Origin of the sequence: Rothia sp. HMSC071B01, assembly GCF_001808945.1 — a bacterium.
Classification (GTDB): domain Bacteria; phylum Actinomycetota; class Actinomycetes; order Actinomycetales; family Micrococcaceae; genus Rothia.
Genome location: NZ_KV795073.1, coordinates 102,853 through 160,523 on the forward strand (window position 1 = coordinate 102,853; position 57,671 = coordinate 160,523).

Annotated in this window: 41 protein-coding genes (1 of these 41 running past the window's edge); 6 read left to right on the forward strand and 35 right to left on the reverse strand. The window is 57.4% G+C overall.

Going from position 1 to position 57,671, the window contains the following annotated elements; genetic code table 11:
• Positions 1 to 14: 14 nt before the first annotated feature.
• Genes rpsS through rpsJ form a run of 6 tightly spaced genes read right to left on the reverse strand, consistent with a single transcriptional unit; the run spans position 15 to position 3,090 of the window.
• A complete protein-coding gene (rpsS, locus tag HMPREF2527_RS05405) occupies positions 15 to 296 on the reverse strand; it encodes a 30S ribosomal protein S19 (RefSeq protein WP_004005282.1) in 282 nt (93 codons plus the stop codon).
• Between the two features lie 12 nt (positions 297 to 308).
• Complete coding sequence (gene rplB / locus HMPREF2527_RS05410) at positions 309 to 1,145, reverse strand: 50S ribosomal protein L2 (RefSeq protein ID WP_005504961.1); 837 nt, start codon at positions 1,143 to 1,145, stop codon at positions 309 to 311.
• A 40-nt stretch (positions 1,146 to 1,185) separates the two neighbouring features.
• Positions 1,186 to 1,488 (reverse strand): 50S ribosomal protein L23, encoded by a 303-nt coding sequence (rplW, locus tag HMPREF2527_RS05415; protein ID WP_005504959.1) that lies wholly within the window; start codon positions 1,486 to 1,488, stop codon positions 1,186 to 1,188.
• Positions 1,488 to 2,105: a 50S ribosomal protein L4 gene (gene rplD / locus HMPREF2527_RS05420; protein ID WP_005504957.1), complete on the reverse strand. Its 618-nt coding sequence runs from the start codon at positions 2,103 to 2,105 to the stop codon at positions 1,488 to 1,490. The genes rplW and rplD overlap by 1 nt, the downstream gene beginning before the upstream one ends.
• A 6-nt stretch (positions 2,106 to 2,111) precedes the next feature.
• Positions 2,112 to 2,768, reverse strand: coding sequence for a 50S ribosomal protein L3 (rplC, locus tag HMPREF2527_RS05425; protein WP_005504955.1), 657 nt, complete (start codon positions 2,766 to 2,768; stop codon positions 2,112 to 2,114).
• Positions 2,769 to 2,781: 13 nt separating this feature from the next.
• Positions 2,782 to 3,090 (reverse strand): 30S ribosomal protein S10, encoded by a 309-nt coding sequence (gene rpsJ / locus HMPREF2527_RS05430; protein WP_004005287.1) that lies wholly within the window; start codon positions 3,088 to 3,090, stop codon positions 2,782 to 2,784.
• Between the two features lie 486 nt (positions 3,091 to 3,576).
• Here rpsJ and HMPREF2527_RS05435 point away from each other — a divergent pair, with 486 nt between their 5' ends.
• Positions 3,577 to 6,996 (forward strand): Fe2+/Zn2+ uptake regulation protein, encoded by a 3,420-nt coding sequence (locus HMPREF2527_RS05435; protein WP_070506916.1) that lies wholly within the window; start codon positions 3,577 to 3,579, stop codon positions 6,994 to 6,996.
• Between the two features lie 723 nt (positions 6,997 to 7,719).
• On the opposite strand, the gene tuf is transcribed toward HMPREF2527_RS05435, so the two are convergent.
• The 22 genes from tuf to modA form a co-directional block, all read right to left on the reverse strand.
• Entirely contained in the window at positions 7,720 to 8,910 is a 1,191-nt protein-coding gene (tuf, locus tag HMPREF2527_RS05440) for an elongation factor Tu (protein ID WP_070506919.1), read from the reverse strand.
• Between the two features lie 200 nt (positions 8,911 to 9,110).
• Complete coding sequence (gene fusA / locus HMPREF2527_RS05445) at positions 9,111 to 11,225, reverse strand: elongation factor G (RefSeq protein WP_005508395.1); 2,115 nt, start codon at positions 11,223 to 11,225, stop codon at positions 9,111 to 9,113.
• Positions 11,226 to 11,297: 72 nt separating this feature from the next.
• The gene (gene rpsG, locus HMPREF2527_RS05450; RefSeq protein ID WP_005504941.1) at positions 11,298 to 11,768 is read right to left on the reverse strand and encodes a 30S ribosomal protein S7; all 471 of its coding nucleotides are present in this window, start codon (positions 11,766 to 11,768) and stop codon (positions 11,298 to 11,300) included.
• On the reverse strand, positions 11,768 to 12,142 hold the full coding sequence (gene rpsL / locus HMPREF2527_RS05455) for a 30S ribosomal protein S12 (protein ID WP_005504939.1): 375 nt from the start codon (positions 12,140 to 12,142) through the stop codon (positions 11,768 to 11,770). The genes rpsG and rpsL overlap by 1 nt, the downstream gene beginning before the upstream one ends.
• Before the next feature lie 683 nt (positions 12,143 to 12,825).
• Positions 12,826 to 14,856, reverse strand: a complete 2,031-nt coding sequence (locus tag HMPREF2527_RS05460) for a neutral/alkaline non-lysosomal ceramidase N-terminal domain-containing protein (RefSeq protein ID WP_070506921.1) — start codon at positions 14,854 to 14,856, stop codon at positions 12,826 to 12,828.
• A gap of 592 nt (positions 14,857 to 15,448) precedes the next feature.
• Positions 15,449 to 19,351, reverse strand: coding sequence for a DNA-directed RNA polymerase subunit beta' (locus tag HMPREF2527_RS05465; RefSeq protein WP_070506925.1), 3,903 nt, complete (start codon positions 19,349 to 19,351; stop codon positions 15,449 to 15,451).
• A gap of 110 nt (positions 19,352 to 19,461) precedes the next feature.
• Entirely contained in the window at positions 19,462 to 22,968 is a 3,507-nt protein-coding gene (rpoB, locus tag HMPREF2527_RS05470) for a DNA-directed RNA polymerase subunit beta (RefSeq protein WP_070506927.1), read from the reverse strand.
• A 257-nt stretch (positions 22,969 to 23,225) separates the two neighbouring features.
• Positions 23,226 to 24,722 (reverse strand): L-serine ammonia-lyase, encoded by a 1,497-nt coding sequence (locus HMPREF2527_RS05475; protein WP_070506930.1) that lies wholly within the window; start codon positions 24,720 to 24,722, stop codon positions 23,226 to 23,228.
• 276 nt (positions 24,723 to 24,998) lie between these two features.
• Positions 24,999 to 26,117 carry a glycine cleavage system aminomethyltransferase GcvT gene (gene gcvT / locus HMPREF2527_RS05480; protein ID WP_070506932.1) on the reverse strand — a complete coding sequence of 373 codons (1,119 nt, stop codon included), beginning with the start codon at positions 26,115 to 26,117 and terminating at the stop codon, positions 24,999 to 25,001.
• A 173-nt stretch (positions 26,118 to 26,290) separates the two neighbouring features.
• On the reverse strand, positions 26,291 to 29,131 hold the full coding sequence (gene gcvP / locus HMPREF2527_RS05485; protein WP_012903038.1) for an aminomethyl-transferring glycine dehydrogenase: 2,841 nt from the start codon (positions 29,129 to 29,131) through the stop codon (positions 26,291 to 26,293).
• A gap of 284 nt (positions 29,132 to 29,415) precedes the next feature.
• Complete coding sequence (locus tag HMPREF2527_RS05490) at positions 29,416 to 30,636, reverse strand: MFS transporter (protein ID WP_070506937.1); 1,221 nt, start codon at positions 30,634 to 30,636, stop codon at positions 29,416 to 29,418.
• 30 nt (positions 30,637 to 30,666) lie between these two features.
• A complete protein-coding gene (gene narI, locus HMPREF2527_RS05495) occupies positions 30,667 to 31,500 on the reverse strand; it encodes a respiratory nitrate reductase subunit gamma (protein ID WP_044150202.1) in 834 nt (277 codons plus the stop codon).
• A 26-nt stretch (positions 31,501 to 31,526) separates the two neighbouring features.
• Complete coding sequence (gene narJ / locus HMPREF2527_RS05500) at positions 31,527 to 32,267, reverse strand: nitrate reductase molybdenum cofactor assembly chaperone (protein ID WP_012903033.1); 741 nt, start codon at positions 32,265 to 32,267, stop codon at positions 31,527 to 31,529.
• A 3-nt stretch (positions 32,268 to 32,270) separates the two neighbouring features.
• The gene (narH, locus tag HMPREF2527_RS05505; protein ID WP_005504921.1) at positions 32,271 to 33,884 is read right to left on the reverse strand and encodes a nitrate reductase subunit beta; all 1,614 of its coding nucleotides are present in this window, start codon (positions 33,882 to 33,884) and stop codon (positions 32,271 to 32,273) included.
• Positions 33,884 to 37,603: a nitrate reductase subunit alpha gene (locus tag HMPREF2527_RS05510; protein WP_070506939.1), complete on the reverse strand. Its 3,720-nt coding sequence runs from the start codon at positions 37,601 to 37,603 to the stop codon at positions 33,884 to 33,886. Before HMPREF2527_RS05510 ends, narH begins: the two co-directional genes overlap by 1 nt.
• Before the next feature lie 78 nt (positions 37,604 to 37,681).
• A complete protein-coding gene (locus HMPREF2527_RS05515; protein ID WP_070506942.1) occupies positions 37,682 to 38,875 on the reverse strand; it encodes a ThiF family adenylyltransferase in 1,194 nt (397 codons plus the stop codon).
• 120 nt (positions 38,876 to 38,995) lie between these two features.
• Positions 38,996 to 39,502 (reverse strand): molybdenum cofactor biosynthesis protein MoaE, encoded by a 507-nt coding sequence (locus HMPREF2527_RS05520; RefSeq protein ID WP_044150198.1) that lies wholly within the window; start codon positions 39,500 to 39,502, stop codon positions 38,996 to 38,998.
• Entirely contained in the window at positions 39,492 to 40,010 is a 519-nt protein-coding gene (locus HMPREF2527_RS05525) for a MogA/MoaB family molybdenum cofactor biosynthesis protein (RefSeq protein ID WP_049347297.1), read from the reverse strand. Before HMPREF2527_RS05525 ends, HMPREF2527_RS05520 begins: the two co-directional genes overlap by 11 nt.
• Before the next feature lie 65 nt (positions 40,011 to 40,075).
• The gene (gene moaC / locus HMPREF2527_RS05530) at positions 40,076 to 40,576 is read right to left on the reverse strand and encodes a cyclic pyranopterin monophosphate synthase MoaC (protein ID WP_049347299.1); all 501 of its coding nucleotides are present in this window, start codon (positions 40,574 to 40,576) and stop codon (positions 40,076 to 40,078) included.
• Between the two features lie 108 nt (positions 40,577 to 40,684).
• Positions 40,685 to 42,064 (reverse strand): molybdopterin molybdotransferase MoeA, encoded by a 1,380-nt coding sequence (locus tag HMPREF2527_RS05535; protein WP_044150194.1) that lies wholly within the window; start codon positions 42,062 to 42,064, stop codon positions 40,685 to 40,687.
• Between the two features lie 124 nt (positions 42,065 to 42,188).
• Positions 42,189 to 43,061 (reverse strand): ABC transporter permease, encoded by an 873-nt coding sequence (locus HMPREF2527_RS05540; protein ID WP_012903025.1) that lies wholly within the window; start codon positions 43,059 to 43,061, stop codon positions 42,189 to 42,191.
• A gap of 37 nt (positions 43,062 to 43,098) precedes the next feature.
• A complete protein-coding gene (gene modA / locus HMPREF2527_RS05545) occupies positions 43,099 to 43,905 on the reverse strand; it encodes a molybdate ABC transporter substrate-binding protein (RefSeq protein WP_070506944.1) in 807 nt (268 codons plus the stop codon).
• A gap of 231 nt (positions 43,906 to 44,136) precedes the next feature.
• On the opposite strand from modA, the gene moaA reads away from it, so the two are divergent.
• From moaA to HMPREF2527_RS05570, 5 genes are all read left to right on the forward strand, one after another.
• Positions 44,137 to 45,348 carry a GTP 3',8-cyclase MoaA gene (gene moaA, locus HMPREF2527_RS05550; RefSeq protein WP_070506947.1) on the forward strand — a complete coding sequence of 404 codons (1,212 nt, stop codon included), beginning with the start codon at positions 44,137 to 44,139 and terminating at the stop codon, positions 45,346 to 45,348.
• Positions 45,349 to 45,465: 117 nt separating this feature from the next.
• Positions 45,466 to 45,732 carry a MoaD/ThiS family protein gene (locus HMPREF2527_RS05555; protein WP_049338071.1) on the forward strand — a complete coding sequence of 89 codons (267 nt, stop codon included), beginning with the start codon at positions 45,466 to 45,468 and terminating at the stop codon, positions 45,730 to 45,732.
• Positions 45,732 to 46,436: a molybdenum cofactor guanylyltransferase gene (locus tag HMPREF2527_RS05560; protein ID WP_049338070.1), complete on the forward strand. Its 705-nt coding sequence runs from the start codon at positions 45,732 to 45,734 to the stop codon at positions 46,434 to 46,436. Before HMPREF2527_RS05555 ends, HMPREF2527_RS05560 begins: the two co-directional genes overlap by 1 nt.
• A 141-nt stretch (positions 46,437 to 46,577) precedes the next feature.
• A complete protein-coding gene (locus HMPREF2527_RS05565) occupies positions 46,578 to 47,891 on the forward strand; it encodes a molybdopterin molybdotransferase MoeA (RefSeq protein ID WP_070506949.1) in 1,314 nt (437 codons plus the stop codon).
• Between the two features lie 98 nt (positions 47,892 to 47,989).
• Complete coding sequence (locus HMPREF2527_RS05570; RefSeq protein WP_070506951.1) at positions 47,990 to 49,066, forward strand: LacI family DNA-binding transcriptional regulator; 1,077 nt, start codon at positions 47,990 to 47,992, stop codon at positions 49,064 to 49,066.
• 116 nt (positions 49,067 to 49,182) lie between these two features.
• Here HMPREF2527_RS05570 and HMPREF2527_RS05575 read toward each other — a convergent pair whose 3' ends face one another.
• The 7 genes from HMPREF2527_RS05575 to HMPREF2527_RS05605 all read right to left on the reverse strand — a co-directional run.
• Positions 49,183 to 49,836, reverse strand: a complete 654-nt coding sequence (locus tag HMPREF2527_RS05575) for a GNAT family N-acetyltransferase (protein WP_070506953.1) — start codon at positions 49,834 to 49,836, stop codon at positions 49,183 to 49,185.
• A gap of 274 nt (positions 49,837 to 50,110) precedes the next feature.
• Positions 50,111 to 52,108 carry a PTS sucrose transporter subunit IIABC gene (locus HMPREF2527_RS05580; RefSeq protein ID WP_070506956.1) on the reverse strand — a complete coding sequence of 666 codons (1,998 nt, stop codon included), beginning with the start codon at positions 52,106 to 52,108 and terminating at the stop codon, positions 50,111 to 50,113.
• A gap of 242 nt (positions 52,109 to 52,350) precedes the next feature.
• Entirely contained in the window at positions 52,351 to 53,892 is a 1,542-nt protein-coding gene (locus HMPREF2527_RS05585) for a glycoside hydrolase family 32 protein (protein WP_070506959.1), read from the reverse strand.
• Positions 53,893 to 54,215: 323 nt separating this feature from the next.
• On the reverse strand, positions 54,216 to 54,590 hold the full coding sequence (gene rplL, locus HMPREF2527_RS05590) for a 50S ribosomal protein L7/L12 (protein ID WP_005504884.1): 375 nt from the start codon (positions 54,588 to 54,590) through the stop codon (positions 54,216 to 54,218).
• A 156-nt stretch (positions 54,591 to 54,746) separates the two neighbouring features.
• On the reverse strand, positions 54,747 to 55,277 hold the full coding sequence (gene rplJ / locus HMPREF2527_RS05595; protein WP_070506962.1) for a 50S ribosomal protein L10: 531 nt from the start codon (positions 55,275 to 55,277) through the stop codon (positions 54,747 to 54,749).
• Positions 55,278 to 55,676: 399 nt separating this feature from the next.
• Positions 55,677 to 56,804 (reverse strand): ABC transporter ATP-binding protein, encoded by a 1,128-nt coding sequence (locus HMPREF2527_RS05600; protein ID WP_070506967.1) that lies wholly within the window; start codon positions 56,802 to 56,804, stop codon positions 55,677 to 55,679.
• Positions 56,805 to 56,905: 101 nt separating this feature from the next.
• Positions 56,906 to 57,671 carry the 3' portion of a TDT family transporter gene (locus HMPREF2527_RS05605; RefSeq protein WP_012903013.1) on the reverse strand. 209 nt of this gene lie beyond the right edge of the window, so 766 of the gene's 975 nt are visible here — the last part of the coding sequence; the start codon falls outside the window, past its right edge — the gene reads right to left on this strand; its stop codon occupies positions 56,906 to 56,908.

Sequence of the window (57,671 nt, forward strand, 5' to 3'; positions counted from 1 at the left end):
TCGGTATGAACCGATTAGCGACGCTTACCCTTACGGTCGTCCTTCACGTGGCTGCGGAAAGTGCGGGTCGGAGCAAACTCACCGAGCTTGTGACCAACCATCGACTCGGTGATGAACACCGGCACGTGCTTGCGACCGTCGTACACTGCGATGGTGTGACCGAGCATGTCGGGGATAATCATCGAGCGACGCGACCAAGTCTTGATTACGTTCTTGGTGCCCTTCTCGTTCTGAGCTGCAACCTTCAGGTAGAGGTGCTGATCAACGAAAGGGCCCTTCTTCAAACTACGAGGCATGTTTCAGGCTCCTTAGCGCTTCTTGCCAGTACGACGGCGACGAACGATGAGCTTGTCGCTTTCCTTGTTGGGACGGCGGGTACGACCCTCGGGCTTACCGTTGGGGTTAACCGGGTGACGACCACCGGAGGTCTTACCTTCACCACCACCGTGCGGGTGGTCAACCGGGTTCATGACCACACCACGGACGGTCGGGCGGATGCCCTTCCAGCGGTTACGGCCTGCCTTACCCCAGTTGATGTTGGACTGCTCAGCGTTGCCAACTTCACCAACGGTTGCGCGGCAGCGAACATCCACGTTGCGGATTTCGCCGGAGGGCAGACGGAGCTGACCGTACTTGCCTTCCTTAGCAACCAGCTGTACAGAAGCACCTGCGGAACGAGCCAGCTTTGCGCCGCCACCGGGGCGGAGCTCGACACAGTGAATCACGGTACCAACGGGGATGTTGCGCAGGGGCAGGTTGTTACCGGGCTTGATGTCAGCTGCGGGGCCGGACTCGACGATGTCGCCCTGAGCGAGCTTGTTCGGAGCGATGATGTAGCGCTTGGAACCATCGAAGTAGTGCAGCAGCGCGATGCGAGCGGTACGGTTGGGATCGTACTCGATGTGCGCAACGCGTGCGTTAACGCCGTCCTTGTCGTGACGACGGAAGTCGATCAGACGGTACTGGCGCTTGTGGCCGCCACCCTTGTGACGGGTGGTGATGCGGCCGGTGTTGTTACGGCCGCCGGTCTTGTGAAGCGGACGAAGCAGGGACTTTTCCGGGGTGGAGCGGGTGATCTCGGAGAAATCAGCAACGCTCGAACCGCGGCGACCCGGGGTCGTCGGCTTGTACTTACGAATACCCATTTAGATATTTCTTCCTTCGTTAAAGTGGTCTCCGCGGGGCTTATGCCTGCGGACCGCCGAAGATGTCGATGGTGCCTTCCTTGAGGGTCACAATCGCACGCTTGGTGTTCTTGCGAGCGCCCCAACCGAAACGGGTGCGCTTGCGCTTGCCCTGACGGTTGATGGTGTTGACGGAAGCAACCTTGACGTCAAAGATCTTCTCGATGGCCTGCTTGATTTCCAGCTTGTTGGAATCGGTTGCGACCTCGAAGGTGTACTTACCTTCGTCGAGCTGACCGTAGCTCTTCTCGGAAACGACGGGAGCGATGATCACGTCGTATACAGACTTGGTGGAAACGCTCATTACTTAGCGCCCTCCTTCTTCTGAGCTGCAGCAACGAATGCATCGAATGCTGCCTTGGTGAAGACCACGTCGTCAGAAACCAGCACATCGTAGGTGTTGAGCTGATCTGCGTACAGAACGTGGACGTTCTCCAGGTTACGTGCGGACAGAGCCACAACGTCCTCTGCACGAGCAATCACAAGAAGGATGTTCTTGCGCTCGGTGATAGCTGCGAATGCAGCCTTTGCAGCCTTGGTCGAGGGGGTTTCACCGGAGATGAAGTTCTCGACAACGTGGACGCGGTCGTGACGAGCGCGATCGGAGAGAGCACCGCGCAGTGCAGCGGCGATCATCTTCTTGGGGGTGCGCTGTGCGTAGTTACGCGGGGTCGGACCGTGAACAACGCCACCGCCGGTCATGTGCGGTGCGCGGATGGAGCCCTGACGTGCGTTACCGGTGCCCTTCTGCTTGAAGGGCTTACGGCCTGCGCCGGAAACCTCGCCGCGGTTCTTGGTCTTGTGGGTGCCCTGGCGTGCAGCAGCGAGCTGTGCAACGACAACCTGGTGCAGCAGGGGCACGGATGCCTGCGCGTCGAAAATCTCTGCGGGCAGGTCTACCTTAAGGGTCTTAACAGCCATGATGTATTAGGCTCCCTTCACAGCGGTACGAACCAGAACAACGCCGCCCTTGGGACCAGGGATTGCACCCTTGATCAGCAGGACATTGTTCTCTGCGTCCACACCCTGGATAGTCAGGTTCAAGGTAGTGTGACGTGCTGCGCCCATACGGCCAGCCATGCGCATACCCTTGAACACGCGTGCGGGGTAGGATGCGCCACCGATGGAACCGGGCTTACGGTGGTTCTTGTGCTGACCGTGAGACGCGCCAACACCCTTGAAGCCGTGACGCTTCATAACACCTGCGAAGCCCTTACCCTTGGTCTTACCAACGACGTCGACCTTCTGGCCTGCTTCGAAGAGCTCAACGGTCAGTTCCTGACCGAGGGAATACTCAGAAGCATCTGCGGTACGCAGCTCGACGATGTGGCGACGGGGGGTAACACCGGCCTTCTCGAAGTGACCAGCCAGGGGCTTGGTAACCTTGCGAGAGTCGATTGCACCGAAACCAATCTGAACAGCTTCGTAGCCGTCAGTTTCCTGGTTACGGATCTGGGTAACAACGTTAGAATCAGCCTTGACGACGGTGACGGGCACAAACTTGCCGTCCTCGTCCCAGACCTGGGTCATGCCGAGCTTGGTGCCCAGCAGGCCCTTCACCTGGCGCTCGAATTTGTTAGTCATTAGATGCGATCCTCTACAGCTTGATCTCGATGTTTACGTCTGCCGGCAGGTCGAGACGCATGAGGGCATCAACAGCCTTGGGGGTCGGATCAACAACGTCGATCAGACGCTTGTGCGTACGCATCTCGAAGTGCTCGCGGCTGTCCTTGTACTTGTGGGGAGAACGGATAACACAGTAAACGTTCTTCTCGGTCGGCAGCGGCACGGGGCCAACTACAGTTGCGCCTGCGCCCTTTACCGTTTCGACGATTTTCCGTGCCGAAGAATCGATGACCTCGTGGTCATAGGACTTCAGACGGATGCGGATTTTCTGTCCCGCCATCTGTCGGACTCTCTTTCTTGATGTATTCCCTGTATCGGAGCTTTTGCCCCTTTGTTATAGCGCTTAAGGAACGCGATATATTCATCACGTGCGCCACTCAGAACGGACTGAATCCGGCTTTGCCGGGTTCCTCACCCCGCCTGAGTACCGACCCCCGAACTCGGGCGTGTCGTCTATTTTCTAGACAGACTCATCCCGTCATCCTTCGGACCGGGTCATACGTGGGCCTACCTTTAGTGCAGGTAGACGCTTTGACAACGTCGTCAATTCTCTCAGAGATAGAGCGCTTGCGCAATACAAACACGAGTTAAGTGCTTAAGAACACTTAACTATCTCTGTCAACCTGAGGATACTCCCGCGATGTAACTCTCAGGGAGCTTTCAATCTACTTTCAGTAAGTTCCATGCGCTTTATTGCTCTTAATAAAGCTTTTAGATCTAAAGACTCTCGTATCGTAGAAGTATCACTACAGCCTAAGGAGAAACCATGTCTCAGCCGACACAACCTCATCAGGCATCCTCTAGCTCTCACTCTTCATCTCAGAGCCCTCAGCAGGTCCAGCCGCAAGGTCTCGGTCTGTACGTTCCCCCATCCCTGTCGGGTCCGTATCCTCAGCCTCCTGCGCAGCGCCGCCGGGTCAATGAGGACATCTTCCTCAATATTGTTCTGTACATCGGTTCGCTCCTGCTCATCGGTGCTGCGGGTCTTTTTGTCACCTCTGTGACGTCTTCTCAGGATGAAACGGCTATCTTCCGTGTCCTTGCAATGGCGCTTGGAGCAGTCGTCTTCTACGGAGCTGGTCTGCTCACCTACCGTTTCGTGGAGCGCCTACGTATCGCTTCCTACTCTTTTGCAGCAACCGGTCTTGCGTTTATTCCTCTGACTGGCGTTGCTACCTATGTCCTCAAGATTTGGACTGAAGGACGCTACGTCTGGCTTCTCACGTCTCTGGTTGGCACTGCTGCCATTGTTGGAGCCTGTGCCCTCATGCGTAACCGTGTGATGGCGTACCTGCTGATTTCGTTCATTGTTTCGGACTCGTTGGCGGCTACGAAGGTAGCGGCTCTGCCTTTCGTTTGGTATTTCGTTTCACTGACTGCAGTTGCCACCGTTCTGGGTTTGGTTCTGCATTTTGCCCCGAATGCTGCTCCGAAGGGCATCCGCGAAGGTCTTGTTGATTCTTCCCGCATTTTTGTTCCGGCTACTGCCATCGCTATTTTCTTCTTCACTAACGATCTGAGCTACACGGATGCGGGTATTGCGTTTGCAGTCATGTCTGTGCATGCCATTCTTTTCACGTGGCTGAACGGTACGGCAGATTACTATGCCCAGGCACGCATCTATCCGATTGCGTCTGTTCTCTCCTTCATCATGGACTCGGATCACGGCCCGTGGTTCCCCAGCATTTTCTTCGTCTCGGTCCTGGTTGTTAACCTGATTTCTGCTTACGTATTTATTCCTCGTCTGCAGAAGACTATTGCTGGTTCTGCTCCAGCTACTGATGAACAGCCCGAGCAGGTGCAAAGCACCCCGGCTATCCCCTGGGCGAAGGAAGCTCCTCACCATCCCGCCCACAAGATGGAGTGGTTGCCGGCAATTGACGCATGCGTCGGCGTGTTCTTCTCCTTCTTCGCTCTCATTGATGCCTTCTTCACTGCTCATGCTGCCGATAGCCCTGTATACGCAACGCGCTGGAGTGCTTTCCTTCCTTATACAGAAGGTAATCAAGGTATCTTCCCTGACCCCTGGGTTATTGGTGTCCTCTGCATTGTGAGTTTCTTGTTGTACCGCAAGGCAATCCAGCCTCTGCTACTCATGAGTTTTGTAGCGCTCATTCCAGTTGTTGGCATGTACGCCTCCCCCGGCAATCAGGGCACTTTCTACCTCTTCTTTACCGCGGCAGTAGTCATCTATCTGGTCAGCGCTAAGGCCCCCGAGGCACGTACCGCGGGAGCGGTACTGAGCAACATCGGTTATGCCATTGGTATGATTCAGCTCTTCCTCGCTCTCATTCCTGAGATGCAGACTTCTGAGTCGCTTCTGATGTTTGCGTTGGTCTGCGCCGCTATTGCGCTACTGACTTTTGTCCTCTCTCAGGGCGTTGTAGCGCAGAACGCAAGCTACCGTCTTGTAGAGATGTCGGTTTACCTCTTCTTAGGCGTTTTTGCTCTCTTCGTTGGGTACGTGGCTAACCATGCTGATGGCGGAGCACACGGCCGATTCTGGATTGGTTTCCCTCTCTTCTCGGGTGCCGTCCTCTTCTTGAGCGTGCTGGGCGCTCTTATTCTGGCTCGCGCGTTGCGACTTTCGGACGTTGGATCCTTCCGCTCAACGCTTGTCATGTTTGTCCGTATCGCGTTCTACGCGACTCTGCTTATCGCGACGATCGGCTCACGACACTACCTGCTGTACGACTTGCAGAAGGAGTACATTGCTGTAGCGCTACCGGCGCTCCTGACCGTCGTCTACGGTGCACTCGGTTTCTTTATGCCGGCTGGCTCTTCGATTCGTTCAGAGCTACTCACCGTTGCACGGTTCCCCATCTGCTGGTCGGTCATTCTGCTCGCTATCAGCGGCAATATGAAGGAATCGCTCGTAGACTTCCTCGTACTTGCACTGTTGGCGGTTCAGGCACTGTGTAGCGTGCTACTCTACGCGTACTCCAAGCGAAGCTACGAAGCATACGCGGCAGCAATTTTCTTCACTCTTGGTTCTATCCTGAGCGCAGGCCGTTTCATTGGTGATTTTGATAATCTGCTGTTCGCAGTAGCAACCCCGATGATCTTCATCGCCGTATGGGTACTTGCACTCATCTTCAGGATCCCCCGCATGCAGATTGGTGCCTCCATCAGTATCACGACTTTCTGCATTGGTTCTCTATGGAATCTCTTCAACACGAGGGAAAGCACAATGGTGATGACTCTTCTGGGCTACTACGCTCTGATTGCCGTCGTTATCCTGTTCGTTCTGAAGGTCACGCTCCCGGTTGAGGTCTTCGGTGTGAACGCAAACGTTCGTCCTCGTATCGCTGTCCCGGTCGGTAATACGATGGTTGACTTGCCGATGCACGGCCCGTTAGGTGCCCCCTACGTGCGTTTCATGTCTCGCCGCCCCCTGAGCCAGGGCATCTATGCACCGGTCAATACGCTGCTGATGATTCCCGCTCTGGCGGTGCTGGGATTCTACACCTTCGTTGGGTTGGTTTTTGAGCCCAAGCAGGTAGAACTCAACGCACTTCTCTGGGGCCTAGGCGCTCTGTCTTTCGTGTCTGTCACCAAGGCGAAGAACCTGCCGATCGTCTGCACCACGGCGTTCAGCCTCTTCATCGCCCGTCTGGTCATTGATTACTCGAAGTCCAATCCCCTGAGCGTCATTCTTGAGGTTGCTCTCCTGATTCTGCTGGCTGTTGTAGCTGCCAAGGTTCTCAAGAACTTCATCGCAAAGAGGCCTGTAGACGAGCAGGTATCGGATTCTCCTCTGTACTGGGCTTTGGGTCTGCAGGTATTTCTCACCCTGGTAACGTGGGCAGTTCCCGCTGACGGCCCGGATATTGTGGTGCTGGTACTCGGCATCGCTCTGACTCTCCTGAGCGCTTTGCTGCTCGACCGGGTATGGACCTATATCGCAACTGCGCTAGTCACCCTCGACCTGGCAATTTTGCTCAACGGTCTGAACCCGCTGACCCTGCTGATCATCTCTATTCTGCTCATTGCCGGCGTTATCTGGCGTCTGCTGGTGCGACAGAACAAGCAGGATGCAGCAGCTTCGCACCAGGATTCTGAGCAGCTTGGGGGTTTCTCACAGCCTCAGAATCAGCAGGGTATGTACCCCCAGGGTAATGTCCAGATGCAGCTGCCTCCGGTTCCTCAGCAGGGATACCAGCCTCGTGACGGGGAGAATATCTAACCTGTTGCAGGTATAGGTTCTTTTCCTGCGGCATTCTGTAGTAGGATTACCTATGTCCCTTACGAGGGGCAGTCATTCGAATCGCGGTTCCCAGTCTTCGGGCTGGGAACCGTTTTTCTTTACTCTCAAACAGCCAGCTTTAGTTTTTCTCCACACCAAGAAATCAGCTCTAGTTCTTCGCTTCTCAGATTCCCCCCACCCTACCCGCTCAGTTTGTGCTCTGCAAGAGCGCTTGTACGGTGCCTGATTCACATATATTGGGGGCTAGCGTTCCTCTACGCGGAGAGGGCCCGTGGAGCTTCGCAATACGAGTGAAATGAGAAGATTCGTTGCGGGGCTTGTAACTATAGACTCGGCGTCGGAGCGCAGGGCCACAGGAAGCATTTAATAAGCTCCTCAGAAGAAATATCAGCTATACAGCACAGGTTGCTCTCGCAACCCTTAATTTTGGCGTTTTCTACCGTGGGTTTCGGCTTTATTCTCCGGCTCCTCTCTAAGGCTCTCAGAGGCTCTCAGAGGCTCTCAGAAGCCGCTATAACGCCCCATGACCGCTGTTGTGTATCGGTTCCGTTGCAGACAAGCAGACAGAGCTTCAGCTCCCCACTTCTTCAAAAGAGCATAACAAAAGGACCCCCGCAGATGCGGGGGTCCTTGAGTATCGCTACCTGATGGAGAGTTTTCTCTCCGGCAGATCTTTAGCGAATTGTCGTAAATTTACGGCAATTACTTGATGATCTTGGTAACGCGACCCGAACCAACGGTGCGGCCACCCTCACGGATAGCGAAGCCGAGGCCCTCTTCCATTGCGATGGGCTGAATCAGGGTAACGGTCATCTCGGTGTTGTCACCGGGCATAACCATCTCGGTGCCCTCGGGGAGGGTGATAACGCCGGTCACGTCAGTGGTACGGAAGTAGAACTGAGGACGGTAGTTGGAGTAGAAGGGGTTGTGACGGCCACCCTCATCCTTGGAGAGGATGTAGACGTTTGCCTCGAACTCGGTGTGGGGGGTGATGGAGCCCGGCTCCACGACAACCTGACCACGCTCAACATCGTCACGCTTCAGACCACGCAGCAGCAGACCACAGTTCTCGCCTGCCCATGCTTCGTCGAGCTGCTTGTGGAACATCTCGATACCGGTAACGGTGGTCTTCTGAATCGGGCGGATACCGACGATCTCGACCTCGGAGTTAATCTTCAGGGTACCGCGCTCTGCACGACCGGTAACAACGGTGCCACGACCGGTGATGGTGAAGACGTCCTCGATGGGCATGAGGAAGGGCTTGTCCTTCTCACGCACGGGGTCCGGAATGTAGGTGTCGACTGCGTCCATGAGCTCCTCGATCTTAGCAACCCACTCGGGGTCGCCTTCGAGAGCCTTCAGCGCGGAGACGCGAACAACGGGAGCGTTGTCGCCGTCGAACTCCTGCGAGGAGAGGAGGTCACGGACCTCCATCTCGACGAGGTCGAGGAGCTCTTCGTCGTCAACCATGTCTGCCTTGTTCAGTGCAACCAGCAGGGTGGGGACGCCAACCTGGCGAGCGAGCAGAACGTGCTCGCGGGTCTGTGCCATGGGGCCGTCGGTAGCTGCAACCACGAGGATTGCGCCGTCCATCTGAGCCGCACCGGTAATCATGTTCTTGACGTAGTCAGCGTGGCCGGGAGCGTCAACGTGTGCGTAGTGGCGCTTCTCGGTCTGGTACTCGATGTGAGCAATGTTAATGGTAATACCGCGCTGGCGCTCCTCGGGAGCGGAGTCGATCATACCGAAGTCGCGCTTCTCGTTCAGGTCCGGGTACTTGTCAGCCAGAACCTTGGAGATTGCTGCGGTCAGGGTGGTCTTACCGTGGTCAACGTGACCAATGGTACCGACGTTAACGTGAGGCTTGGAGCGCTCGAACTTAGCCTTAGCCAAGAGTGTTCCTCCTAGAACGATTGAAAACATGCACGCGGATCTTCGCTCCGGCGCATCCCGTTATAAAACGGTCTAGCGTCTACAATAGCGGATTACGCCGCAGAGATGAAACTGTTCATGCTCTCAATAATGGATTTAATTGAAAATTTTGACGTGGGCCACAGGTTTTTGACCCGTGGCCCACGGGTGAGACGCGAAAATTACTCGCCGCGGCTCTTCTGGATGATCTCGTCAGCAACGTTCTTGGGAACCTCGCCGTAGCTATCGAATGCCATCGAGAACACTGCACGACCCTGGGTCTTACCACGCAGGTCGCCAATGTAACCGAACATTTCGGTCAGGGGCACAATAGCCTTGATGATCTTAACGCCGGATGCATCCTCCATGGAACGAACCTGGCCACGGCGGGAGTTCAGGTCGCCGATAACGTCGCCCATGTACTCCTCGGGGGTACGAACCTCAACGTCCATCAGCGGCTCGAGCAGGACCGGGTTAGCGCGCTTAGCACCTTCCTTGAAGACCATCGAACCAGCGATCTTGAACGCCATTTCGGAGGAGTCGACGTCGTGGTAAGCACCGTCGATCAGGGTTGCCTTCACGCCCACCATCGGGTAGCCAGCGAGGACACCGAACTTCATAGCGTCCTGGATACCAGCGTCGACCGAGGGGATGTACTCGCGAGGCACGCGGCCACCGGTGACCTTGTCCTCGAACAGGTACAGCTCTTCGCCATCCAGGGGCAGGGGCTCGAAGGAGACCTGCACCTTTGCGAACTGACCAGAACCACCGGTCTGCTTCTTGTGGGTGTAGTCGACCTTCTCGACTGCCTTCTTGATGGTCTCGCGGTAAGCAACCTGAGGCTTACCAACGTTAGCCTCAACCTTGAATTCGCGCTTCATACGGTCAACGATGATGTCCAGGTGCAGCTCACCCATACCACCAATTTCGGTCTGACCGGTTTCTTCGTTCAGCGAAACGGTGAAGGTGGGGTCCTCAGCGGAAAGCTTCTGGATAGCGGTGGACATCTTCTCCTGGTCACCCTTGGTCTTGGGCTCGATAGCCACGAAGATCACAGGGTCGGGGAAGGTCATCGACTCGAGAACGATCGGGTGTGCGGGGTCGCACAGGGTGTCACCAGTGGTGGTGTCCTTCAGACCGATCGCAGCGTAAATGTGACCTGCGGTAATCTCCTCAACCGGGTTCTCCTTGTTGGAGTGCATCTGGAAGAGCTTACCGATGCGCTCCTTCTTACCCTTAGTCGAGTTCAGGACCTGCTGGCCCTGAGCTGCGACGCCGGAGTACACACGAGTGTAGGTCAGCTGACCGTAGAACGGGTGAGCTGCAACCTTGAACGCCAGTGCTGCGAAGGGCTCGTCTGCGGATGCCTTACGGGTCAGCTTCTCTTCCTCGTTGGAGGGGTTGGAACCGACAACGTCCGGAACGTCCAGCGGGGAGGGCAGGTACTCAATCACAGCGTCCAGCATGGGCTGAACACCGCGGTTCTTGAATGCAGAACCACAGAGAACGGGGAATGCCTCGCCGGAGATAACAAGCTGACGGATACCCGACTTAATCTCGGGGATAGTCAGTTCGCCCTCTTCGAGGTACTTCTCCATGAGCTCTTCGCTGGACTCAGCAACAGCCTCAACCAGCTCAGCGCGGTACTGCTCAGCCTTCTCAACCAGGTCAGCAGGAATGTCCTGAACCTCGTAAGAAGCACCCATGCTCACGTCACCCTTGGCGTCGCCGGGCCAGACGTATGCCTTCATTTCGAGCAGGTCGACAACACCGAGGAAGTCGCTCTCAGCACCGATGGGGAGCTGAACAACCAGCGGGCGTGCGCCCAGGCGGTCGATGATGGTCTGAACGGTGAAGTAGAAGTCAGCACCCATCTTGTCCATCTTGTTGACGAAGCAGATACGGGGGACATCGTACTTGTCAGCCTGGCGCCAAACGGTCTCAGACTGGGGCTCAACACCTTCCTTGCCGTCGAACACAGCAACTGCGCCGTCGAGGACGCGCAGGGAGCGCTCAACCTCAACGGTGAAGTCGACGTGACCGGGGGTGTCGATAATGTTGATCTGGTTGTCCTTCCAGAAGCAGGTGGTTGCTGCGGAGGTAATGGTAATACCTCGCTCCTGCTCCTGAGCCATCCAGTCCATGGTGGAAGCGCCGTCGTGAGTCTCACCAATCTTGTGGTTAATACCGGTGTAGAACAGAATGCGCTCAGTGGTGGTGGTCTTACCGGCGTCGATGTGCGCCATAATACCGATGTTGCGGACCTTGTTAAGGTCGGTGAACACGTCAAGTGCCACGTTATTCTCCCTAAATGAGATACTCCGAAAGCCTGCCGACTCGAATCGACTCGGCAGGCTCTAAACGGAGAATTACCAGCGGTAGTGTGCGAAGGCCTTGTTGGACTCGGCCATCTTGTGAGTGTCCTCGCGACGCTTCACAGCGGCACCGAGACCATTGGATGCATCCAGGATCTCGTTCATCAGACGCTCAGTCATGGTCTTCTCGCGGCGCTGCTTGGAGAAGCCAACGAGCCAGCGGAGAGCCAGAGCGGTGGAACGGCCGGGGCGAACCTCAACCGGAACCTGGTAGGTTGCACCGCCGACGCGGCGGGAGCGAACCTCGAGAGAAGGCTTGATGTTGTCCATAGCCTTCTTCAGGGTTGCGACCGGGTCAGAACCGGTCTTCTTCTCGACGCCCTCGAGGGCACCGTAGACGATGCGCTCTGCGACGGACTTCTTGCCGTCCAGCAGAACCTTGTTGATCAGCTGGGTGACCAGAGCGGAACCGTAAACAGGATCGTTTACGAGGGGACGCTTGGGAGCGGGACCCTTACGAGGCATTACTTCTTCTCCTTCTTAGCGCCGTAGCGGGAGCGAGCCTGGCCGCGACCCTTAACACCCTGGGTATCCAGAGCGCCACGAACGATCTTGTAGCGAACACCGGGGAGGTCCTTCACACGACCACCGCGAACGAGCACGATCGAGTGCTCCTGCAGGTTGTGACCCTCACCGGGGATGTATGCGGTAACCTCGACGCCGCCGTTGAGCTTGACACGAGCGACCTTACGCAGTGCCGAGTTCGGCTTCTTCGGGGTGGTGGTGTACACACGGGTGCACACGCCACGCTTCATGGGGTTGCCCTTCAGTGCGGGCGCCTTGGTCTTAACGACCTTGGGAGTCCGGCCCTTACGGACCAGCTGCTGAATAGTAGGCACGTTTTCTCCGTTGCTTGATCGGGTTCTTCGTTAGAAAATCCCGTATAAACTTACTGGCCCCCATCACGTTGGATGGGTGCTCTCGGTTATCAGAAACGCTCGGATGCATATCCGGTTGGTTTCTATAGGTTCCTCGACATCTCGGCGAGTTCTCAGAGCTAAAATTCTCCACCATCAGAGGTGAAAAAGTTTTTGGGCACGCTTAAAAATGGCATTTAGGCGTCAGCAAAAAGCAACGCCAAAGGACGGTATCCATACTGCCATTGATTCATCATGCCCGTGCCCTCGGGAAATATCCCGCGTAAACCCACCGGGGGTGGATCCTTGTGCACCGAGCTCAAGTACTTCGGATAAGACTATACAGGTTAAATCCCGCTTAATCTAGCGCCAGAGCGGGGATTCTTTGCTTTTAAGCCCCCATCTAAGGGTAAAAGCTGATGATTTACCTCACTTAAATTACATCTTTGGGATTTACCGCTCCCCCACTGCCTCCTCCACCACCTCTGCTTCTCTTGCCTCCTTGACGCAATTTAAAGCAGAAGACCGCCAAGAACCCTCTCAATGATTCTTGGCGAGCCCAACAGATACGGGAGGCGAGCGCATATCTACACCCACCTCCCGCAAGAGAATATTCAGTTATTGGTCCGCCACAGCAGCTACTGGACTACGCCGCTTGGAAGAGACTACGCCACCTGGAAGACTCGAGTCTGCCCCTCAAACGGGGTGATAGTCTTCGAATTCTTCTTAGCATTGCCGTAGTAGCGGATGCGGTACTGCCCCTTAGGAGTATTAGCCGGAACCTTCCAGCGAACCGTCACCTGAGAAGCCGAAACACCAATGCGCTTCCATTCAAAGAAGGTATCCGGGTTGTTATCCGCGGTGTAGTACTTCCAGGTATTACCCACACGACGCTCAATCACGAAGTAGCTACCGTCGTGATGCATGTTGTTGTTCGGGTGAGCACCAGCAAAACGAGCCGTCACCTCTTCACGGCCGGCAATAGCATCCTGAGGCTGCTGAGTGACCTGACCGTAACGAGTGCCGAACATCGGGGTATCGTAGACGACCTTACCCTGCAGGCTGGCTACCGGGCGACGATCATTCGGACGATCGCCAATACCCAGCGGCGTGCCGTTCTTCAGCGAAGTTCCAACAACATTAATGGTCTGACGGAACGCGCTGGAGGTGTAACGACCAAAGAGGGTCGCGCCGCCTTCATACTGCTGGGAGTCATACTCCTCAGGAGTCGTCACGTAGTGGTCGTAGGCGTTGGTGTAGCCCTGCAGAATAATGTGCGATTCGGGAACACCGAAGAGCTTGGCAGCATCCTGACGATACTGCACACCTACCGCACCGGTGAACTCACCGGGCATACCCAGCAGGTAGTAGTCACCGAAGCGCATAATCTGCACCGGATACTTTTCCTGAATAATCGTTCCATTTTTTGCAGAGAAGAGAATACCCTTCGGCTGCTGGCAACGCGTCTGGGCAGCACTCGGAGTGAATACCAGAGTACCCAGAATAGAGGGGCGACCGGAGCCTTCCTTATAGACAGCCCAGCCACCGCCACCATCCTCGGTGGACCCCGCACCGAACGGAGTACCCAGGAAGCCCTGACAGGTGCGCTCATTATGGCCGCTGCCGGTGTACTTGGCATCCACATTCATACCCGAGAAATTGAAGTACGAAATACGCGAATCCAGACCCTTACCCACCGGAGTACCCGCGCTCTTGAGCTGAGAACGCACAGCGTTAGCCTGCTTCTCACCCTGAATCTTCACGTTCTTGAACTGGTCATTAGTGGGACCCTGGCCAGGCTTCAACCAAGTATTCGGAGAAACATCACCAGCATTAGCATTTGCAAACGCCGCAACGAAACCATCACCACTACCGGGAACATTGCGGTCAACGCCGTGATCCTGAGTCTCCAGCAGGTACTCCGCGTAACCCTTGTTGTCGCTCGAAATCAGAGTATTCTTCGAGGTCAAAGACGTCGGATGAATCGCATACCAGTTCAACACCGCACGAGTCTTACCGTTGCGCTCCAGACGCAGAGTCATATTGGTCGGATCGGTACCGCCGGGCAGCTTAGAGCGAATCTCAGGAGAGTCCAGGTTGAACGCCTCGCGAGAACGGTTAACACCGACACCAGTCAGCTTTGAAGAAGAAATCGTCAGGTTACCGGGCGCAAGGTCCTTCGTCGCCTGGCGAATCGCCTTCAGTGACCCATCTACCTGTGCATTAAACGTGTCCTGATGGAAGCCCAGAGTCGTAATGTTGTACAGGCTCTGGTGCGTGATACCGCCAGGAGTTGCGTGAGTGTGGGTTGCAGTAATCATAATGTTCGATTCATCGTACGCAGAACCAAACTCAGCGCGGATACGCTTCACCAGCTCATCACGCAAAGACTGCCAACTGGTCAACGTATCGAGTACAACAATAAGGTTGCGCTTACCCGAGGCTCGATCCACCGCAATAAAAGCACGAGCATACTGGCGAGTATGCACACCGCTACCCTTCTGAGAGGTCTCACCGTAACCCATGAAGCCGACCTCACCGGGCTCACCGGTAATATCCGCCGCACCTGCACCAACCAGGTAGGGGGTAGCACTGGAGCTCTGAGAGGCAGGAGCTGCCGTCGCAATCTGGCCAGCGGGAAGAATTGCGGATGCCGCAATAAGGCACGCTGCACCAATACGAGCAAGAGAATGCACGGGTGCTTTAAAGCGTGAAAAGACAGAGGAGCACTTTTGCCCACCTGCAGTCGAGGAGGGATTCTGTTCAGATTCGTGAGGCTGTACCGTTCCGGAAGACAGTTGGGTGCCACCAGTAGTCACCCGTCCGGAAGAGAATGGAGTGATATGCATGCCTTCAAGAATAGAACCTAGTCAAAGGGCTTTCCAAGTTGAATTAGCATTGTTCAAATATAGAATATTCATTCTTTATATACCATAAAGAAAAACGAGTAAATATTCTATTTATGGTGGTATTGGAGCGGATTATAAGGGGTCTCACAATATTTGATCATCATCTAATTTCTTACCCAGTCAAGAAATTTTCCCGATTTGAAAAAATAATGCACTCCAATGATTTTTTATAAATAAATTCGTCCACTAGGCAAAAAATATACAACCTTCTGCTGCAGGATAAAGAATATTAAAGTACCACTTAAAAGAACGCCACCCCTCCCCCACCTATTCGTTAAACACAGAACGCGGATACCCGAGACAACTCGAGTATCCGCGTTCTTTATCAAGGACCAGGCCAGGGCTCTAAACCCTCAACCTACCCCTCACGGCAGAAGCCTTAGTCCAGACCACGACCGTACTCATCCAGCGAAACAGCCATAAAGCCGCCGTTGCCGTAAGTGTACACCTCGTTATCCATCTGGAATGCGCTCTGGTAACCACCGAAAGTGTCCAGAGCCTGCATACGCTCAGCAGTAGCCTGGGCGCTGGGCTCAACCTCAATATCGTTGTAACGTGCCAGACCAGTACCGGCGGGAACCAGCTTACCGATGATCACGTTCTCCTTCAGGCCGAGCAGCGGGTCAGTCTTCGCCTCCATAGCAGCCTGAGTCAGGACGCGGGTGGTCTCCTGGAAGGAGGCCGCCGACAGCCAGGACTCGGTAGCCAGCGAAGCCTTGGTAATACCCATCATTTCCGGACGGCCAGCTGCGGGCTTCTTGCCCTCAACCAGTGCCTTGCGGTTAGCAGTCTGGAAAGCAATGTTATCAACCAGCTCACCAGGCAGCAGATCGGTATCACCGGACTCAATCACGGTCACGCGACGTAGCATCTGGCGAACAATAACCTCAACGTGCTTGTCGTGGATTTCCACACCCTGCGACTTGTACACGCCCTGAACCTCGCTCACCAGGTGCTTCTGAGCCTCACGAGGACCACGAATACGCAGAACCTCCTTCGGATCAACAGAACCGGTAGCCAGCTGATCGCCAACCTGAACGTGATCGCCGTTCTGCAGCTTAGAAGCTGCACGACGCAGAACAGTGTAGGACTGGGGCTCGGAACCATCGTCCGGGGTCACCACAATCTTGTAGGACTTCTCAGTATCCTCAATGGTCACGCGACCGGAAACCTCAGAAATCGGGGCAACACCCTTGGGGGTACGAGCCTCGAACAGCTCCTGAATACGGGGCAGACCCTGAGTAATATCGTCAGCCGAAGCCACACCACCGGTGTGGAAGGTACGCATGGTCAGCTGGGTACCGGGCTCACCAATCGACTGAGCCGCAATAATACCAACAGCCTCACCAATGTCCACCAGCACGTTCGAAGCCATCGAACGACCGTAGCACAGTGCACACACACCAATAGCGGACTCACAGGTCAGAACCGAACGGACGCGAACATCCTTCACGCCTGCCTTGAAGAGCTTCTCGATGAGCTCATCAGAGACATCGGAGCCAGCAGCAGCCAGAACGTTGCCAGCCTCATCCTTCACGTCAACCGCAAGGGTACGACCGTGAATTGAAGTCTCAACATCCTGGTGCAGACCGCCATCCTCATCAATCAGAGGCAGAACCAAACCGCGGCGAGTGCCACAGTCGTGCTCGCGAACGATAACGTCCTGCGAAACGTCCACCAGACGACGAGTCAGGTAACCCGAGTTAGCGGTACGCAGCGCGGTATCAGCCAGACCCTTACGTGCACCGTGGGTCGCGATGAAGTACTCCAGAACCGACAGGCCCTCACGGTACGAGGACTTAATCGGGCGAGGCATAATCTCACCCTTCGGGTTCGACACCAGACCACGGATACCCGCAATCTGACGGACCTGCATCCAGTTACCACGTGCACCGGAGGTCACCATACGGTAAATGGTGTTCAGACCACCGTGAGAGCTCAAGTTCTCACGCATAGCCTCTGCAACCACGTCGGTAGCCTCGGTCCAAACCTTAATCAGCTCCTGACGACGCTCTTCGTCATCGATGGTACCAATCTCGAAGTCGTCCTCAATTGCAGCAGCCTGCTTCTCGTAGCGCTCCATAATTGCCGGCTTCTCAGAAGGAGTAGCAATATCGGAAACAGCCACGGTCACGCCCGAACGAGAAGCCCAGTAGAAACCGGAGTTCTTCAGGTTATCCAGGGCACGAGCCACAACATCCATCGGGTAACGCTCAGCCAGATCATTAATCAGGCTACCCAGACCCTTCTTATCTGCCACGCCAGAGAACCAGGGGTAATCCTTCGGCAGAGCCTGGTTGAACAGAACCTGACCAACAGTGCAGTCCAGCAGCACAGAATCGCCGGGCTGGTAACCCTCCGGTGCTTCCCAATCCTCGGGAGCAACAAACTGGTCACCATCAAGGCGAATCTTCACCTTGGTGTACAGCTCAATCTCGTGACGATCCATCGCCATCAGAGCCTCAGACACCGAAGAGAATGCGTGACCCTCGTTCTTCTGACCCTCGCGAGGAGTAGTCAGGTGGTACAGACCAATGATCATATCCTGCGAAGGAACAGCCACAGGGCGGCCATCCGACGGCTTCAGGATGTTGTTCGAGGACAGCATGAGGATACGAGCCTCAGCCTGAGCCTCGGGAGACAGCGGCAGGTGAACTGCCATCTGGTCACCATCGAAGTCAGCGTTGAACGCGGAGCAAACCAGCGGGTGCAGCTGAATAGCCTTACCCTCAACCAGCTTCGGCTCAAACGCCTGAATACCGAGGCGGTGCAGGGTAGGTGCACGGTTCAGCAGAACCGGGTGCTCAGCAATAACCTCTTCCAGAACGTCCCAAACCTGCGGGCGGAAACGCTCAACCATACGCTTAGCGCTTTTAATGTTCTGAGCGTGGCTCAGCTCCACCAGACGCTTCATAACGAAGGGCTTGAACAGCTCCAGAGCCATCTGCTTGGGCAGACCACACTGGTGCATCTGCAGCTGAGGACCAACCACAATCACGGAACGACCCGAGTAGTCAACACGCTTACCGAGCAGGTTCTGACGGAAACGACCCTGCTTACCCTTCAGCATGTCAGACAGAGACTTCAGGGGGCGGTTACCGGGGCCGGTCACCGGGCGACCGCGACGACCGTTATCGAACAGCGAGTCCACAGCTTCCTGCAGCATACGCTTCTCGTTGTTCACGATAATCTCGGGCGCACCCAGCTCCAGCAGACGCTTCAAACGGTTGTTACGGTTGATCACACGACGGTACAGGTCGTTCAGGTCGGAGGTCGCGAAACGGCCACCGTCCAGCTGAACCATCGGGCGCAGTTCCGGCGGAATAACCGGAACAACATCCAGGACCATACCCAGCGGGGAGTTGTTAGTGGTCAGGAAGGCGTTAACAACCTTCAGACGCTTCAGAGCGCGGGTCTTCTTCTGGCCCTTACCGGTCTGAATGATCTCCTTGAGAGCCTCAGACTCAGCCTCCAGGTCGAAGGACTCCAGACGCTTCTTAATAGCCTCTGCGCCCATCGCACCCTCAAAGTACAGGCCGTACTTATCAATCATGGAACGGTACAGAGCCTCATCACCCTCAAGGTCAGCGACCTTCAGGTTCTTGAAGCGATCCCACACGCGCTCCAGGTGCTCAGCCTCACGCTCGTAGCGCTTACGCACCGACGCGAGCTGACGCTCAGCGTTATCGCGCAGCTTACGCTTCTCAGCAGCCTTGCCGCCCTCAGCCTCAATACGAGCCAGCTCCGCCTCAACCTCACGGCTGATAGCGTTCACGTCAGCGTTCAGAGCAGCCTCAAGCTCCTGCTTCTCACGGTCGTGAGCAGCCTGCAGCATCGGCAGATCCTCGTGACGAGCTTCCTCGTCAACCTTAGTGATCATGTACGCAGCGAAGTAAATGACCTTCTCCAGGTCCTTCGGAGCCAGATCCAGCAGGTAACCCAGGCGGGAAGGAACACCCTTGAAGTACCAAATGTGGGTAACAGGAGCAGCCAGCTCAATGTGACCCATACGCTCACGACGTACCTTAGAGCGGGTCACCTCAACACCACAGCGCTCACACACAATGCCCTTGAAGCGCACGCGCTTGTACTTACCGCAGTAGCACTCCCAGTCCTTGGTGGGGCCGAAGATACGCTCGTCGAAGAGGCCGTCCTTCTCGGGCTTCAGGGTACGGTAGTTGATGGTCTCGGGCTTCTTAACCTCACCAAAGGACCAACGACGGATGTCGTCGGCGGTGGCGAGGCCAATTCGCATCAAACCAAGCGAAGATTCGTTGGACATATCGGTCCTAATCTCTTTCTGTAAGTTTCTGAAGACTTGGGTTAGCGGGCGGGAACCCCACAACGCACGCGAGCGCATGCGGGGTTCCCCACCCTAGAAGGAGGCGGTGCTTATGCCTCGTCGACGGAGCTAGGCTCGTCGTGGGTCAGGCTCACGCCCATATCTTCTGCTGCCCGGAAGCCTTCTTCCTCCGAGTCGCTCATCTCAATAATCTTGCCGTCGGTGGAGAGCACCTCGACGTTCAGGCACAGAGACTGCATTTCCTTGATAAGAACCTTGAAGGATTCGGGGATACCCGGCTCAGGGATGTTCTCGCCCTTCACGATAGCCTCGTAAACCTTCACACGGCCCGCCACGTCATCGGACTTGACGGTCAGGATTTCCTGCAGGGTGTATGCGGCGCCGTATGCCTCCAGCGCCCACACTTCCATCTCACCGAAGCGCTGACCACCGAACTGCGCCTTACCACCCAGGGGCTGCTGGGTAATCATCGAGTACGGACCGGTGGAACGAGCGTGAATCTTGTCATCCACCAGGTGGTGCAGCTTCAGGATGTACTGGTAACCAACCGAAATCGGGTCCGGGAACGGCTCACCGGAACGGCCGTCAATCAGACGTGCCTTACCGGAACGGTTGATCAGACGGTCGCCATCGCGGTTCGGGTTCGAGTGATCCATGAGGTCGAACAGTTCGTCCTCGTGGGCACCGTCGAACACCGGGGTTGCCAGGCGGGTCGGGCCGGATTCCTTCGGGAAGTTCGGCATGTGCTTGAGCCATTCGGGCTCGCCCTCAATCTTCCAACCCTGCTTAGCCAGCCAACCGGTGTGGACTTCCAGAACCTGACCAATGTTCATACGACCGGGCACGCCCAGCGGGTTCAGGATGACATCCACGGGGGTACCGTCTTCCAGGAAGGGCATATCCTCAATCGGCAGAATCTTGGAAATAACACCCTTGTTACCGTGGCGGCCTGCAAGCTTGTCGCCGTCGGTAATCTTACGCTTCTGAGCCACGTACACGCGGACCAGCTGGTTCACGCCCGGGGGCAGATCGTCCTCATCGTTGCTCTCGCGGTCGAAGATGCGGATACCGATGACGGTACCGGACTCGCCGTGAGGAACCTTCAGGGAGGTGTCGCGAACCTCGCGAGACTTCTCACCGAAGATTGCGCGCAGCAGGCGCTCCTCGGGGGTCAGCTCGGTCTCGCCCTTGGGGGTGACCTTACCAACGAGGATGTCGCCAGCCTCAACCTCAGCACCGATGTGGATGATGCCGCGCTCGTCCAGAGCCGAGAGAACATCCTCGGACACGTTCGGAATATCGCGGGTAATCTCCTCGGGGCCCAGCTTGGTGTCGCGGGCGTCAATCTCGTGCTCCTCAATGTGAATCGAGGTCAGCACGTCCTCAGAAACCATACGCTGGGAGAGGATGATCGCATCCTCGTAGTTCAGGCCTTCCCACGGCATGTATGCCACGAGCAGGTTCTTACCCAGTGCCAGCTCGCCGCCGTCGGTGGAGGGGCCATCAGCAATAACGTCGCGGTACTCGACGCGCTGGCCTTCCTTCACCACAACGCGCTGGTTGTAGCAGTTACCCGGGTTCGAGCGGGAGAACTTCATGATCGGGTAGGTGGAGACAGAGCCGTCGTCGTTACGGACGATAACGGTCTTAGCGTCCACGGAGGAAACCACACCGGGCTTCTTCGCGAGCACGGAGTCACCGGAGTCCAGTGCTGCGTACTTCTCCATACCGGTACCAACCACGGGAGCCTCAGACTCCAGCAGGGGCACAGCCTGACGCTGCATGTTAGCACCCATCAGTGCTCGGTTAGCGTCGTCGTGCTCCAGGTAAGGAATCAGAGCGGTAGCAACAGACACCATCTGGCGCGGGGAGACGTCCATGTACTGAACGGCGCCGGGAGCAACCAGAACAGCTTCGCCAGAACCATCGCCCGCACGGCAGAGAACCTCGTTCTCAGCGAAGGTGCGGTCAGCGTTCAGCGGTGCGTTTGCCTGTGCGATAACAACAGACTTCTCGTCGTCAGCGGTCAGGTAGCGGACCTCATCGGTCACGCGGCCGTCAGTCACGACGCGGTAGGGGGTCTCAATGAAACCGAAGGAGTTGATGCGACCGTAGGTCGCCAGCGAACCAATCAGACCAATGTTCGGGCCTTCAGGGGTTTCAATGGGGCACATACGACCGTAGTGCGAGGGGTGGACGTCTCGAACTTCCATGCCTGCACGGTCACGGGACAGACCGCCCGGACCCAGTGCGGACAGACGACGCTTGTGGGTCAGACCTGCCAGCGGGTTGTTCTGGTCCATGAACTGCGACAGCTGAGAAGTACCGAAGAACTCCTTGATAGCTGCCACGACGGGGCGGATGTTCACCAAGGACTGCGGGGTGATAGCGTCCACATCCTGGGTGGTCATGCGCTCGCGAACCACACGCTCCATACGGGACAGACCGGTACGGATCTGGTTCTCAATCAGCTCGCCCACGGTGCGGATACGACGGTTGCCGAAGTGGTCAATATCGTCGATATCAATCTTGAGGGAGATTTCCTCGCCGTCACGAACACCGGGGATGGTGGTCTCGCCTGCGTGTAGAGCGCAGAGGTAACGAATCATCTGGGCGATGTCGTCCTGGCTCAGAACGGAAGCCTCGGGGGAATCCATGGGAACGTCCACGCCGAGCTTACGGTTCAGCTTGTAACGACCAACCTTCGCCAGGTCGTAGCGGCGCGGGGTGAAGTACATGTTGTCCAGCAGAGCCTGGGCAGCTTCAACCGTCGGGGGTTCGCCCGGACGCAGCTTGCGGTAGATATCCAGCAGAGCCTCGTCGCGGTCCTTAACGGAGTCCTTCTCCAGGGTTGCGCGGATGGAGTCGTACTGACCGAACTCAGCCAGAATCTTGGACTCGGTCCAGCCCAGAGCCTTCAGCAGAACAGTCACAGACTGCTTACGCTTACGGTCCAGACGCACGCCCACCTGGTCGCGCTTATCAATCTCAAGCTCAAACCATGCACCGCGGGAAGGAATCACGCGGGCAGAGTAAATGTCCTTATCGGAGGTACGGTCGGGAGCCTTCTCGAAGTAAGCACCGGGGGAACGCACCAGCTGAGAAACGACCACACGCTCAGTACCGTTAATAACGAAGGTACCGGCCTCGGTCATCAGGGGGAAGTCACCCATGAACAGGGTCTGCTGCTTGACCTCGCCAGTAGCGAGGTTCATGAATTCAGCCTTAATGTACAGCGGAGCCGAGTAGGTTGCGTCGCGGTCCTTGCACTCCTCAACAGAGTACTTGGGGTCAGCAAACTCAGGCTCAGAGAAGGAGAGCTGCATAGTCTCCTGGAAGTCACGGATCGGGGAGATTTCTTCAAAAATCTCAGCCAGACCGGACTGGGCGGGGACAGAATTGTCACCTGCAGCCTGCGCCTTTTCCAGACGCTCCGCCCAGCGCTCGTTACCCACGAGGCGGTCGAAGCTATCAGTCTGGATAGCAAGCAGGTTGGGAACCTTCAGCGGTTCGTTAATCTTCGCGAATGAAATTCGGCGCGAGACGTTCTCTGCGCCGTTAGCGGCGTCATGGTTAGAGGTGCTCGAAGCGACCAAAATGGGGATCCTTCCACAGACATGTCTGTTAGCAATCAGCCTCCCGGCGACATTACCGGCGACACGACAACCTCAGCCCCCGAATAGAACGGTGCTCGAAGCTATAGAGTCGGACGGAAAAACGTCACCTTCAGCCCGTGCCCACCGCTATATGAAGGCACAAAGGTTAGGGAAAGCGTAAATACTAACGATACAGGAAGAAATCCCTTCTGTCTACCACACCCTCATCAGGAGTGCAAACCTGCCACAGCCTGCACCTAGCATTCCACCACATTCACAGCCAAACCACCCATAGACGTCTCCTTATAACGGTGAGACATATCCAAACCGGTCTGACGCATCGTCTCAATCACCTGATCCAACGACACACGGTGCGTACCATCACCACGCAACGCCATACGAGCAGCCGTCACAGCATTCGACGCCGCCATCGCATTACGCTCAATACACGGAATCTGTACCAAACCACCCACCGGGTCACAGGTCAGACCCAGGTTGTGCTCCATCGCAATCTCAGCAGCATTCTCAACCTGCTCAGGAGTACCACCCATCACCTGTGCCAAACCGGCTGCAGCCATTGAGGAAGCACTACCCACCTCACCCTGGCAACCAACCTCAGCACCAGAAATCGACGCGCGCTTCTTATACAGCACACCCACAGCAGAAGACGCCAAGAAGAAATCAACAACCGCCTGATCACGAGCAGCCTGACCGCAATGGCGAATACCCTGCGTGTAGTTCATCGCATAATGCAACACCGCCGGAATAATACCCGCAGCACCATTCGTCGGGGCAGTCACCACGCGACCACCAAAAGCGTTCTCCTCATTGACCGCCAAAGCAATCAGATTCACCCAGTCAATAGCGAACTCAGGAGACTTCGAAGGATCCTCCACCATCAAATCGCGATGCCACGCGCCCGCACGGCAACGCACCTTCAGCGGGCCCGGCAAATAACCCACACGTGCCAACGAAGAACCGATGCACTCCTTCATCACGCGGTAGATATGCAAGATGCCATCGCGGACCTCCTGCTCAGAACGCAGCGAACACTCATTCGCCATCTTCAACTGCGCAATCGACAACCCAGCCTCATTCGCCATCTCCAGCAGCTCAGCCGCCGAACCAAAAGGATACGGAGGGTTCATCAGCGACGCGCCACCGGTCGCCTCCTCATCACCCTCAACAATGAAACCGCCACCAATGGAATAGTAGGTACGCTCCAACAGCAGCTGCTCACCGGCAAACGCCGCAATCTTCATACCGTTCGTATGGCGCGGAAGAACCGTCAACGGACGCAGAGTCATATCCAGCTCACGGTAATTCACCACCGGGCCGTACACCTTCTGCTCCTCACCACCGGGCGCAGTCACACCGTACGCAGAGGACGGGTAACCAGCAAGCGGCAAAGTACCATCCACGCTATTGCGCTCAATCATCGCCTCAGAATCAGCGATATTGATAGTCTCCGGAACAAAACCACACAGGCCCTTCAACGCAGCACTCATCGTACCGTGACCAGCACCCGTAGCCGCCAACGAACCATACAAATCAACATGCACACCCGTCACACGGTCCAGCAGACCCTCATCAATCAGCTCCGCCACAAAACGGTTCGAAGCGCGCATCGGCCCCACCGTATGCGAACTCGAAGGGCCCACACCAACGCTGAACATCTCAAAAACACTGATGTCATACGGCAGAGCCTCTGCCTTCTTCTGGGCGCTGCTGGGCGCGCTCTGGTTAATAGCCACATTCTGTCCTTCAAATAAATAATGTCTGTGCACCGCACCAAAAGATACGCGCCCCTGAATGGAGGAACCACACATCAATCTGCGGTCTATAAGTGCGGACAATCACCCTTGACTGGCCGCTCTAATCCTAACGCACTTCAGAACCATCACAAACTAAGGTTCAGAACACCTCACGCCCTCCCTCGCTATTCAACGCCCACCTCACGGCGCAGAAAAGGCGCCGTGCCCACACGGGACACGACGCCTCTACCCTACAGATTATCTGCAGAAAAACTCTTACTTCTCACGCTTGTAGAACGGCAGAGCCACAACATCAAACGGAGCACGCTTACCGCGGATATCAACATCCACAGTAGAACCAACCTCAGAGAATTCACGGTTCACCAGCGCCATAGCAATCGGGAAGCCCAGAGTCGGGGAAGGAATACCGGAGGTAACCTCACCAATCTCATTACCCTCAGCATCCACCAGCTTAGAACCGGCACGAGCAGGACGCTTCGCCTGAGCCTTCAAACCAACCAGGATGCGCTTCGACTCGCTCTTAGCCAGCTCAGTCAGAGCCTCGCGACCAACGAAGTCAGCTGCCTTCTTCTCCAGAGCGATCTCAACCAGACGGCCCAGACCGGACTCAAACGGAGTAATCTCAAGACCCAGCTCATGACCGTACAGCGGCATACCAGCCTCAAGACGCAGGGAGTCACGAGAAGCCAGGCCGGCAGGAATCATACCGAAAGGCTCACCAGCAGCAGCCAGCTTATCCCACAGCTCAACAGCGTTCTCATTCGGAACGAACAGCTCGAAGCCATCCTCACCGGTGTAACCGGTACGAGCCAGCAGAACATCAACACCGGCAACAGTCAGCGGCACCGAAGCGTAGTACTTCAGCTCACGGACAGCCTCATCATCAGACACGCCAGCAGCCAGCAAAATCTCCTCAGCACGAGGACCCTGAACAGCCACCAGAGAAGTCTGCTCCGACTCATTCACAAACTCAACATTGAAATCACCCAGGCGCTCGCTCATCGCCGCGAAGTCAGTGTCAATGTTCGCAGCGTTCGGAACCACCATGAACTCTTCATCGCCCAGACGGTAAGTAATCAGGTCGTCAATCACACCGCCCCTGTCGTTGACCAGGATCGAGTACTTCGCCTTACCGACCTTCAGGATGGACATGTTCGACACCAGAGCGTAATCCAGGAACGCACCCGCATCCGGGCCGATCACACGGAACTCACCCATGTGAGACAGGTCGAAAATACCGGCACGAGTACGGACAGCCTCATGCTCAGCAACGTCATTAGCGTACTTCAGGGGCATATCCCAGCCGCCAAAGTCGGTGAAAGAAGCGCCAAGCTTCTCGTGGACAGAGTACAGAGAGGTCTTCTTGGGGGACATTAGATTCTCCTCACGCACAGCCTTGTGCTGTTATCGTTCAATCGTCATAGATTTCATTCACCCCCACAGACACGAGATACGCTACGGAGGCGAACCCCCACCCGCCCCCAGAAATCTGAGGACGGGTGAGGCAGGTAGACCGCTACAGCCTACCCAGGAGCGTTATAGGCTCCTTATGCTTCCAGGTCGAAAGCCTCCATCGGGGGGCATTCGCACACGAAGTTACGGTCACCGCCAGCGCCATCAATACGACCCACCGAAGTGAAGTACTTATTAGCGCGCAGGCTCGGGACAGGGAAAGCTGCCTGAGTACGGCTGTAGGGGCGATCCCACTCATCAGCGCTCACCACATCAACGGTGTGCGGTGCGTTGCGCAGAACCGAATCCTCCACAGCGACCTTGCCCTCAGCCACCTCGATAATCTCATCGTAGATGGTCTCCATTGCCTCAATGAAGCGGTCCAGCTCTTCCTTCGACTCAGACTCAGTCGGCTCAACCATCAGGGTGCCCGGAACCGGGAACGCCAGGGTCGGAGCGTGGAAGCCGAAGTCCATCAGACGCTTGCAGACATCCTCAGCAGTCACGTGAGACTGATCGGTCAGCTGACGCAGGTCCAGGATGCACTCGTGAGCGACCAGACCGCCGGGGCCGGTGTACAGCACCGGGTACTTGTCGTTGAGCTTCTTCGCAATGTAGTTAGCGTTCAGCACCGCGTACTGCGAAGAGTCCTTCAGACCCTGAGCACCAGTCATCGCAATGTACATCCAGCTAATCGGCAGAACACCGGCAGAACCGAAGAACGCCTGAGAAATCGGCAGTGCAGCATCGTTGGGGAGCTTACCTTCAGCATCAGCGCGGTATGCGTCGCCGGGCAGGAACTTCGCCAAGTGCTCACGAACAGCCAGCGGGCCAACACCGGGGCCGCCACCACCGTGAGGAATGGAGAAGGTCTTGTGCAGGTTCAGGTGCGAAACGTCGCCGCCGAACTTACCGGGCTGAGCGAAGCCCATCTGAGCGTTCAGGTTCGCGCCATCCAGGTACACCTGGCCGCCAGCCTCGTGAACCAGCTGGCAAACCTCAGCAACCTGCTCCTCAAACACACCGTGAGTGGAAGGGTAGGTAATCATGATGCCGGCAACCTTGGGGCCGTACTTCTCAATCTTTGCCTTCAGGTCGTCAACATCAATCGAACCGTCAGCCGCAGTTGCCACACCGGCAACCTTCAGACCAGCCAGAGCAGCAGATGCCGCGTTGGTGCCGTGAGCAGACAGCGGAATCAGGACGGTATCGCGCTCGTGGTCACCGTTAGCCTCATGGAAGGAACGGATAGCGCGCAGACCAGCGTACTCACCGGTCGCACCCGAGTTCGGCTGCAGCGAGATAGCATCGTAACCGGTAATAGCAACCAGCCACTCGCTCAAATCCTTAATCAGCTCGTGCCAGCCCTCAGCCTGATTCTCCGGGACCAGCGGGTGGATGTTCGCGAACTCAGGCCAGGAGATGGGCTCCATCTCAGCGGCCGCGTTCAGCTTCATAGTGCACGAACCCAGCGGAATCATGGTGCGGTCAAGTGCCAGATCCTTGTCAGCGAGGTGACGCAGGTAGCGCATCATCTCGGTCTCGGAACGGTACTTGTGGAAAATCGGGTGCTGCATGTAGTCATCGGTACGCAGCAGCTCAGCGGGCAGATCGTACTGTGCATCTGCCTCACCCAGGGTGCCGCCCAGAGCCTCAACCAGGCCCTTGAGCAGCTCCTCACCGTGAGACTCACCCACGGAAATACCGATGCGGTTCTCGTCGAAGCGGCGGATGTTCACGCCAGCTTCCAGAGCCTTCGCAACCAGCTCGTCGGCACGGCCAGCAGCCTCCACCACGACGGTGTCGAAGAAAGTATCGTGAGCGATACCGTAGCCCGCAGACTTCAGCGCGGTAGCAACACGAGCGGCATTAGTGTGCAGGCGGTTCGCGATAGCGCGCAGACCCTCAGGACCGTGGTACATCGCGTAAGCACCAGCAACAATCGCCAGCAGAGCCTGAGCAGTACAAATATTGGAAGTAGCCTTCTCACGGCGAATGTGCTGCTCACGAGTCTGCAGAGCCAGACGGTACGCAGGCTTACCAGCCGAATCCTTAGAAACACCCACCAGACGGCCAGGCATGGTACGCTCCATGCCCTTGTGAACAGCCATGTACGCAGCGTGGGGGCCACCGAAGAAGAAGGGCAGACCGAAACGCTGAGTGTTACCAACTGCGATATCAGCACCCAGCTCACCCGGAGACTTCAGCAGGGTCAGAGCCAACAGGTCAGCGACCACAGTGACCAGGGCGTTACGCTCCTTAGCGGCCTTAATCAGCGGCTCAATATCGCGAATATCGCCTTCATTGCCGGGGTACGCCAGGACGATACCGTACAGGTCGCCCTCAGGCAGACCCTCAGAGAAATCAGTAATGACGAAGGGAATGCCGAGCATCTCTGCACGGCCGCGAGTCACCGAAATAACCTGAGGCAGGCAACGGGAGTCAATCGCGAAGAAGCCATTCTTCACCTTGCGGTTCGCACGGTGCATCATGACAGCTGCCTCAGCTACTGCGGATGCCTCATCCAGCAGGGAGGAGTTTGCAATCTCCAGGCCGGTCAGCTCCATCACGGTGTTCTGGAAGTTCAGCAGAGCCTCCAGACGGCCCTGAGAAATCTCAGCCTGGTACGGGGTGTAAGAAGTGTAGAAACCGGGGTTTTCCAGAATGTTACGGCGCAGAACCGCGGGAGTTACTGCATCGTAGTATCCGGCACCAATCATCTGGGCGAGAACCTTATTCTTCGCAGCATAGCCGGCAATCTTTGCCTGAGCCTCATGCTCCGACAGCGGAGCAGGCAACTGCAATTCGCCGTCAAGGCGAATCTGCGAGGGGACAACAGCGTCCATCAGCGCATCCAGGGAAGAGTATCCCAGGGTTTCGAGCATCTGCTCTGCGTCTGCGGAACGGGGGCCGAGATGACGATCAATAAAGGACATAGGATTCTCCTATTAGTCGGCGCAAACCGTAGAGGGGTCACGTCGCGCTATTGCGACGAGTCGAACATCTTAAGTGTCCCACATCTCCACAAAGTTTTGCTAGCTTTACCAACATTTGACATGCCTAAACATCAAAGTCTTTTGCCCCGCTAAGCTCCCTCCCTGTTAGAGGAAAAACAGCAGAAACGCACAAAGCCCGGCTCGTTCTCTCCGAAGAGAAAACGAGCCGGACTCAGTCAAAGCAAACTTCACATACATCCCGCAGAAGGATGTATTAGAAGACCCTACTTAGCGTGGTTGGGCTTGCCACCGTGCGGCACGAGGAATGCCGACAGAAAGGCGAGGAACGCGGTCACGGCCAGCAGCATCAGACCGATGAAGTAGTTGTTCTCAGCCTGGTTGTAGGTTGCACCCATCACCAGCGGCGGGAAGAAACCACCCAGAGCGCCAGCAGCAGCAACCACACCGGACACCGCACCAACGTTCTTCGGATCAGCCGCACGAGCCACCCAGCCGAAGACCGAGCCGTGGCCCAGACCCAGAAGAGCAGCCATCAGGATGAAAACAGCACCATACACGTGCTCAGCATCAGGCTGGAACGCGGTAATAACTGCCAGGATCACCACACCACCCAGGGAGATGAGGGTGATAATCTTCGGACCGAACTTATCAGCCAGCACACCACCGAAGGGACGAGCAATCACAGCAGCAACCGCAAAGCCAGCCGCACGCATACCAGCGTCGTTAGCGTTGAAGTTGTAGATGTTGCTCAGGTAAGTAGGCAGGTAGTTCGAGAATGCCACGAACGCACCGAACACAACAGCGTAGAGGAAGCACAGCTGCCAAGTGGTCTTCACCTTGAATGCCTGAACAATCTTCGGCATCAGCGGAGTAACCTCACGGCCGATGGTTGCCGGAGAATCCTTCAAGAAGAAGAAAGAGATAGCAGCGGTTACAGCACAGATAACAGCAATCAGAACGTGAGTCTGGAAGTAACCAATACCCTGCACCAGGCGGGGGGTAGCGAATGCGGAAACCGCAGTACCCACCATGCCGGCACCGAACACACCGGTCGCAAAACCCTTCTTGGAAGCGTCATACCATGCGGCACTGAAGGGAATACCCACAGCGAACACGGTACCCGCAATACCCAGGAAGAACGCCACAACAAGCAGCATGGGCAGCGAGTTCATCTGACCAGCAACACCAACCAGGAAGACCAGGGGCGCGCTAATCGCCAGAACAGCGGTGAACATAATACGACCACCGTAGCGGTCAGTCAGACCACCAGCGGGAATACGGCCGATAGCGCCGATGAAAATCGGCATAGCCACCAGAACACTGGTCATACCAGCGTCCAGGTGCATCTGCTTGGCGTACAGCTTGGCCAGCGGACCAACAATAGTCCAGGCCCAGAAGCCGATGGTCGAGATGAACGTTGCCAGCAGAACGTTACGGAGCTGACCATTCTTCAGGTCGTAGCTCGGTGCAACAGGGGTGCTCATATTTCCTCTTTTGCAATATGGATATGTGTATTAGCGGTCGGCGCGCTCACGCGGGAGAGTACCTACCGGATCCCAACCTCGACGTGCACCAACACGCTGGCCGCCACGGGTGCGGTACACGGTGTAGGGGCGGAAGAGGTAGTGCAGGGGCACAGTCAGTGCATGCACCAGGCGGGTAAAGGGCCAAATGATGAACAGAACCATAGCCACCACGATGTGAATCTTGAAAGCCACGGGAATATTCACCATCAAAGCTACCTCAGGGTGGAAGTAGAACAGCGAACGGAACCAAACAGCGATGGTCTCACGGTAGTTGAAGTGAACCTCGTGACCATTCACCGGAGGCAAACCGCCCGAGGGGTTCACAGCCGAAAGCAGAGTAGCCGCAGTGCCAGCGAGAATCACCAGAACCAAAACGACATACATCAGGACGTCATTACGAGTAGTAGCCGAACGAACACGAGAATTCGAAGCGCGGCGACCAATCAGAATGAACATACCAACAATGGTCGCAATCGCTGCGGCAGAACCAACAACCAGCGCCATCATGTGGTAAGCGTCTTCCGACAAGAACAGGTCGGTAAACGACTTGGGAACAACCAGGCCACCAACGTGACCAAGGAAAACGGCCGCAAGACCGTAGTGGAACAGGGGCGAAGCGATGCGCAGCAGCTTCGATTCATAGACCTGGGACGAGCGGGTAGTCCATCCGAACTGGTCAGTACGGTAACGCCAGATAGTGCCACCAATCAGAACGACCAGCGCAACATAGGGCAGAACGCCCCACAGCAGGATGTCCACAATACCCGGATCGGCTACAGCCTGTGCAGCATGTCCTGCGTTCTCAGAAGCAAGTACGTACACGTGTTGTCTCCTCACAAGGGATAAAACTAGTTAGAACGCGCCGAAGCCTGCTGGAGCAGCTGATGATCAGCGTAACCATCCAAGCCAACAGTCTCGACGGGAGGGCCGTAGCCAGCCATCTTCTGAACCTCCTCCTGAGTCTGCGGAGAGACGCCAGGAAGGGTATCGCAGATGCTCTGCAACAACCCGTAGTGGGGCAGATTTCCGTCCTTCATGGACAGACGAAGAAGCTCAAGGGACGGACGGTACGCCTGCAAAGCGGAACGGCCCTTCCGGCGATCCACCAACGCACAGAACTCCAGCACCAGCGGCAGGTAGTCCGGAAGCTCACCGTTCAAAACGGTCAACATACCGGAGTCGCGGTACATCTGCTTAAAACGCAGAAGAGTCTCACCACGGCGGCGGGTATCGCCATCGGTCCAGTAGGACAGGTGCAGAGAATGACGACGCGAAAGGTCATACTCCTGCACGTACTCGGACTGCACATCCTCCAGGTCCTTAGAAGTCAGCCACTGCTGAACCGCATCAACGGCAGCAATGAAAGCCTCATCCTGGGTGGAAGCGGTAATCTCCACCAGTTCAGGCAGAACCTTCAGAGTTTCCTCATCGGGGTAGCCCAGGAGCATAGCGCTCACCTGGTAGATCACCGAGTCCTTATCCTCGCCGGGACCGTAATCGATATCGAACGGGTTCTCCGGCTGAGCCGGTTCCGAGACAGCAGCCTCGGAACCGGCCTTGCCCATGAGCTTGGAAAAGAATCCAGCCACTTATTACTTCTTTCCGGTGGTGTTCGGGAAGAGGCCGTCAGGGCGGGAAGAACCGTCCCAGCTGAACAAGCTGACCTTGTTGTTAGCCTCGTAGACACCGGTGGACACGGGGGTCGGGCGACCCTCCATATCGTTGAACGCATCGCCGTACATGCCGGGTCCGCCATCCACGCTCAGGGAGCAACCCATTTCCTCAAGGTTGTGGGCGTCCTCCATGTGAGCCTTCGGGATGACGTAACGCTCGTTGTACTTAGCGATAGCCATCAGGCGGTACATCTCGTACACCTGCTGACCGGTCATACCAACAGCCTGAGCAATCTCTTCGTTGCCTTCGCCACCGAGGTTGATATCACGCATGTACGAACGCATCGCAGCCAGACGGCGCAGAACGTTAGTAACAACCTCAGTGTCGCCTGCGGTGAACAGCTCAGCCAAGTACTCAACCGGAATACGGAGAGACTCAATAGCACCGAACAGGTTGTTGCTGTTCTCTGCATCGTGGCCCTGCTCCTTGAGCAGGTCAACAATCGGAGACAGCGGCGGCACGTACCAAACCATGGGCATGGTGCGGTACTCGGGGTGCAGGGGCAGAGCCACCTTCCACTCCTTCGCCAGCTTGTACACGGGCGACTTCTGAGCTGCAGTAATCCACGCATCGGGGATGTCGTTCTTACGAGCCTGCTCGATCACAGCCGGATCCGAAGGATCAAGCATCAGCGACAGCTGAGCCTCGTAGAGGTCCTTCTCATCCTCAACCGAAGCAGCCTCGGTCACGCGGTCTGCATCGTAGAGGAAGATACCGATGTAGCGCATACGACCAACACAGGTCTCAGCACACACGGTCGGGATACCAGCCTCAATACGGGGGTAGCAGAAGGTACACTTCTCAGCCTTACCCGTCTTGTGGTTGAAGTACACCTTCTTGTAGGGGCAACCGGTGATGCACTGACGCCAACCGCGGCAACGGTCCTGGTCAACCAGAACGATACCGTCCTCAGCGCGCTTGTAGATAGCGCCGGAGGGGCAAGAAGCCATGCAAGAGGGGTTCAGGCAGTGCTCACAAATACGAGGCAGGTAGAACATGAAGGTCTGCTCGAACTCGAACTTAATCTTGTCCTCAGCCTTCTTGCGAACCTTCTCAACCAGCGGGTCCAGGTGACCGTACTCGGTCGCACCAGCCAGGTTGTCGTCCCAGTTCATACCCCACTCGACCTTGGTGTCCTCACCGGTGATGAGGGAGACCGGCTTAGCAGCCGGGAAGTCATCACCCAGAGGAGCACTGGTCAGGTTCTGGTAATCGTAGGTCCAGGGCTCGTAGTAGTCGTTCAGCTCGGGCTGAATCGGGGAAGCGAAAATCGTGAAGAGCTTCTGGAAGCGGTTACCGCTCTTGAGCTCCAGACGACCGCGCTTGTTCAGCACCCAGCCGCCCTTCCACTTCTCCTGATCCTCGTAACGGCGGGGGTAACCCTGACCGGGACGAGTCTCAACGTTGTTGAACCAGACGTACTCGGTACCGGCTCGGTTCGTCCATGCCTGCTTACAGGTCACGGAGCAGGTGTGGCAGCCGATGCACTTATCGAGCGCCATCACCATCGCAACTTGTGCCATAACGCGCATTAGAAAGTTACCTCCTGGGACTTACGGCGACGGATGTACGAGACGATGTCTCGCTGGTTACCGGTCGGTCCAAGATAGTTGAAGGCAAACGCCTGGTGAGCGTAGCCACCAATCATGTGGGTGGGCTTCAGAAGAATACGGGTCACCGAGTTGTGAATACCACCGCGCTTACCGGTGACTTCAGACTTCGGGCTAACCATACGCTCCTGAGCGTGGTAAACGAAGCAGACGCCCTCGGGGATACGGTGCGAAACAACCGCACGGCCCACGAAGACACCGTTGGTGTTCACACACTCAATCCACTCGCCGTCCTTGACGCCAATCTTCTCAGCGTCCTGCGGGCTCATCCACGCAACCGGACCGCCACGGAACATGCTGAGCATGTAGTGGTTGTCGAAGTACTGCGAGTGGATTGCCCACTTGTTGTGCGGGGTCAGGTAGCGAACAGCAACCGAAACACCATCGGTAGTACCGAGCTCGGGCTCGTTGTACAGGCCGGTCATATCCAGCGGCGGACGGTAAATCGGCAGAGCCTCGCCCATTTCGTGCATCCAGTCGTGGTCGAGGAAGAAGTGCATACGACCGGTCAGAGTGTGGAACGGCTTCTTCTTCTCGATGTTGACGGTGAACGGAGCGTAACGGCGACCACCGGTCTCCGAACCGGACCACTCGGGGGAAGTCATCACGGGCTGCGGTGCGGCCTGGGTCATGGGGAAGGTAATACGACGTTCCTCGTTACCTTCTGCCAGGTCCATCAGGTGCAGACCGGTCTGCTTCTCGAGCTCCTTGAAGCCCTTGACAGCGACCGCGCCGTTAGCGGTACCGGAAATCATGAGGATTGCTTCAGACATCTTCACGTCGGTATCCAGTGCCGGACGGCCTGCGCCCTTACCGGAGTCCATCACACCGAATTCCTTAGCCATCTTCGCGACTTCGTCCTTCAGATCGTAAGTGATGAACTTGGTGGTGGCACCGAGCTTATCGAACAGCGGGCCAACGGTGGTGTACATGTCGTACACTGCGCCGTAGTCACGCTCGACAGTGACGAAGTTCGGCATGTTCTTGCCGGGCACACCCACCATACCGGGGGTGTTCTTCCAGTCGGGTGCGTGACCGCCAGGCTGAGCAATCTGGCCGGGGGTGTCGTGCAGCAGCGGAACCGAAACGATATCCTTACGGACGCCGAGGTGCTTCTTAGCCAGGCGAGAGAACTCGTATGCCAGAGCCTTGAAGGTCTCGTGGTCGGTCTTTGCCTCCCACGGCGGGTCAATCGCCGGGGAGAACGCGTGCAGGAACGGGTGCATATCGGTCGAGGAGATATCGTGCTTCTCGTACCAGGTAGCAGTCGGCAGAACGATGTCAGACAGCAGGGTCGTGGTGGTCATACGGAAGTCCGAGGTGACCAGCAGATCCAGCTTGCCCTGAGGTGCGTCGTCGACCCACTTCACTTCGTTCGGGTGCTTCTCCGAGTCGGAGCCCTGGACGTTGTCCATGCTGCCGACCAGGTGCTTCAGGAAGTAGCTCTCACCCTTAGCGGAGGAACCGAACAGGTTCGAACGCCACAGGGTCAGGGTACGAGGCCAGTTGACGGGGTTGTCGACGTCCTCAACGGAGAATTCCAGATCACCGGAGTTCAGGCGCTGTGCAATGTAGTCCGCGTTCGAGGAAGCCTCGCCGCGTGCCACTGCCTGCTCTGCCTTATCAGCCAGTTCCATCGGGTTCTCGGGGAACTGCGGGAAGAACGGCATCCAGCCCATGCGCACGGAGCGTGCCACAACGTCAGCAGTGTGAACATCGCGCAGCTCACCCTTAGCCAGCGGGGACTGCAGGTAATCGGTGGAGTATGCATCCTGACGGAACTGGTCAGTGTGCATGTACCAGAAGCCGGTACCAATCATGTGACGCGGCGGGCGGCTCCAGTCCAGAGCGTTAGCAATGTTGGTCAGACCGGTCAGCGGACGTGCCTTCTCCTGGCCCACGTAGTGAGCCCAACCGCCACCGTTACGGCCCTGGCAACCGGTCAGGTTCAGCAGGGCGAGGATAGCGCGGTAGGTGGTGTCAGCGTGGTACCACTGGCAGATGCCTGCACCGAAGATAATCATGGAGCGGCCGCCGGAATCCAGGGCGCTCTTAGCGAACTCGCGGGCAACGCGAATAACAGCCTCGGCGGGGACAGAAGTAATCTGCTCCTGCCATGCCGGGGTGTTCTGGACGTTCCAGTCCTCGTAGTCCTTAGCCCAGGTACCGGGCAGACCCTCACGGCCCACACCGTAGTGTGCCAGCATGATGTCGAAGACAGTGGTGACTTCGTGGCCTTCAACGTAGGCTACAGGCACACCGCGGGTAATGACGTCGCCGTGACCCTTCGGGTTGTCGAAGGTCGGCATCTTGATTTCCACGGCTGCAGTCTGGCCCTGGGGCAGGTCGCGGATCGACAGAATCGGCTTACGACCCTGCAGATCCAGGTTCCACTTGCCCTGGTCTTCCTGAGCGTAACGGTGACCCATGGTGCCGTTGGGCACGAAGACCTCACCGGTCTCGCGGTCCATCAGGACGGGCTTGAAGTCAGCGTTCTGCTGCTCAGCCTCACCAGCGAGCTTTGCTGCGGTCAGGAACTTGGAGGGGACCTTTACGCCGTCTTCGCGGGTTTCCAGGGTGACCAGGAAGGGAAGGTCGGTGTAGGTCAGGGAGAAGTCTTCGAAGAACTCGACACGCTGGTCAACGTAGTTCTCCTTGAGGATGACGTGGCCCATTGCCATAGCCAGTGCCGCGTCGGTACCTGCCTGTGCGGGTAGCCACTCGTCAGCGAACTTGGTGTTGTCGGCGTAGTCGGGGCTCACGGAGACAACCTTGGTACCGCGGTAGCGGACCTCGGAGACCCAGTGAGCATCCGGGGTACGGGTCAGCGGAACGTTTGCGCCCCACATGATGAGGTATGCAGCGTCCCACCAGTCGCCAGACTCGGGAACGTCGGTCTGGTCGCCGAAGACCTGCGGGGAAGCCACGGGAAGGTCGGCGTACCAGTCGTAGAAGCTGGTCATGACGCCACCGGTCAGCTGGATGTAGCGAACACCCGCGCTGAAGGACGCCATAGACATTGCCGGAATCGGGGTGAAGCCAGTGTTACGGTCGGGACCGTAGTACTTGATGGTGTGCACGTGTGCGGCAGCCATCAGCTCAAGAGCTTCAGCCCAGGTCGAACGCACCAGACCACCCTTGCCGCGTGCGTCAACGTAGCGTGCACGCTTGGCGGGGTCGGACACGATGGAGTGGAAGGCGTCCACGGGATCATTGTGGATTGCCTTCGCTTCGCGGTACATCTCCAGCAGGAGACCGCGAACGTAAGGGTACTTAACGCGAGTGGGAGAGTAGGTGTACCACGAGAACGCTGCACCGCGGGGGCAGCCGCGGGGCTCGTACTCGGGGCGGTCGGGACCAACCGTGGGGTAGTCGGTTTCCTGTGCTTCCCAGGTGATAATGCCATCCTTGACATACACCTTCCAGGAGCAGGAGCCGGTGCAGTTCACGCCGTGGGTAGAGCGAACTTCCTTATCGTGGCTCCAACGGTCGCGGTAGAAGGCGTCACCTTCACGGCCGCCTTCACGGAAGACGGCGCGGCCGTCTTCAGTCTCATCCCAGCGGGAGAAGAACTTACCGAACTTAATCAGCTGATCGGTAAGGGGGCCATCCGGGCCCTTAATCTGTGATGCTTGTTCCATACTGCCCAATATATCTGAAATTTGGCATGGAAAATACGAGATAAAAACCTTGCCTAATTCATGCGAAATAAGGGTGTTTTAGACCGTAAGCCAGGCAGAAATTCCGCCCTCCAACATATACACAGAACGCCCTACCAAAGGGGCAATTTCGCGAGCCGCCTCAACCGTTCTAGCGTATCCAGTGCAGTAAATAACGATTTTCTGGGCATTTGCGGGGATTTTACGCTCAATCAAGGCCTTTAAAACACTATTCCGACCGGCCTCCAGCAACTCAGTCAGAGGAAGATTAATAGCCCCATCAATAGCAAAAGCTTTGAATTCCACCTGCTCACGGACGTCCAAAAGGGCAATATTTTCATCCGATGACAGCTTTTTAAGGTCCTGGGCACTTATGGGACGAGGCGTCGAATCAGTAGAAGAGCTAGTAAAATCCTGAGAAATATTACGAATTGTTACATAATTTTTGGGCTTATAACTCGTTTCTTGAGGCAAAACGACACTTTTCTTAGGTACAGCTTGCACGCTAGCTACGAGAGGTATATATTCCCACCTCCCGCTTAACGCCGAATATAGGCCAACCTCACCTATGAGTGGCTCCCCCACCCCGGTCAACAGCTTCACGGCCTCCATAGCCATAGCAGCACCCACCACACCAGCCATAGCGCCCACCACGCCAGCAGTACTACACGAAGGCACACTACCGGCAGCAGGAGCATGAGGGTACAAATCCTCATACACCGGACCGTGTCCCGCCCAAAACACACTCAACTGCGCATCAAAGCCAAGAATCGCAGCCCACACATGCGCAATCCCAGCACGCGCAGCCGCCGCCGAAACCATATAACGCGATTCAAAATTATCGCTACCATCCAGTACCAAATCAGCGCCAGACAGCAAATCATCAACGTTCGCCTCCGTTAAACGCTCACGCACCGGCACAACCTCAATAAAAGGATTCAGCGAGCGCAAAGACTCAGCGGCAGACCCAGCCTTAGAATTACCCACCCTGGCGTGCGTATGAATCACCTGGCGGTGCAGATTCGAAACATCCACGACGTCGTCATCAACCACCACAATCTGACCGACACCAGCACCCGCCAGGTACAGCAGCGCGGGAGCACCCAAACCGCCAGCGCCCAACACCACAACGCGTGCGCCCTTGAGTGCCAGCTGAGCCTCATACCCCATTTCGGGCAGAATCAGCTGACGAGAGTAGAACGCACGCTCAGCGGCAGAGAGCTCGCTCGCGCTACGAGAGGTGTGAGAAGACATAGGGGTTCCTCGCATCAAATAGTAGAGGTGGCTTGAACTTTAGGGATGCAAGCCTCAAGGAGAATAAGCCTGCCCGAGAGAAATCCCCCTGACAGGCTTATATTCAGAATATTCAGAAGGCTAAGCGGGCGAAGTATCCACGCCAACCCACTCGATGCTTCCATCGAGCAGTTCCTGTTCCTTCCAAATCGGCACGCGAGCCTTCACCCGGTCAGCCACCAGCTCGCAAGCATCAAACGCACGGCCACGGTGAGCAGCCGCCGCCATCACGGTCAGAGCCGACTCGCCAATAGCAATCGGACCCACGCGGTGCACAGCCCACAGACGCACGCCATCCAGCTCGGCGGCAACCTCAGCGGCAACCTCGGCAATATACTCACGAGCCTGCGGATGCGCGCTGTAAGACAGCCCGCGCACCGCGCTACCATGATCATGGTTGCGCACAATGCCGTCAAAAATTACCAGGGCACCCATGGCATCAGTCATAACCTCAGCCTTAGCCGCCGCGTACAGCGGTTCCAGGGGAGCCTCCGTAATATCAGTGAACACCACGGTCGAGCCGCTCGGCTCAGCACCGTGCGCGCCCGAGTGGTCCAGGGATTCTTCCTTCTGCGGCTTAGTGGTCATGGTAGTCCTCCATCTGACGGCAAATGTGCTCAACAAGCGGGTCGAGGGTCGCCACGCCGTCCTTCACGCCACCGCGCGAACCGGGCAGGGTCATCACGAAGGTACGGTCAATGACGCCCGCCACGCCGCGTGAAAGCACCGCCGCAGGAACGTTCTTCAGACCGTTCTTCCAGAAGGCATGCATGATGCCGGGAACTTCCTTATCCAGGTGGGGGCGTACAGCCTCCACGGTCTGGTCGTCAGAGTTCAGACCGGTACCACCGCTGGTCAGGATGAAGGTCGGCAGAGTGCCGTTCTTCTTTCCCTCGGTGACCAGGGTGTTGAAGTACTCGACGATATCGCGGTCTTCAATGACCACGGCGTCCGGGGTGTCGAAGCCGCGCGAGCGCAACCATTCCACGGCGATGGGGCCGGACTTATCCTCGTACACGCCGCGGGCTGCGCGGGTGGAGGCGACAATGACCAGACCGGTCAGGTTCTCCGGCATGGTGTAGTCTTCGCTACTCATTGGCTTTCCTTTTCTGTATCTATCAGGTGACAGTGGGGTCGGTGGGGTCGGTGTGCCGCCGGAGCTTAGGAGCCCTCGCGGACGGACCAGTCGCCGGACTTGCCGCCGCTCTTCTCCAGAACACGGATATCGGTGATGACGGCGTGCTTATCGACTGCCTTGATCATGTCGAAAACGGTCAGCGCTGCCGAGGAGACGGCGGTGAGCGCCTCCATCTCTACGCCGGTGACGCCGCGGGTCTTCACGGACGCCTCAATACGCACGAAATCAGTGCCGCGCTCAAAGTCCACCGTGATTTTGCCCAGGGGCAGCGGGTGACAGAGGGGAATGATTTCCGGGGTGCGCTTAGCGCCCATGATGCCGGCAACACGTGCAACCGGAAGCGCGTCACCCTTGGGCAGGTCAGCGTCAAAAATCATGGCGATAACATCTTCGCGGGTGCGCACGGTCGCCTCAGCCAGAGCGGTGCGGGTGGTGACCGACTTCTCCGTAACGTCCACCATGTGCGCCGAGCCGTCGGCGCGCACGTGGGTCAGTTCCTGGTTGGGCTGCGAGGTAGAGGTCATCGTTTCTCCTGGCTTCAGCGCGGTATTCTTCTGCCGCGAATCGTTACTTAGTATGAGTCTCAATTATTCCTTGTCGTTCACGCAAGGAACAACGCGGGTGTGTTTCGCTTAGTTATCGGTGAGGCGAATGCGGTGGTAGGGCACTGCCTCTCCCCCGGTGTAGGTGGTTCCGGGCGCCAGCTCGATGAGCACGTCCGCCTGGGCGGCGCGGTGCAGCAGGTGCGAGCCTGAGAGGACGTCCGGGTAGAGCTCCACCCGGTAGGTTCCGGGTTCCACCTCGACCATGGCGAGGGTGCCGCGCAGGAACTGGCGTTTGGCCGCCGGTGCGGTGAGCGGGGTTTCGGTGACGAGCACGCCTCGCGGTGCGTTATTCAAGGTCGCTTGTTCGGAGGCGACCGCGTAGGGCACACCGTAGGGACCGCCAGCACGCAGGTAGGGGCGCAGAATCAGCGCGTACGAGATGAGCGTGCTCACTGGGTTTCCGGGGAAGGAGATCATGGGCACGCGGTGGCCCTTGAAGTCGAGCAGGTTCACGCCCTGGGGGCCGCCGGGCTGCTGGCTGACGTGGCCAAACCAGGAGACGGGCACCAGAATATCGGCTTCGTGTGCCTTGGCGATGGCGTTACGGACCACCTCGTATTTGCCGTGGCTAATACCACCCGAGGTGATGATGATGTCCGGTTTGAAGCTCTCGTACTCTGCTACGAGGCGGTGCACCAGCTCTACCGGGTCGTCACCGATAGCGATGCGGCGCACCTCCGCTCCGTCTTCGCGGAGCATGGCGGTGAGCATGGGTCCGTTGGCGTCAAAAATCTGGCCCTGGCCAAGTTCCTGAGTGGTGGCGCTTCCATCTTCTTCAACGCCGGAGAGGATCTCGTCGCCGCCGGTGCACACGAGCACGCGAGGACCAGCCGCAACGGTCAGGCGTGCGTAGCCCTGGGATGCGAGCGCACCAAGCATGGCGGGGGTGATGCGTTCACCGGCGCGTGCGAGGACCTGGCCGGTGACGACGTCTTCGCCGCGGCGGCGCACGAATTGTCCGGGCTTGCCGGGGGCGAGTTTGACCTTTTCGCTGGGGCGGCCGAAGGACTCGGGTAGGTCGGGATATTCGATGCGTTCAGACTGTTCGACGGGGATGACGGCGTCGTAGCCCTTAGGCATGGGCGCGCCGGTCATGATGGGGTAGGTCAGGTCGTCAGAGGAGCGGGAACGTTGGAGGGGGCGGCCAGCGGGGATTTCGCGTCCGACGGTGAAGATGCGGTCTTCGCGTTCTGCGGCTTCGGCGGTGAGGGCGTAGCCGTCCATTTGGGAGTTGTCGAAGCTGGGTACGTCCATGCGTGCGGTGACGTCTTGGGCGAGGATGCGTCCTGCCGCGTGGTAGAGGGGAACCGTTTCTGCGGTGCCGATGAAGACTTCGCGCAGCAGTAGCGCCAGGTAGGCGCGGTATTCCTCGGTGCTGGGGGTTCCGTTGAATTCGGGGGCAATCATGGCGGTTCCAATCGTGCGGCGGCGGTTATGACTAGTGTAGGTGTGTTTTTGTGGGCTGGTAAATGCAGTTTCGCCTAAGGACCGGTATGCTCCCGGTGGTGTGCGGGGCAAGCGACGGGGTGGTTTATCGGGTGCTTTCGCGTAGTTTTTTCAGAGCGCGGATCAGGCCGAGGACCCCGAAGATTCCTAGGTAGAGGCTGATGAGAATCAGGGCGCTTCCGAGGGCGCTGGGGATGTCGCTGCTGTTGATGGCCAGGTCGATGGCGAGGGGTATGGTTTGGGTTTTGCCTTGCACGTTGCCGGCGAAGGTGACGGTTGCGCCGTATTCGCCGAGGGCACGGGCGAAGGAGAGCAGGAAAGCGGTGGCAAGGCCGGGCGCAGCGAGGGGTAGCAGCACTTTGAAAGTAATTTCTGCGGGTTTAGCGCCTTCGACGAGGGCAATTTCTTCGTATTCGCGGGGAATAGCCTGCAGGGTGGTGACCGCAGTGGCAACGAAGAAGGGTAGGGCGACGAATACCTGGGCGATAATCACCGCGTTGGGGGTGAATGGAATAGAGATTCCCGACTGGTAGAGGTAGGTGCCAATCATGCCTTTGCGTCCCCAGAAGAAGAGTAGCCCGAGGCCGGAGACAACCGGAGAGAGAATCACCGGGGTGTAGATGATGGCGTAGAGGACCGACCCAAACCGGTGTAGCCGCGAGCGATTGAGCACTTTGGAGAGCACAAGCGCCAGGGGCGCGCCGAGAAGCCCGCAGATGAGGGTGGATGCGGCGGCGGTGCTGAGGGAGAGGTTCGCCGCCCCGAGCACCTGCGGGGTGAAGATACTGCCGAGCTGGCTCCAGGGGATGTTGAGGAAGAGCCCGAGGAGCGGTCCGGCAATGAGGAAAATACCCAGCGACGCCGGAACCAGGAAGAGCACGGGCACGGAGGCGAAGAGTCTGCTTCCGGGTGTGCTTGAGGTTCCGGCGTTGCGGCGGGTAGCGGTAGTGTCTGTCATGGGTGGTGAGACGCGGGTTGTTCCCTACTGTGTTGAATTACTGTGCGGTGTTGAAGCCGTACTCGGTGAGGATCTTCTTCGCCTCGTCGGAGTTCTTCAACCATTCGTTGAACTTCTTCGCGGTTTCGGAGGAGGAGCCGGTCTTGCTCAGCGCTGCGGGGTATTCGTTGCGTTCCACGTCGGTCAGTTCGACGGAGCCGAGGTTGACGCCCTTCTTCTTGGCTGCGGCGAGGTCGGTGGTGTAGATGAAGCCTGCATCGGCGTTACCGGTGGTGACCTTGGTTGCTACGTCGGTGACCTTGCTTTCGGTGGTTGCGTTCTTGAGGGTGATGTCGTGCTTCTTCAGTTCCTGGTGGGCGATGGTGCCGCAGGGGACGTCTTCTTTGCAGACTGCGACGACGCCGTCGGTGGTCTTGAGGTCGTCGAGGCTGTTGATCTTGCCGGGGTTGCCTTCAGCGGTGACGAGCACGAGCTTATTGGTGACCAGAACGTTGGTTTCGGAGCCGGAGAACTGGTCGAGTTTCTTTGCCTTGTCCATGTTCTTGGTGTCTGCGGTGATGAGCAGGTCGGGGGTTGCGCCCTGCTCAATCTGGTTGACGAGCTTTGCGGAGCCTTCGTAGACGAAGGTGACGTCCACGCCGGGGTTGGCGGCTTCGTATGCCTTTTCGAGGTCTGCGCCGGCGTTGTTCAGGGAGGCTGCGGCGAAGACTTCGACCTTGCCGGAGGCAGCCTGTCTACTCGATGCGGAGGCAGTGGACGAAGAGGAGTTCTGAGTGGCGCCGCATCCGGTGAGGGCGAGGGTTGCTGCCGCGAGCGCGCTGAGGGCTGCGAGGGGGCTCTTCATGAGGTATTTCCTTGGTTGGTTCGTACTGCTATTGGAGGTGAGGTGCGTCCATGTGCGGGCTTTATGTGACGTTCCGTGTACGTCCCTAGCTTGTACACGTGGTGTTGCGTTGTCACGGTAGTCTGCGGTGGCGCAGTTGTAACTTACCCTGTACACACTATGTAAGTGCCCCAGAACATGGGATAATCATATTGTCACCTGAAATATGCAAATTTTCCACATAGGTTTTACATGGCGTACACGGCGAATTCGGCCTCTTCTGAACTCATTGCGGGCCCAATGTTAAGCACCTTATCTTCTGCAGAGGATAACGGAGCTGCTTTTGTGACACCCAAAAAATCTGAGAGTGGCGTAAAGACCCAGCGTAAGCTCCCGAATATTACGAATAGCGGTCCGCTCTTGGACCGTTGGGGTCGCGCGGCAACGGACCTGCGTATCTCTCTAACCGATAAATGTAATCTTCGTTGCATTTATTGCATGCCGGCGGATGGTTTGCAGTGGCTCCCAAAGGAGAATCTCCTCTCCGCCGAGGAGATTGCGCGCCTTGCCGACATTGCGATTACCGAGCTGGGTGTGGAAGAGATTCGCTTCACCGGTGGCGAGCCGCTAGTGCGCGCCGACTTGGTGGACATTATTTCTCGCATCCATGAGGCGCATCCGAGCATTCCGTTGGCGATTACGACGAACGGTATTGGTTTGGAGAAGCGTGCCGCCGCGCTGGCGGAGGCTGGTCTGACCCGCATCAATGTTTCTCTGGATACGATTTGCCGTGAGACCTTTGCCGAGCTGACCCGCCGCGATAAGCTCGACGCCGTGCTCAAGGGCATCGATGGTGCAGCGGAGGCTGGCCTGTGGCCGATCAAGATTAATGCTGTGCTGATGCCGGGTCTGAATGATGATCAGGCTCCGGAGCTTCTGTGTTGGGCGTTGGCGGGCGGCTATCAGCTGCGTTTCATTGAGCAGATGCCGCTGGATGCTGATAACCGTTGGACCCGTGAGGGCACGATTACCGCCGCTGAGATTCGCGAGAAACTGTCGGCTGAGTATGTTCTGGGTTCGGTGGCGGAGGCGCGCGGCGACTCCCCCGCTCAGCTGTGGGAGGTGTACCCGCTCGGTACTGCCCTGGATGAGGCGGGCTTCCCTGCTGACGGTACCGAGTCGCTGGGCCGTGTGGGTATTATCGCCTCGGTCACGGAGTCGTTCTGCAATGCATGCACCCGCACCCGCCTGACGGCGGACGGTAAGATTCGTTCCTGCTTGTTCTCCGACACCGAGACTGATTTGATGCAGCTTCTGCGTTCCGGTGCTGACGATAAGCAGCTGGCTCTGCGCTGGCGTGAGGGCATGTGGTTTAAGCCGCGCGCCCACGGTAAGGAAGACGCTGACTTCGATATTGAGGAGTTCGCGAAGGCGAGCCGCTCGATGAGCGCTATTGGTGGCTAAGAGGCTACCCTATTTATTAGCCGAACGTACAGCCTGATATGCGTGGGACAAGGCCTTTTACTGGCACCAGCCCCCCCCTGGCGTTCGGCTGTCCCTATTCAAGGTTTGAGGAGCATGATGCAGGTTCATTTTTTCGCTGCCGCACGTTCTGCGGCGGGTACCACGCAGCTGTCGGTACCTTTGGCTGAGTTACCGTCGGCAACTCTTGGCGCGCTCGTTGAGCATCTGGGTCAGAGCTTGGAGGGTACGACCCCGTCGGGTCTGACTCTTGCGCAGGTGATGGAGCAGTGCTCGTTCCTGGTCAATGGTGCCCGCTCGGATGCGCAGGCACCTCTGCAGGATGCCGACCGTGTGGACGTTCTGCCTCCCTTTGCGGGTGGATAATGCGGGCGGATAAAATGCCCGGTTCTGTACTTCCCGCTGGGGGCGATTTTTCGTGCGCCGCGGTCGTTGTTGCCGGAGGTGCTTCTCGCCGCCTGAACCACGTGCCGAAGGCGTCCCTGTCTGATGGTACGAATACTCTGCTGGATTGTGCTCTGGAGGCGGTGGCCGCCGCATCCCCGCGCGTGGTGGTGGGTCCTGAGAGCCTACCCTTGCCGTCGGGGGTGTTGCGTACTCGTGAGGATCCGCCGTTTTCGGGTCCTGCCGCGGCGATTCATGCCGGTTTGGAGTGCATTGCGGCCGATTGCGAGCGCTCGCAGATTCCTGTGCCCGACTGGTGCCTGATTTTGGGTGTGGATACTCCGCGTATTGCCCCGGCGGTTCAACAGCTGATTACTGCGGCGCAAAGTGCTGAGCGCACGGCGGGCTTCTCCCCTACTGATTCGGAATCATTTGAGGGTGCTGAATCATCTGCAGGTTTCTGGGGTGTTTCTGAGGGTATCTATCAGCCGCTGGTGGGTATTTACCGTTTTGAGGCAATTCGTTCGGTCTTTTCGGCCGGCACCACCAACGCTTCTGTTCGTTCTTTTTTGCGCCGTTTGAACCCGGTGGCGGTTCAGATGTCTGCCGCTGATACCGCCGATGTTGATACGTGGGAGCAGGCGCAGGCGCTGGGTTATACGACTTCGCTTTGGTCAAGCTATTAGTAGCTGAGCTACCGCAGTGTGATATTAGGGCCTGACTACGAGTACCCTAGGTGATAAGTCTTGGCTTTAGATGCCGTGTACATGTAGCGTTTTTGAGCTCGCGCGCTGTTGCGCGTCCCGCACACACTTTTACGAGGTACGATGTCTCACCATATTCCTTCTGTTTCGTGGCAGCAGGCCCGCCAGATTTTGCATGAGCAGGGCCTGGAGATTGCACACCATGTGAAGACGGAGTCTTTGCCGCTGCTGGCGACAATTGACCACTATTTGGCGGATGATGTTTATTCGGTGATGCCGGTGCCCCACTACAGCTCTTCCGCGATGGACGGTTACGCTGTGGCGGGTGTGCCTCCGTGGCGTCTGGTGACTCCGGCGTATCCGGAGGATTCTCGCGCTAATATTCACCGTCTGACGGTGCCGATTGCTCCGGGTGAGGCGACCCCGATTTTGACGGGTGGTTTGCTCCCTGAGGGCGCTGAAGCGATTGTGCGCGAGGAGCATTCGCGCCTGTATGAGGGTGCGGAGGCTTCGTCTCGCCCTGGTGTAGCTGCTCATTTGGAGACTCAGTCCAGTATTCATTACCTGGATATGGCGGAGGGTTTTGAGCCTCCGGCGCCGGGTGCTGATATTCGCCATGCTGGTGTTGAGCTAGAGCGTGGCGAGCTGTTGGCACGCCACGGCGACCGTATCTCTGCGCGTATGGCGGCGTTCTTGGGCACGAATGGTTTTGATGAGTTGCCGGTGTACGCCCCGATTCCGGTACGTTGCGCGTTTACGGGTAATGAGGTCATTACCTTTGGTGTGCCTGCGCCTGGTCAGGTGCGTGATGCGTTTGGCGGCTTTATGGAGCATGCGATTATTTCTGCTGGCTGCGAGGCGCGCCCTTCGATTCGTTTGGCGGATGTTGAGTCTGAGTTCCGCACGTTCTTGTCCACGTCGACGGCTCGTGTGCTGGTGTTTACGGGCGGGTCGAGCACCTCGGGTGTTGATTTGGTGCGTAAGGTGCTCAACGACATGGGCGCAACCTATTTGTTTGAGTCGGTGGATGTGCGTCCGGGGCATCCGGCATTGGCTGCGCGTTTGCCGGTTCCGGAGACGGGCCCGAATTCTGGTCGTGAGCGTTTTGTGTTGGGTCTGCCGGGTAATCCTTTGGCAGCGTACACGGCTTTGTATTCGTATTTGCCGCCGCTTTTGGCTGGTATGAGGGATATGCCCCTACCGGAGCTGGATTCGGCTGTTTTGGGTGAGCCGGTTGATACTTTGCGTAAGCCGGCGGGGGTTCGTCTGTTGCCGGTGTCGGTGCGTGATGGTGTAGCGTATCCTCTACCGAAGTCGGCGTCGCATATGTTGTCGTCGTTGGCAGCGGCTACTCATTGTGCGGTGTTGGATGATTCTTCGGTTCGGGGTTCTGCCCATGAGGTGGGAGCTCGGGTTCCGATTATTCCGGTGCTGTAGTAAGGCGCTATTTTCCGGCGTTGAAATGTTTATGCGGTATGCGGTCGGGGTATAGTAGAGAGATATGTCAATCGTTTAGCATACCGAAGGGAGCCCCCGTGGCTAAGCCCAAACTCAGCGACGTTGCAGCCCTGGCGGGAGTCTCCCCCACCACGGTCTCCCGCGTGCTCAACAACCGCGGCTACCTGAGCGAAAGCACCCGCACCAAGGTCCACGAGGCAATGCGGGAACTCGGCTACCGCCCCAACGCCATCGCCCGCAGCCTGCAGGGCCAGCGCTCGCAGATGGTGGGCCTCATCTTCCCCACGGTCGCAAACCCCTTCTACGGGGAGATGGTGTACCGCCTCGAAAGTTACCTTGCCGAAGCAGGCTACCGGGTCATTCTCTGCAATAGCGATGACCACCCCGAACAAGAGAAGCGCTACCTGGAGATGCTTTTCTCCAATCAGGTGGACGGCATCATCAGCGGCGCCCACTCTGACGCGCTGGTCAATATTCCGCACGCCCAGGCTCCCCTGGTGACCGTGGACCGCCTCGAAAGCGGCTTTTACCCGAATGTCCGCTCCGATAATTACGGAGGCGCCCGCGCCGCCACGGAGCATCTGATTGCCACGGGTGCGCAGAATATTGTGCACGTGACGTCGACCCTGGGTAAGCACAATGAGCGTCAGCGCGGATACCGTGAGGCAATGCTCGAAGCCGGACTCATGCCGGAGTTCCTGGAGCTGGGCTTCCACCCCTCCCTGGGCATTAAGCGTGAGGTGCTCTACCGCCACCTCGACGAACGCGCCGATAGCCCGGAGCCGGTGGATGCGGTCTTCGCCTCCAACGATAATTACGCCGCGTTGGCGCTGGGCTGGGCGCGCGCACGCGCTATTCGTGTTCCGGAGGATTTCCAGGTGATTGGTTACGATGGCACGCAGAGCGTTCAGCTGCTCATGCCGGAGTTGGCGACCGTGGTTCAGCCGATTGAGGGCATGGCAGAGCGTACCGCGCAGCGTCTGCTGGAGCTCATTGAGCTACAGCAGGAGGATTCCTCAGAGAAGACCACTCCCCCAATTACCCAGCCCGAGGATGTACTCCCGGTTGAGCTCCATCTGGGGGCTACGGTGCGTTCTATCCCGAATCTGGATCAGATTCAGCCTGACACCTCCGCCCCGGACGAGCTCCAATAGACGAGCTCCAATAAGAAGCTCCTCTTCTGACGATAAAAATCCGCCCCACCGTGCGAGTGCTCACGGTGGGGCGGATTTTGCATATACATTTATCGGTTTTGTGCGCGTCCGGAAGTTTAGGAGGTGCGCTGCACAATCTCGGTGGGACCGGTGCCGGGGTAGACCATACCAACGGCGTGTGCCTTGGAGAAGATTCCGTGGAGCGGGCCGAGGGAGAAGAATCCGCGGCGCTCATAGAGACGGGCACTATCGTAGGTCGATGCTTCGAGGTAGGCGGGGTAGTCGCCGATGCGTTCGGTACCGTAATCGAGTAGCTGCGAGCCGATGCCGCGGCCTCGGTACTCTTCGAGGACACCAATGTTGAAGAGGTACCAGTGCTTGTACGCGGGGCGGTACTTGAGCAGGTGCAACTCCATCAGGATTGCCTTCAGCAGAGTCTTGCAACCGAGAGCCTTGTAGTAGGCGCCAAACTGCTTGAGCTCGTTAGCAAAGGAACCTTCGTGAGATTCGGGGGTGTTCCAGAGGCAGACACCCACAATCTTGCCGGTGGAGTTATCAATAGCGATGTCGATACGTCCGCGGCCCTGGAAGTTGCCGTAGACCTGCAGGGTCATGATTGCGCGGAGCTTGGCAAGTTCCTGTCGGCGGCTACCGCCTGCGATGACTGCCATCATGGCGGGATCTCCGTCGAATGCGGCAATCAGCACCTCGAGCGCATCTGCATATTCATGAGACTCGGCGGTGCGGACGGTATAGGAAGCTGAGGTCATATTCACCCTTTACAAAAGCTTGAAACTATACATAAATATTAGCTGGATTATTCACTCCTGGCTAATAAATTCTGCCTTATCAAGACATTTTTCATAGCCATGCATCGAATGTGTGCCAGCTTATATTGCACCAATATGCATAAATTTTACGAATATTTATTCATGTTATTTTTGCATTACTTTGCAGGAAAATTTGAACACCCCGCACCAGCTCTAGGAAGAGCGGTACGGGGTGTACATCACGTTGAGGTTATCTACTCACTAAGAGTGCAGACTATGCGTTAGCCTTTGCCTTCAGTGCAACCTTCAGGAGTGAATCTGCGCTGGTGACAGATGTGCCCGAAGCCTGGACATCCTCAACCGAGGCAGCTGCCTTCTTGGCATTGGTAATCACCATGGGGGTTGCCAGCGGGTAGCCTGCCGCCTTGATGGCGGGAATATCGAACTCGGCGATGACGTCGCCGCGCTTAACGGTGTCGCCCTTAGCAACCTTGGGCTCGAAGTGCTTGCCGTCGAGCTCAACGGTGTCCATGCCGATGTGCATCAGCAGATCCAGGCCATCCTCGGTGCGCAGACCGTATGCGTGACCGGTGGGGAATGCGACGGTAATCTTGCCGTCAGCCGGTGCGTAGAGCTTACCTTCGGTGGGCTCCACTGCGGTGCCTGCACCCAGTGCGCCGGAGGAGAAGGTGGGGTCCTTGACGTCAGCCAGCAGAACCACGGAACCGACCATGTGGGAGCCGATCTCGACGCTCTCGCCAGCCTCAGATGCTACAGCGGCGGCGGGAGCTGCGGCAGCAGCTACGGTGGCAACGGGAGCGGCAGCAGCGGGTGCAGCGGGTGCCTCAGTGTTGCCAGCCTCAACCTTCTTACCCCAGATGAAGGAGGCAACGAAAGCGATGACGGTGGTCAGGATGAGGCAGCCGAAGAAGCCAGGAATACCAGCGCCAACAGTCGGTTCAATCGAGGGGAAGCCAAGGTAACCAGCGGCGCCAAGCTTACCCGCCTTAATTCCAAGAATAGAAGTAAACATCGAACCAATACCCGCGGAGACGATTGCAATGTAGAAGGGCCAGCGCAGAGCCAGGTTCACACCAAACATTGCGGGCTCGGTAATGCCGAGGAATGCGGAGGGTGCAGATGCCGAAGCAATACCCTTGATCTTCTTGTTCTTGGTGGTCAGTGCGACACCGGCTGCGGCAGCACCCTGAGCCACGTTAGACATCGACGCGACAACAAAGATGAAGGAACCACCGGTAGCCCACAGGCTCATCTCGATGGGCGGGAATGCCTGGTGCATACCGGTCATCACGATGAATGCGTAGAAAGTACCGAAGATCAGACCGCCGAGCGGGCCAGCAACGGTGTAGAGCCAGTTAATACCTTCACCCAGCCAGGTACCCAGCTGGAACATCGGCGGGCCGACCAAGATGAAGGTCAGGAAGCCGGTGATAAGGATGGTGAGGGTCGGGGTGAAGATGAAGTCGATGGTGCCCTTGAGGACCTTGTGGAAGAACTTCTCAATGTGGGACAGGATGAAGGCAACCAGCATGATGGGCAGCACGGTACCCTGGTAGCCCGCCTGCTGGACCTGCAGGCCGAAGAGGTTCCAGTACTTCATCGGTTCGCTACCCTCGGCACCTGCCAGAGAGGCAGCGACATTGTAGCCGTTCATCAGTGCCGGGGAGACCATTGCGGCACCCATGGTCATGCCCAGGTAAGGATTACCGCCGAAGACCTTGGTTGCGGAGAAGCCAACCAGCACGGGCAGGAAAGCGAAGGGAGCTGCGGAGAGCAGGTTGACGATGTCCGCGAAGTCAGCCCATTCCGGGTAAAGTTCAATAACTGCCTGGGGACCAAAGATACCCTTGGAAGTCAGGAGGCTATTGAGCGCCATCAGCATACCGCCACCGACCAGCACCGGAATCAGCGGAACGAAGATGTCAGCAATGGTCTTGATGAAGCGGGAGACAATGTTGCCCTGCTTGGAGGCAATTTCCTTGAGTTCGTCCTTGGATGCCTCGGGTGCGCCAGCAGCGATGAGGTGCTTATGCACCTCGTTGACGTCGCCGGGGCCGACGATGATCTGGAACTGGCCAGCGTTGAGGAAGCTGCCCTTGAGGTCTTCGTCGTTGTCAATTGCTGTCTGGTCGACCTTGTCCTGGTTCTTCAGGACGAGGCGAAGGCGGGTTGCGCAGTGTGCGGCTGCAACGATGTTGCCGGCGCCACCGACGTCCTTCAGCACGCGCTGTGCCACTGACTTGTGGTCCACGCTCGCTCTCCTTTGTTTGGAGCACCACCGTATGATGCTTTGTAAATGGGGTGGGGTGACATGTCTGTGTGTGCATGTCATGTATATGTCATACGTTTGACATATCAGATGTAAAACATGGTATCACGGGAAAGTTCTTAAAAGCGAGGGCCCACTCTCCACACGGAGAGTGAGCTCTCAAACATATTCAGAAATTACCGGAAACTACCCGCATAGGCGGCTCCCAACGCCTAGAAAACGGCTTAGAGACGGCCGTACTCCAGGGACAGCACCTCGCCACCGGTCAGGCGGACGCGGCGCTTATCGCCCTTGAAGAAGGTGCGAGCGGTCATGACCTCAGCGCCCATGGAGGCAACCAGCTTGCCACCCACGTACAGTTCGGTAGCCGAACCGTCCACAAGCAGGTCAAACTCGCGAATCTTCGAACGCTTCAGGGTTCGACGGCGCAGGCTGCCACCCTCGGTGTAGCGGGTACCGCCACGGTCCATCTGCACAAAGTCCTTATCCAGCACAATGCTCAGAGCCACGCCGTGAGTGTCCTTAATCTTCAGCTTCACGCGCTCATCAGAGACGTTCACGCGGCCACGCAGACGGAAGGTCAGGGCGTTCTTCAGCTCGACGAGCTTACCCTTCTCCTCCTCACGGTACAGAGGCTTCATCTCCATAGCGTCGTTGAGCTGCGGCACCGGGCGCTGGAAAATCTTGCCGTTACGCAGGTGTAGCTCACGCGGGTAGGTGAACATGTGCACCCAGCGGTGGCTCCACGAGGGCAGGTCGTCCTGGTCAGCATTGCCCAGCCAAGCAATCATCACCGGGGCATCGCCGCTCACGGTGTGGGGTGCCTTCGGGTCGGCGGTCAGGCCGGTACCGGAAATGGTCTGCGGAGCGTAGAACTCGAAACCTGCATCCAGCTCGGTGAAGGGGGTCTCCACGGTGAACTTGAGGGTCTCGTTATCCAGCGAACCGACGATGTAGCCGCTCTGGAAAATGTTGTTGTACTTCTCGCCGAGGGGCTCCATGCCCTGCGGGCTGAAAATCAGCACGTCGCGGATTTCGCCGGTCAGCTCATCGCGCATGCTCAGCAGGGAGGGGCACTCGTACATGTAGGTGCCTTTGAGGGTCTTGTCCTTGATGCCCAGCTCGCCGCGGAAGGTCCACTCGCGGCGATCCTTGGAGGTGTACACGACCACGGCGCCGGTCAGGTCCTCACGCTGAGCGCCAACAACCATCCACCACTCGCCGTTACGCTCAAAGACGTGCGGGTCGCGGTAGTGCGCGGTGTAGCCCTTCTCAGGGCCGGAAATCAGCGGGGGCAGCTGACGGGTCGGCTTCGCGTCCTCACCCGCAGTTGCGAGAATCTGGTAGGTTTCGCGGTTGCCCTTTTCGTCCTTCACATTACCGGTGTAGAAGAACTCAAAACCGCCGGGAACCTTAATACCGGAGCCGGAGTAGCAGCCGTGCGAATCGTAGCGGCTATCGGGAACCAGCGCGGTACCCTCATCGGTCCAGTGGGTCAGGTCCTCGCTGACCGCGTGGCGCCAGTAAACCATACGCTCCGGATGCAGGGGCGAGTACTGGTAGAAGGCGTGGTAGCGCTTACCGTCAAAGACCAGGCCGTTCGGGTCGTTCAGGCGACCCACGGGAGGCGCCAGGTGCAGTGCCGGGTAATCGCGATCTTCACGAACACCGGCGCCGAAAGCGTCCAGAATCTGCTGTGCTTCAGCCGCCAGATCGCGGGCGGGTCGCTCGGTCGCACTCTTCTTCTTTTTCTTCTGCTCGCTCATGTCTATCCGCTTTCGTGCAAAGGAATGTCTGGGTTGTCTCATCCCATCATACGGCACCTCTGACCCGTTACCGGGCTCTAGGAGAGAGGCACCACAGTGCTCTCAGCCTCTCTCATCCGGGGCACAGTGCGGTCACAGCGACTTCTGCGGGTGAGCGCGGTCAGATGGGACAGCACCACCGTTTGCTACAGGAGAAAAGAGCGGACGCAGCAAAAGCCCCGAGCCTCCCCAGTCTTCATACCGGGCGGGTCGGGGCCGTTAAATGCCGCGAGGCGGCGCATCCAATGGATGCACCGCCCGCGTAAGAATCGAGAAGAAGTCGATTACTTGAGGGTGATGGTTGCGCCAGCAGCCTCGAGCTGCTCCTTAGCCTTCTCAGCGTCTTCCTTGGAAACGCCCTCGAGCAGAGCCTTGGGAGCGCTGTCAACCAGGTCCTTTGCTTCCTTCAGGCCGAGGGAGGTCAGGGCACGAACTTCCTTAATCACTGCGATCTTCTTGTCGCCAGCGGACTCCAGGATAACGTCGAACTCGGACTTCTCTTCAGCAGCCTCGCCTGCTGCGCCGCCTGCTACAACTGCAACGGGAGCAGCTGCGGTGACGTCGAACTCTTCCTCGAATGCCTTGACGAACTCGGAAACCTCAACGAGGGACAGTTCCTTGAATGCTGCAATGAGTTCTTCGATGGACAGCTTAGCCATTGTTTGGCTCCTTCACTATCTGGTGCGGGCTGACGCCCGCGGTGTAAATCTTCAGTACCTACCCCGAAAGGGTCGGTCAAATTTAGGGTGCGTTACACGCTATTCGCGTTCACGCTGCTGAGTATCTCAGCGCTGGTGCAGTAGCACGAAAGGGGCTTATGCCTCTTCCGAAGCCTCCTCGGCAGCAGCGGGAGCTGCGCCTTCCTGCTCCTCCAGCTTGACGCGCAGTGCGTCTGCAACCTGTGCGATGCGTGCGATGGCTGCCTTTGCGCCACCTGCAACCTTGGACAGCAGAACCTCGCGGGATTCCAGGTCAGCGTAGCGCTTGACGTCGTCCTCGGAAAGAGCGGCACCTTCGTAGTAACCGTTCTTCACAATCAGCTGGGGGTTAGCCTTGGCAAAGTCACGCAGGCCCTTGGCAGCATCGATCAGGTCGCCCTTGATGAATGCCAGTGCGGAGGGACCCTGGAGGTGGCCTTCGAATGCGTCGATGCCAGCTTCCTTAGCTGCGATAGCAGCCAGCGTGTTCTTCACCACGGCGTATTCGGTCTCTGCACCGAGTGCGCGGCGCAGCTCCTTGAGCTGTGCAACAGTGAGACCGCGGTATTCGGTCAGGATGACTGCGTTCGAAGCTTCGAAGAGTTCCTTCAGCTCGGATACTGCAGCGATCTTTTCCTGAGTCGCCATGGTAGTTCCTTCTTCCGATTCTTGTAAGGTCGCCGGTAGAGCCTCGAAGCATTTATTGCAAGCAATAAAAAATGCCCCGACGCGTAGGCGTACGAGGCACGATAGACGGCACCCTAAATTAGGGCAACGACTATTCACTTCGAGTTACCTACGCGGGCGGCGATTTCTAGTGAAATCTGCTCTTATCAGAACTCTATTCTTCGTCTCCATCGAGGTGGCGATAAAGGACATAGTTCTAGACCGGCGGTCTTTGGTTCATTCATCATCTCAGGTTAAAGCCCGAGTCGCAAGTTAAAAACGTGATTAAGTGGGATTAATCACTTAAAGACCCCTTTTAAGCCAAATAACCGCTCTTTCTCCCGCCTAAAAGGCCCGATTGAAAGGCCCAGAAACCGTGTTCTAGAGGTAAAAGCGCTTTCCACCTGAGAACAAGAAGCAACGCTCCGCTGCCACACCCAGGTGCACCTGCTCCCCTACGCTGAGCGAGGCGCCAATCAGGGAGGTGCCCTGCGCATCCGAGATAAAGAACTCAAGCTCCTGACCGGCACGCACTCGGGCACTCAACTCAGAATCCACCGAAGCCCGTCGAGATTCCAGAGGTAGGGACACCGCCTCTAACAGACGCGCACTGTACAGCATGCCGCCCACCAGATGGCGGCTGCCAAGCACCTGCACCGGCAGAGCATGAGCAGCGTCTGCTGCCACAGGGCACAGCGCGGTCGCACGAATCGCCAGCTCACACCCGGCAGGAAGCGACTCAGAATCCTCAAGATTCAAAAGGTTCAGCGCGGGCGCCGCCAAAAGCTTAGCCACCTGCAGAGTATGCGGATGCGCCAGCAGCCGCTCCGGAGTATCCACCTGCACCAGGTAGCCAGCATCCATCACCGCCACCCGCTGACCCAGCATGAGCGCCTCATTCTGATCATGGGTCACGTACAGGCCCGTAAAACCGTAACGCTCATGCAAGCGCACAATATCGGCGCGGATACTCGCGCTCATCTGCTCATCCACACTCGCCAGCGGCTCATCAAAAAGAACCACCGGGGCACGACGAATCAAAGCACGCGCAATACCCACACGCTGAGCCTGACCACCCGACAGCTGCGAAGGCTTACGAGCCTCCAACCCTTCAAGCTTCAACGCCTCCAGCAGCTCACGGTAGTAGTCCATATCAACCCGACCGGCGAACGCACCCAGCCGGGTCGGGAACAGAATATTGTCCTTCACGCTCAGGTGCGGGTACAGAATAGGGCGCTGAAAAACCACACCCACCGAGCCGCGTTCCAGAGGCTGACCGGCGTAGGTCACCCGACCCGCGCTCGGTTCCTCCAAACCGGCAATAATACGCAGCAGAGTGGACTTACCGGTACCCGAAGAACCAACCAGAGAAATCAACTCGCCAGGGTGAACATCCAGGTCAATCTCATTCAGAACCGTCGTATCAGTGCCAAAGGTCTTAGCGACACCTCGAATACGCAGGCCTTCAAAAGGCTCCGCCGCGGCAGAAGAGTAGGATGCAGAAGTCATTCCCCCATTATCGCCGAAACTTGTGCCCGGCACGCGTGCAGAAGATAAGCACCGTCATAAAACAGCGCGCGAACCTCGCACCAGAGTCTCATGTGAGCGCCCTAGCTCGGTCGTACCAGCAAACGCCCCTTCAACGCCAAATGCAGCGTACCCACCCACAGGAAAATGAGGAAAGCCGTACCCGCCACCGTTAGCGCAGGACCCACCAACCCCAGCGAGCCAGCAGCCGTCAAGCGAATACCGCTCGCCGCCATGGAAGCCATACCGAACGAGAAACCCCACATGCTCATCGAGAAACCACCCTCAAGAGTCCACGGGAGCAAACGCATCAAGAAGAACAACTGCAGAATGCCATAACCGGTCAGCACCAAAAAGAACCAGTCCACCATACCGCCATTAGCCGCCAGGTACGCGTTACCACCCACAAAAGGCGGCGCCATCTGAATACCAATAATGCCGCGCTCCCCCTGAGGTAGCGGGGCCAGGGTGCGCAGGCGGCTCAGAATCGCGGCCTCGACACTGAACCACGAAATCAGACCCGCACCGAAGAAGAGCATCGCCATATCGTGCCACCCCACAAAACCCATCGCCGTAGCGGTCGCAAAATTCGTCGCCACAGTCGGCAGATACAGCACCGGCGAGGCAGCCTCAGGCACATACCCACCACGCCACGTACCGGCAATGCGGTGAGAGGCAAAGTACAGCTGCCCCACAGCTCCCAGCACCACCAGAGTCAGCGCCGGAACCTCCGCATACGGGTAGAGAGCCGCACCCACCTGCGCCGTCGTCGCCGGAATCAGCGAAAAGAAGCAGGTACGCGCCGGATGCTCCCAAAAACTACGCACCCACGCACGGTACTTCACCACC

Bases quoted from the DNA above. Each gene is read 5' to 3' on its own strand.
- moaC (WP_049347299.1), bottom strand. From the start codon at position 40,576: ATGACCTCTACCTCGCAGCCCAACCAGGAACTGACCCACGTGCGCGCC.
- HMPREF2527_RS05520 (WP_044150198.1), bottom strand. From the start codon at position 39,502: ATGACCACTAAGCCGCAGAAGGAAGAATCCCTGGACCACTCGGGCGCG.
- rplW (WP_005504959.1), bottom strand. From the start codon at position 1,488: ATGAGCGTTTCCACCAAGTCTGTATACGACGTGATCATCGCTCCCGTC.
- HMPREF2527_RS05435 (WP_070506916.1), top strand. From the start codon at position 3,577: ATGTCTCAGCCGACACAACCTCATCAGGCATCCTCTAGCTCTCACTCT.
- rpsG (WP_005504941.1), bottom strand. From the start codon at position 11,768: ATGCCTCGTAAGGGTCCCGCTCCCAAGCGTCCCCTCGTAAACGATCCT.
- gcvT (WP_070506932.1), bottom strand. From the start codon at position 26,117: ATGTCCCCCAAGAAGACCTCTCTGTACTCTGTCCACGAGAAGCTTGGC.
- rplL (WP_005504884.1), bottom strand. From the start codon at position 54,590: ATGGCTAAGCTGTCCATCGAAGAACTCATTGCAGCATTCAAGGAACTG.
- HMPREF2527_RS05540 (WP_012903025.1), bottom strand. From the start codon at position 43,061: ATGACAGACACTACCGCTACCCGCCGCAACGCCGGAACCTCAAGCACA.
- rplD (WP_005504957.1), bottom strand. From the start codon at position 2,105: ATGGCTGTTAAGACCCTTAAGGTAGACCTGCCCGCAGAGATTTTCGAC.
- HMPREF2527_RS05560 (WP_049338070.1), top strand. From the start codon at position 45,732: ATGCGGGCGGATAAAATGCCCGGTTCTGTACTTCCCGCTGGGGGCGAT.
- modA (WP_070506944.1), bottom strand. From the start codon at position 43,905: ATGAAGAGCCCCCTCGCAGCCCTCAGCGCGCTCGCGGCAGCAACCCTC.
- HMPREF2527_RS05525 (WP_049347297.1), bottom strand. From the start codon at position 40,010: ATGAGTAGCGAAGACTACACCATGCCGGAGAACCTGACCGGTCTGGTC.
- moaA (WP_070506947.1), top strand. From the start codon at position 44,137: ATGGCGTACACGGCGAATTCGGCCTCTTCTGAACTCATTGCGGGCCCA.
- rplC (WP_005504955.1), bottom strand. From the start codon at position 2,768: ATGACTAACAAATTCGAGCGCCAGGTGAAGGGCCTGCTGGGCACCAAG.
- rplJ (WP_070506962.1), bottom strand. From the start codon at position 55,277: ATGGCGACTCAGGAAAAGATCGCTGCAGTATCCGAGCTGAAGGAACTC.
- HMPREF2527_RS05465 (WP_070506925.1), bottom strand. From the start codon at position 19,351: ATGTCCAACGAATCTTCGCTTGGTTTGATGCGAATTGGCCTCGCCACC.
- HMPREF2527_RS05575 (WP_070506953.1), bottom strand. From the start codon at position 49,836: ATGACCTCAGCTTCCTATACCGTCCGCACCGCCGAGTCTCATGAATAT.
- HMPREF2527_RS05510 (WP_070506939.1), bottom strand. From the start codon at position 37,603: ATGGAACAAGCATCACAGATTAAGGGCCCGGATGGCCCCCTTACCGAT.
- HMPREF2527_RS05585 (WP_070506959.1), bottom strand. From the start codon at position 53,892: ATGAGCGAGCAGAAGAAAAAGAAGAAGAGTGCGACCGAGCGACCCGCC.
- gcvP (WP_012903038.1), bottom strand. From the start codon at position 29,131: ATGTCCTTTATTGATCGTCATCTCGGCCCCCGTTCCGCAGACGCAGAG.
- narH (WP_005504921.1), bottom strand. From the start codon at position 33,884: ATGCGCGTTATGGCACAAGTTGCGATGGTGATGGCGCTCGATAAGTGC.
- rpsS (WP_004005282.1), bottom strand. From the start codon at position 296: ATGCCTCGTAGTTTGAAGAAGGGCCCTTTCGTTGATCAGCACCTCTAC.
- HMPREF2527_RS05600 (WP_070506967.1), bottom strand. From the start codon at position 56,804: ATGACTTCTGCATCCTACTCTTCTGCCGCGGCGGAGCCTTTTGAAGGC.
- rpsJ (WP_004005287.1), bottom strand. From the start codon at position 3,090: ATGGCGGGACAGAAAATCCGCATCCGTCTGAAGTCCTATGACCACGAG.
- HMPREF2527_RS05565 (WP_070506949.1), top strand. From the start codon at position 46,578: ATGTCTCACCATATTCCTTCTGTTTCGTGGCAGCAGGCCCGCCAGATT.
- HMPREF2527_RS05535 (WP_044150194.1), bottom strand. From the start codon at position 42,064: ATGATTGCCCCCGAATTCAACGGAACCCCCAGCACCGAGGAATACCGC.
- rplB (WP_005504961.1), bottom strand. From the start codon at position 1,145: ATGGGTATTCGTAAGTACAAGCCGACGACCCCGGGTCGCCGCGGTTCG.
- HMPREF2527_RS05490 (WP_070506937.1), bottom strand. From the start codon at position 30,636: ATGAGCACCCCTGTTGCACCGAGCTACGACCTGAAGAATGGTCAGCTC.
- HMPREF2527_RS05555 (WP_049338071.1), top strand. From the start codon at position 45,466: ATGCAGGTTCATTTTTTCGCTGCCGCACGTTCTGCGGCGGGTACCACG.
- HMPREF2527_RS05515 (WP_070506942.1), bottom strand. From the start codon at position 38,875: ATGTCTTCTCACACCTCTCGTAGCGCGAGCGAGCTCTCTGCCGCTGAG.